Below are 55968 nucleotides of genomic sequence, written 5' to 3'. Positions count from 1 at the left end.
GAGCGCGTCATAGCCTATGTCGACACAGCAGGAAAAGAGATCGGCAGACCCTTGGGTCATCCTGCGGATCTGCGCTGGCGTGGTGGAAGGATGCGCGCCGGAGATCAGCAACCGCTTGCCTGCACCTTTCTGCAGGAGCTCGACGGCTTGATCGATACGCTGGTAGCCCCCGGTCAGCACGATGATCGCGTCCGCCCGCGGCTCGGCAGGAGGCTTCAGGGTCGTCACCGAATCGGCAAAACGCAAAAAACCGCCGAAGATCAGCGCAGCAATCAACACGCAGGAAAAGCCCGTCCAACGCAAGACGCGACGGATCGGGCTACGCCGGGCCGAGACGCTCTCGGGGCGTTCAATCTCCGGGTCCGGGCGAATCGGATTGCGTGTCGTATGGCCCATCGTCATGAGTCGTGATTATACGCTGATTGCGGCGCAGAACAGACGCTTTCATGGCAAATCGGCATGCTGCGACTAATTCACGATGCCGTCCGCGCGCGTCGGATCGGAACGCAATGTATCGATTTCATAGATCGTGCGCATGACAGTGAGCCGCGCCGTCAACGTCGTGAGCAACGCAATCACGATCATCGTTGCCAAGATGCCGAGATAGCCGAGGGCACCGACCGAAAAAGTGCCGAAGAGGGCCGTTGCCTGATCGGTCTCTGGCGTGGCGATCGTCCTGCTCTGCAAGAAGCCGGCGCCGGCAAAAAAGAGGGCGGCCAGCGCACTGCCGATTGCCGAACCCTTGAGGCTGATTTTCAGGAAATGCTTCTGGAATTCCGTCGCGACGAACGAGCTCTCGGCACCGACAAAATGCAGGACTTCGACGATGTGGCGATTGCCGGAGAGTACGCCGCGCGTGGCAAAGACCACCGTCAGTACCATGGCTGCGAAAACGAGTAGCAGAATGCCGGTGCCGATCATGACTGTCGTGCGGGCCATGGCAACCAGCCGGTCGACCCAGGTACGGTGGTCATCAAGGAAGGCCTGCGGGATACTTTCCTTCAGAAGGTCGCGCATCGCCGCAAAGTCGGGTGGATGGCTCTCGTCGATGGTGATGATCACCAGTCGCGGCACGGGAAGTTCCTTGATGTCCAGACCGCTGCCGAGCCACGGCTCCAGAAGGCGAGCAGTGGCGGCTTCATCGACGATTTGACCGCTCTTCGTGCCAACGAAGGTGAGCGCGATATCGCGGGCCTGAACGAGGGCCTTTTCCATGTCCAAGTTATCGTCGGGCTTGATCTGAATGGTGACTTCGCGGGAGATCTGGCTTTCCCAGCTTGCTGCAGTCGAACGGACCATGCTGACGCCACCGAGTGTCAGGCAGGCAAGGAATGCCATGATGGCGATGACAACCATCAGTGCATTGCCCTGGATGTTCGATGGCGGCAGGATCGGTGCCGTGGGGCGCACGCGCATCTCCGGCCGCTTGGGTTGCTGGGCGGGGGCAGCGGCGGGCGCCTTTGCGCGGGTCTTGGTGGGCGGTTTAGTCATAAATATCGAGATGCCCTTCCGAGAGGATCATGCGGCGGGCTTCCACCTGGTCCATCAGCGAGAGATCGTGAGTGGCAATCACCACCGCGGTGCCTAGGCGATTGAGCTCCATGAAGAGGTTCAGCAGGCGCTTGGCCATCGGCGGATCGACATTGCCGGTTGGTTCGTCGGCAAGCAGCACTTCCGGCCGGTCCATCAGTGCGCGGGCGATTGCTGCGCGCTGCTTCTCACCGCCCGAGAGCACTGGTGGCAACACGTTGATGCGTTCGCCGAGGCCGACCCATTTCAAAAGTTCCAGCACATCGGTCTTGTAGGTGCTCTCATCCTTGCCGCGCACGCGTAGCGGCAGGGCCACATTCTCATAGGTCGTCAGATGGTCGAGAAGGCGGAAATCCTGAAAGACGATGCCGACCCGGCGGCGCAGCAGCGGCAGCTCGGGCCGCGGAATCTCGGATATGTCGCGCCCGAACATGCGGATTAGGCCGCGGGTCGGCTGCAGCGACATGAAGAGCAGGCGCAGGAGCGTGGTCTTGCCGGCGCCGGACGGGCCAGTCAGAAACTGGAAGGACTTTTTCGGGATGTCGAAAGTCAGGTCCCGGAGGATTTCCGGGCCCATACCATATCGCAAACCGACATTCTCGAAGTGGATCAACGGGGCAGCTCAGTCTTTCGTGGTTTCACCGCATGACTTGTTAACCAACACCGTTAACAGCGGGTAAATTTTGCCGGAAAGACGCCCGTTTGATGGCGATCTTTGCGAAGCATTAACCATTGAAATTTACGACTGGGCTGGATTCGTTTCAATGCCAAGATTGTCTTGGGCAGCGAAACCATGTGGACATCCGAGAGGTCGCCACCATGGAAGCATCCTACTTCAGAAGACAGGCCGCCGGCCAGACCTATGATTTTCTGCCGCCGGATCCGGTTATTCGCCAGCCTCGGCGCATGCCACGCAGAGATGACGTTGCCGATGCCGAGTTCGTTGTTGTCGGCAAAGCACGGCAGCAAGGTGGGTCCGGCAATGCCCGCGATACGACCCACAATCCCCGTCGCAGCGTCCCGCCCAGGGACCAACCTCCAATGCCGCTTTCTACCGTCACCGCGGTCGTGCGCAACATTGAGGTCTGGCTACGACAGGCGTCGCTGCAGGGCTTTGCTGCATTGGTCGCCTCGCTCTTCGTGCTGGTGTTCGGACTTGCCGGTGGATTTTCGTTTCTTTCGGAAAGTGGAGGGCCGCCGGCTGCTACGCTCCACTTCTCGCATGTGACGATTACCCCACGTGACGCCAATGGCATGCGCATCCTGCTGATCAATGGCATCATCGAGAACGACAGCGGCGTGACGCAGCAGGTCAAGCCGATCCGCGCTGATCTCGTCACCGACGACAGATTGACCGCCAGTATTGTCATCGAGCCACCGGCCGATGCCATTTATGCAGGTCAGAGTCGTGGCTTTTCAGCCCGTGTGCAGCATGTCGGCGGAAAGGTGCCGGATCTGCGGCTTTCCTTCATGCCCTGAGCGCCAAGGGCGTTTTTGGGTTGATCGACGGGAAAACCTGCTTCTGCGGGGTGTTTCGCCGGGATTAATGTGCTAACGGCTTACCCTTCATTTTACGGAGCAAGCCTTTATGCCTGTCGTGCGCGGAAAAAACATCGAACCGCTCTTCACTGCCGAGCAGATCGCCGAGCGCAATCATTCCCTGGCGCAGGATATCGCAGCCGGTCCGACCAAGGACCTGCTGGTCATCGCCGTGCTCAAGGGTTCCTTCATTTTTGCGGCCGACCTGCTGCGCGCCCTGCATGATACCGGCCTTGCTCCCGAGGTCGAATTCATCACGCTTTCGAGCTATGGCGCGGGCACGGTTTCGCAGGGCGTGCGTATCGTCAAGGATATCGACAGCGACGTGAAGGACCGCGATGTCCTGCTGATCGACGACATTCTTGAATCCGGCCGTACGCTGCGGTTTGCCAAAGAGCTGCTCTATGAGCGCGGTGCGCGCAACGTGACGATCGCCGTGCTGCTCGACAAGCGCGTGAAGCGCAAGGAAGAACTGGAAGCGGACTATGTCGGCTTCGAATGCCCCGACTATTTCGTGGTCGGCTACGGTATGGATGTCGCCTATGCATTCCGCGAGCTGCCCTTCGTCGGCGTGGTTACCGGTGACGCATAAGCCGTCCTGCTTCAAGACGGCTTGTTAACCATTCCGTCGATCGGCCTGACATGTTTACCGATCGAAAAGGAACCGCATGCGATCTCCGTCGCGGGGCATGACGACGGAGCAATGCACAGATGGCAAAAATTCTGATCACGGAAGACGAGGATTCCCTTCGTACTTTCGTAGCCCGGGCACTACGCCTTGACGGTCATGAGACCGATGAAGCCGCGGATGGGGCGGAAGGGCTGGAAAAGCTGAGGGGCGGCAGCTACGACCTGCTGCTTTCCGATATCCGGATGCCGGTCATGGACGGCATCGAACTGGCTCATCAGGCGAAGGATGCCTTTCCGGCGCTGAAAATCCTGCTGATGACGGGTTATGCCGAACAGCGCGAACGCGCTGACGATCTGGCTGAAAAAATTATCGATGTCGTGCCGAAACCGTTCGCCTTGCCTGACATCCGCAAGGCCGTGGCGCGCGCCCTGGTCGCATAACATATTGCGGCGCGGCGTGCCCAAAAGGCACGCCAACTACCCTCACTCCTCTCAGCATCACTGAATATCCAGCAGCCGCTCGAGATATTGACGCTCGATCGCCTGGGTCGGATTGTTGCCGAGCTTTTCGCGGATGGCGTCGAGAATCTCCCGGGCGCGCTGGACGTCGATCTCGTCGGGTATCTTCACATCGTTGTTCATATCGGGGCCGAGATCGGTCTGGCGCGGGCGGCCGAGCGGATCGCGGCCGTTCTGGTTGCCCTGGCCGAGCTGGCCGTTAGGACCCTGTTGTCCTTGCTGACCCTGTTGTGCCTGCATCATCTGGCTCATCATGTCGCGCGCGCCCTGCCGCAGGGCTTCTAGAGCCCGTCCCTGGCCTTCCACAGCGCTGCTGCCGTTGCCCTGGCCGAGGTCGCGGCCGGCGCCTTCCATTTCCCGCTGTGCCTGACCGAAGCCTTCGCCAGGCTTCATACCCATATCGCTGAGGCTCTTCTGCAGTTCCTGCAACTGCTTGCCGAGCGCATCTTGCTGGGAGCGCAACTGCTTCAATGCTTCACGCAGTTGCTCGGCCGTCATCTGGTCACCGGGCTGCTGACCTTGCTGCTGCTCCTGCTGGCCCTGCTGCTGTTGCTGCTGGCCTTCCTCGCCCGGCATCATGTCGTCCATGTTGGGGTCACCGCGCTGCATGCGGTCGCGAAGCTGCTGGTCGAGGCGGAAGGTCTCGTCCATCAGCTTCTGCTGGTCGCGCAGGATCTTGCCGAGCTTGTCCATCTGCTGTGTCAGCTGGCTGTTTTCCTGCTGCTGGCCGCGTTGTGGGCGGGCTGTCTGCAGATTGTTCATCAGCCGCTGCAGTTCTGACAGCATCTGCTGGGCGGCATCACGATTGCCGGAGCGCGCCAGGTTTTCGATCTGGTCCATCATGCGCTGCAGATCCTGCTGGCGCAGGAAATTCTGGGCATTCTGGTTGGGCTGCATCGGCATGTTCTGCAGGCGCTGGGCGAGCTCGTTCATATAGTCCTGCATCGCCTTGCGCAGTTCATCCATCAGCTTCTTGATTTCGGCATCAGGAGCATTGCGGTTCAGCGCATCGGCAAGGTTTTGCTGGGCGTCGCGCAACCGCCGTTCGGCCAGCGAAAGATCCCCTTCCTCGATACCGAGGGCGATGTCCCAGAGATATTGGGCGGTATCCTTAAGCTGCTCATCACCTTTGGCGATTTTCATGCGGGTCAGCGCGGACTCGATCAGCAGGAAATGGGTGGTGTTCGGGATCGTCTCCTCGGGCCGGATCGTCAGGGCTTCGTTGAGCGCGATTGCTTCCTTCATCTTGCGAGTATCGAGAGCAAACGTCTGGCGCTCTTCGGCGACGGCTCCAGCCAGCGGCTCGCTGAAGGGTCGCGACGGCATGATCATCTCGTAGGGCGGGCTGCGACCCGTCTGTCCCGCGGCATCCTTGGCGACGAGCGTGATGCGTACACGTTTGCCGGCCAGCGGATGCTCGGTCAGGTTCTTGCTCGTCAGGCCCTTGCCGTCACGCGCATTGCGGCGAGGAATGTCCAGCCGGAATTCCGGCAGCGGATAGAGCGGCGTTGCGGCCGGGTCGGATTCGACCGGCACGATCTCGGCATGAGCCTCTTGCACGCCGTAATCGTCCTTCACCGTAAAGCCGATTTCCAGAGCACCATTGACGGCGCGGCGCGGCATGCCGTCGAAGGCGATTTCCGGGGCCTTGTCGGGCAGCACGTCGAAATTCCAGGTGCGGCCGTTCGCCTGCAGTGCGCCGTTTTCCTCGAGCTTCATGATGTGCGTCTGCGCCATCAGTTGAGGTGCGACCGGCGCGCCGCCCGAGGGCTGTTCGGTATTGGCATTTGCGGCCGGTTGCGGCCGGGTGTCTTCCTGAACAGCAATCTCGTGGCTTTCGCCATTGGCCTTCCTGAACAGCACCTTCTCGTCCGATTGACCGCCGCTGACACGCACCGTCAGGCTGGAAAACTGCGGAACGCCGATCGGTGTCTGTTCACTGCCATCGGCCGTCAGATAGATCGGCGCGCGGCCGGTATACGAAGGTGGGGTCACCCAGGCGTCGATACGCACGGCCGGATTGCTCGTAACCTGTGCGGGCGCAGGCTCAAATGCATCGACGACGGAACCGCCGTTGATGGACAGCGAATAACCGAAAGCGGTAACGACAAGCAGTGCCGGAATGGCGCGCAGTGCGAAGCGGTCGTGCCGCGCGATATCGGGTCGCGGCAGACCGGCGTCCAATGTCGCGATCTTCCGCGCCATGCGCGTCTGGTGTTCACGCCACAGGGCGCGGGAGAAGGGTGTGTCAAAGGCGGGCTCATCCTCCTGCACCATGACCGGCTGATGCGGCAGGCCATTGCGCTCTTCCAGCATGCGGTCGGCGTCGACAACGCGGGGCCAGCGAAGATTGCGGAACGGCAGGAGGGAAACGAGGAAGCCTGCAGCAAAGACGGTCAGGAGGAGGATGCGCAGCCAATCCGGTACGATGCGGAAGAAGCCGAACCAGGAGACCGAGAGATAAATCGCTACAACCGAAAGGGCGGGTACCAGCAGCGGAAGAACCTGCTCGGCAAGAAGCACGATCCTGGCGAGGAGACGTTTTGCTGCCACAAGCCGCGCAAGAGAGGGTTGAAGCGCGAATGCGCCTTTCTTCTGCCTTGCGGGGCTTGTCATCAATCCGGTCTCCGCGATCTGGCGTTCAGGGAACAGAGGGCGCTTCCGGCGATTGCTGGGCAATACGCTCACGAAAGAAAAGGATAACACTCTTTGTGGCGAAGGCGAGGGCGAGGGCCCTTCAATACCGGTTTTTCACGTGTGGTCGCCAAAAAGTGATTGCGACCTTTAGTCCAGCCAGGCCGGGATGGAATCGAGACTGATCAGCTCCGAATAGGTGCGGCGGGGGCGAATCACATGGAATTCGTCGCCCTTGACCAAGACTTCAGGCACGAGAAGGCGGCTATTATAGGTGCCCGCCTGGACTGCGCCGTAAGCGCCGGCCGTGCCGATGGCCAGGAGGTCGCCCGGCTTCGGGGTCGCCATTTCGCGGTCGAGCGCGAGGTAATCGCCGGTCTCGCAGACGGGGCCGACAACATCGGCCCGGATGCGCGGCGCGTTGGCAGCCGAAATCACCACGGGGCGGACCTCATGATAGGCCTCGTAGAGTGTCGGACGGATGAGGTCGTTCATCGCGCCGTCAACGACCACGAAAGTCTTTTCGCCGCCGTCCTTCAAATAGATGACCTCGGTGACGAGGATACCGGCATTGCCGACGAGCAGGCGGCCCGGCTCAGTGACTATCTTGCAGTTCAGAGAGCGAAGCTGGTTCTTGACGACGGCGGCATAGGCTTCCGGCGAGGGCGGCGGGTTGTTGTCGTCCTTATAGGGGATGCCGAGACCGCCGCCGATATCGACGTGATGGATATCGTGACCATCGGCGCGCAACGTGTCGACCAGATCGTGCAACAGCTTGAAGGCATCGTCGAAGGGCTGCAGCTCAGTGATCTGGCTGCCGATATGCATGTCGATGCCGGTAACCTCGATCCCGGGCAGGCTGGCGGCGCGAGCATAGATCGTGCGGGCGCGCTCCCAGGAGATGCCGAACTTGTTTTCCTTCTTGCCGGTCGAAATCTTCGCATGGGTACGGGCGTCGACATCCGGATTGATGCGGAAGGAAACAGGCGCCTTCTTGCCGGCGCGCACGGCACGCTGGTTGAGAACTTCGAGTTCCGGTTCGGATTCGACGTTGAAGCAGTAGATACCAGCTTCGAGTGCGTAGTCCATCTCATTCGGTGTCTTGCCGACGCCGGAGAACATGATGCGGTTGGCGGGAATTCCCGCGGCAAGCGCGCGGCGCAGTTCGCCTTCGGAAACCACGTCGATGCCGGCACCGAGCCGGCCGAGCGTTTTCAGCACGGCCTGGTTCGAATTGGCCTTCATTGCGTAGCAGACCATGGAATCGACATCGCCGAAGGCGTCGGCGAAGACGCGGTAATGGCGCTCGAGCGTTGCAGTCGAATAGACGTAGAAGGGCGTACCGACCGCTTGGGCGATCTCGGGAACGGGAACGTTCTCGGCGTAGAGAATGCCGTCACGATACTGGAAATGGTTCACTGGAGTCCGGCCTTAGAGAAGGGGATCGAGAATAAAGGGCTTGTCGACGGAGCCTGGCCGTTGCGTCGGTTTGGAAACATCGCCGCCCTTTGTCGCGTTTGCGCTCGGCGGATCGAGGTCACCTTTGCGACCGCACCCGGCAACGGCGAGGCCGATGACGGCAAAAACCACCGTAAGGCGGATGAAATGCGGCAACCTGGTCTGCATGGATATCCTCGTATCGGACACTGGGCGGGCACTGACTGGCATCTTCATAGCGAAGTTTGACAGCCTTGTGCACCCCGATTGTTGACGCTTTGTCCAGTGCGTGTTTCCGGGTGGGAGACCGTTCTCCATTTCGCCCGGAAATGCCTTAATTGCGCGCGCGCCAATAGGCGATCTGCTTCCTGACTTCCGAAGGTGCGGTGCCGCCAAAACTCTTGCGACTGGCGACCGAAGCTTCGACCGTCAGCACGTCATAGACCTTGTCGGTAATGGCAGAATTGATCCCCTGCAGATCGGCGAGCGGAAGCTCCGACAGATCGCAGCCCTTGCTTTCGGCAAGGGCCACGGCGCGGCCGGTGACATGGTGGGCGTCGCGGAAGGGAAGACCTGCCTCGCGCACCAGCCAGTCGGCGAGATCTGTCGCAGTCGAATAGCCCGAGCCAGCGGCCGCTTTCATTCTGATAGTGTTGATCGTCATGTCGCGTACCATGCCAGTCATGGCGGCAATCGCAAGTTCCAGGCTCTCGGCTGCGTCGAAGACCTGTTCCTTGTCTTCCTGCATGTCCTTGGAATAGGCGAGCGGCAGGCCCTTCATGATCGTCAGCAGGGCGATCAGCGAGCCATTGATGCGGCCGGTCTTGGCACGCACCAGCTCGGCTGCGTCCGGGTTCTTCTTCTGCGGCATGATCGAGGAGCCGGTGGAGAAGGCGTCGGAGAGACGCACGAAGCCGAATTGCGGCGTCGACCAGATGACGATCTCTTCTGCAAGACGCGACAGATGAACGGCGCAGATTGCGGCAATCGCCAGGAACTCGATGGCAAAATCACGGTCGGAAACGGTGTCAATCGAGTTGCGGGTCGGCTCACGGAAACCGAGAGCCTTTGCCGTCATGTGGCGGTCGATCGCATAGCCGGTGCCGGCGAGCGCTGCCGCACCGATCGGGCTTTCATCGAGATGTTCGATGGCGTGGCGAACACGCGAGCGGTCGCGGCCGAACATTTCCACATAGGCCATGCAATGGTGGCCGAAGGTCACCGGCTGGGCTGTCTGCAAATGCGTGAAGCCAGGCATGACGCTGTCTGCATGTTCCTCGGCGCGATCGAGGAAGGCTGCGATCAAATCGGTCAGCATGGCCTCGGTTTTTTGCAATTCTTCCTTCACCCAGAGGCGAAAGTCGAGCGCCACCTGGTCATTGCGCGAACGGGCCGTGTGAAGGCGGCCGGCGGCCGGGCCGATCAGGGTCGCAAGCCGTGCCTCGACGTTCATGTGAATGTCTTCAAGCTGGCGGGAAAATTCGAAATTACCGCTTTCGATCTCTGACAGGATCGTGTTTAGCCCGTGAACGATCTTGTCCTTATCGTCGCCGGAAATAATGCCCTGATGGGCGAGCATCGTGGCGTGGGCGATCGATCCGCGGATATCCTGGGCAAACAGCTTCTTGTCGAAACCGATCGAGGCATTTATCTCCTCCATGATCGCATCGGGGCCGGAGGCGAAACGTCCGCCCCACATCTGGTTGGAGGATTTGGTGTCCGTGTTGTCCTCGGCCATGGAAGATGCCCGTCCTGGAGAATGAAATGACGACGAAAAAACCCTTCGGCCTGCCGTCCGTGAAACTGATCGCAATCGCTGCCGTTGCTGGCATCGTTGCCGGTGCGGCAGCGGTATACGTGAAGGAGACGGGCATTGGCAATGGTATCGGCGATACGGCTTCGGCCGAATGCCCGCTGACGAAGGAGCGTACTGCCAACCTGAGCTCCCTCATGAAAGGCCAGGTTGCCGCCATGGTCGCCGCCAACCAGCCGAAGAAACTTCAGACAGTCGCGTTCAACGGCCCTGACGGCAAGCCGATGACGCTTGATCATTTCGCCGGCAAGACCGTGCTTCTCAATCTCTGGGCCACATGGTGCGTGCCCTGCCGCGAGGAAATGCCGGCACTGAACGCGCTGGAGAAGGATATGGGCAGCGACAAGTTCCAGGTCGTGCCTGTCAATATCGATAGTGGTGACGATGAGAAGCCGAAGGCGTTCCTGAGCGAAATCGGTGTCGATGCGCTGCAGCTTTACCGGGACAATACGATCGGCGTCTTCAATAGCCTGAAAAAGGAAGGACTTGCCTTCGGTCTTCCGGTCACGCTGCTGCTCGACGAAAAGGGTTGCCTGATCTCGGCCATGAACGGTCCGGCCGCATGGGATAGCGACGATGCCAAGGCGCTGATCAAGGGGGCGATCGGGTCGTAAGGACGCGGCTCAGGGGTCACCGGCGCCGCGGATAAGGAACACACCTGCCAGTCCGATCAGGACGCAGCACTGCAGCAGAAACATCGGCAATTCGCTCGACATCATTTTTCCTCCCATTCACGGCAGGAAAGCATGTCGCGAGCCTTTGTTCCATTCGCCTATTTTAGTGATCAGGGACTTATCGGGTCGGAACCGGGGTTTCGCCGCGATAGTCATAGAAGCCGCGGCCGGATTTGCGGCCGAGCCAGCCGGCCTCGACATATTTCACCAGAAGCGGGCACGGGCGGTATTTGCTGTCGGCGAGCCCGTCGTGCAGTACCTGCATGATTGAAAGGCAGGTATCGAGGCCGATGAAATCGGCAAGCTGCAACGGTCCCATCGGATGGTTGGCGCCGAGCTTCATGGCGGTATCGATGGCATCGACCGTGCCGACGCCTTCGTAGAGCGTATAGATCGCTTCGTTGATCATCGGCAGCAGAATGCGGTTGACGATGAAGGCCGGGAAATCCTCGGCGACCGTAACGGTCTTTTCCAGCGATGCGACGAATTCCCTGGCGGCGGAAAAGGTTGTTTCCTCAGTCGCGATGCCGCGCACCAGTTCCACGAGCTTCATGACCGGAACCGGGTTCATGAAGTGGATGCCCATGAAACGCTCGGGACGGTCGGTCGCGGCTGCAAGACGCGTGATCGACAGCGAGGAGGTGTTGGTGGCAAGGATCGCTTCCGGCTTCAGTACCGGACAGACCTGAGTATAAATCTTGCGCTTGACGCTTTCATCTTCGGTTGCCGCCTCGATCACGAGATCAGAGGGGGCGAGATCGTTGACATTGGCCGAGCCGGTAATGCGAGAAAGCGCTGTGCTGCGCTCTTCATCGGTCATCTTGCCGTTCGTCACCTGACGCGCAAAATTGCCGTTGATGGTGGCAAGGCCGGACTCGATACGGTCCTGCGACAGATCGTAGATATGAACCTTGTATCCTGCGGCGGCCGAAACATGCGCGATGCCGCAGCCCATCTGGCCCGCACCAATTATACCAATATTCTTCAACACCGCGCTCATCTCCAACCCCCGCCCGGCATACACCCCCGCGCCGCCGGTATTTTTATATGAAATTGCCGGACGAAAGATCGCCCGGCAAAAGTAGTAGACCGATAGAAGACAATTTTCCAGTCATTCGCAAGTGCGAAAAGAAGGCAATCTGACCGATCAGAGGGCTTTTTCGAGCTCCGGCAGGACGTCGAAGAGATCGGCGACAAGTCCATAGTCGGCGATCTGGAAGATCGGGGCCTCTTCGTCCTTGTTGATCGCGACAATGACCTTCGAATCCTTCATGCCGGCGAGATGCTGGATGGCGCCCGATATGCCGCAAGCAATGTAGAGCTGCGGGGCGACGACCTTGCCGGTCTGGCCGACCTGCCAGTCGTTCGGGGCGTAACCGGCGTCGACGGCGGCACGCGAGGCGCCGACGGCTGCACCGAGCTTGTCGGCGACCGGCAGGATGACTTCCTTGAACTTCTCGGCGGAGCCGAGCGCGCGGCCACCGGAGATGATGATCTTGGCGGAGGTCAGTTCCGGACGTTCGGAGGCCGAGAGCGCGTCGGACACGAAGTTCGAAAGGCCCGGATCGGAGACGGCGGGGATTGCTTCGACGGCGGCCGCGCCGCCCTCGGAGGCGGAGGTGAAGGAAGCGGTGCGCACGGTGATGACCTTCTTGGCATCGGTTGCCTGCACCGTCTGGATCGCGTTGCCGGCATAGATCGGGCGCTTGAAGGTATCCGGCGAAACCACTTCGATGATTTCGGAGACCTGGGCGACATCGAGGAGAGCGGCGACGCGCGGCATGACATTCTTGCCGGTGGAGGTAGCCGCGGCGACGATCGTGTCATAGCTCCCGGCCAGAGAGACGATCAGGTCGCCAAGCGGCTCAGCAAGATTGTTGGCGAGTTCATCGCTTTCGGCGAGCAGCACCTTAGAGACGCCAGATAGCGTGGCAGCCGCGTCGGCGGCGGCCTTTGCGCCCTTGCCGGCGACGAGAACGTGGATGTCTCCGCCAATCTGTGCGGCAGCCGTCAGGGCCTTGGCGGTCTGGTCGGAAAGGGTTGCGTTGTCGTGGTCAGCCAGAAGAAGAATGGCCATGGTCGTAATTCCTTTCTCGAACCTTAGAGGACGCCGGCTTCGTTCTTGAGCTTGTCGACAAGCTCGGCGACCGACTTCACCTTGACGCCCGCCTTGCGGCCGGACGGCTCTTCCGTCTTCAGCACCTTGAGGCGTGGAGCGGTGGAAATACCGAAATCGGCCGGGCTCTTCTTGTCGAGGGGCTTCTTCTTCGCCTTCATGATGTTCGGCAGGGTGGCGTAACGCGGCTCGTTCAAGCGCAGGTCGGTCGTGACGACTGCCGGAAGCTTGACCTTGATCGTCTGCAGGCCGCCGTCGATCTCACGGGTAACGGTGGCATTGTCGCCCTCGATCGCGATCTTGGAGGCGAAGGTCGCCTGGGCGGAGCCGAGGAGGGCTGCCAGCATCTGGCCGGTCTGGTTGGAATCGTCGTCGATCGCCTGCTTGCCGACGATGATCAAGCCCGGCTTTTCGGCGTCGGCAACACCCTTGAGGATCTTCGCAACGGTGAGCGGCTCGACGGCGTCATCAGTCTCGACGAGGATGGCGCGGTCGGCGCCCATTGCGAGCGCCGTGCGGAGCGTTTCCTCGGCCTTGGCCGGGCCGATCGAGACGACGACCACTTCCTCGGCCTTGCCGGCTTCCTTCAGGCGAAGGGCCTCCTCGACCGAAATCTCGTCGAACGGGTTCATCGACATCTTGACGTTGGCAAGGTCGACGCCCGATCCATCCGGCTTGACGCGGATCTTCACGTTGTAATCGACAACGCGCTTGACTGGGACGAGAATTTTCATGGGGTCCTTCCTTCGAACAGAGATGGGCCTTCAACAGAGACTTCTGGGAAAATGCGCGCTTGGGCGCCGCTCCGATTGTCGAATGGCGACATGGATACGCGTTTTTCCTCCAAATACAACGCTTCCGTGACGCAGCCGGTCGATTTGGATCGCAATATATTAACGTTTACGTTCACGTCAATATTAAAGCTTGTCCCGGCCCCAGGGCAGGCGCGGTGGCACGGGCATGCCCGAGGCAGTGACGCGAATGGGGATCGGCCGATCCTTGACGGCGCGCGGCGTCACGATCTGCCGGTCGAACAGCGGCACGCCCGGGCGGCGCATGACGAAAATGAGCAGGGCACCCGCGATGATGCCGCCGACATGGGCGCCCCACGAGACATTGCCGTCGGAATCGATCAACAGCATGAAGAACTGCTGGCCGACCCAGAGCAGGAGCGGGATGAAGGCGGGTAGCGGCAATGGCACGCGGAAAAAAACCAGCACCCAGACCCGCACGCGCGGATGCAGCATCAGATAGGCCGCCACCACACCGGAGATCGCCCCGGATGCGCCGACGAGCGGGGCTTCCGATGTCGTCGACAGCAGGCCGTGGCAGAGGGCACCGGCGGCGGCGCAGCCGAGGTAGAAGATGAGGAAGCGCAGATGCCCCATTGCATCCTCGACATTATCGCCGAAGACCCAGAGGAAGATCATATTGCCGGCAAGATGCCAGAAACTCGTATGGATCAGGGAATAGGTAACGTAGGTGGCTGTCTCCGGCACGATTTCCAGTCCCGGCGCCAGCACCGCATGGCCGAAGACGATGGCCGGGATATAGCCGAGGCCGATAGTCGCGGCCTGGGCGACCTGCTCGGTTTCGACCGTCGTGAAGATCCAGGCGGCGATATTGACCGCCATCAGACCGAGTGTGACCCACTGAACCTTAATGTGTTTCAGCGTATTGGCATCGTGCAGAGGTATGAACATGAAAGCCTGCCCCCGGCGATCGTGATGGCTGCGAACCTACCTGTTTTTTCCGGGAACCCAAAGCACATCCGCCTTGCCGCCATCATTTGCATGGCGGGCCGCAACGAACAGGAAGTCGGAGAGACGGTTGACATATTTGAGGGCCGCAACGCCCACGATCTCTCCCTCGCCGCGGGCAAGCGCAACCATCAGCCGTTCGGCACGGCGCGCCATCGTCCGGGCAAGGTGCAGATGAGCGGCGGCAGGGCTGCCGCCGGGCAGCACGAAGGATTTCAGCGGGTCGAGATCGGCATTCAGCCTGTCGATATCGCGTTCCAGCCGGGTGACCTGGCTTTCCACGATGCGTAGAGGCTCATAAGCCGGCGGCTCGTCGGTTTCAGGCGTAGCCAGATCGGCACCGAGGTCGAAGAGGTCGTTCTGGATCAGCATCAGCATGGCATCGAGTTCGGGCAGGTCCGCCGTATGCAGCCTTGCGACGCCGATTACCGAATTGGTTTCGTCGATGGTGCCGTAGGCTTCGACACGCAGGTCATGCTTGGCACGTCGCGGGCCGGAGACGAGCGCGGTCGTGCCGTCATCGCCGGTTCTGGTGTAGATCTTGTTGAGCTTTACCATTGACGGCTTTCGGATCAGCTCGGGCGTCCGCCACCGGTCAACCAGAGCGTCAGCATGATCAGGATGACGGCGATTGCCTGCAGCAGCACGCGCAGCTGCATCAGCTTGTTGGAAAGGTTCGGATCGCCACCCTTCATCATGTTGAACAGGCCGCGGATCAGCACGAGGGCGACGAGACCCATGACGATGATCGCAATGACGTAGGTGACTGTGGACATGGCAGTCTCTTTTCTTTTCAGTCCGTCCAGCGCATCAGGCGGTAGAAGAGGTCGGACGGAAGCAGCCTCTTCAACAATATGCCCTGTTTAGCCGGAGTCGTTACAGGATAATGTGGCTTCGGATTTTTCGAGTTCAATGCACGTTTCAATGCTGCGTAGACCGCCTCGGGGCCAAGCTTGTGGCGGTTGACCGGGCCTGAGCCTTCAAGGCGGGCGAGCTGCCGGCGGTATTCGACCGCATGGGGCGAGTTTTCCAGGTCGATATGTTCTTTAATCTTCGCCAGCGCGTTTGTGGTGAAGCGGCTGGTGATGGGGCCCGGCTCAATCAGGCTCACATGAATGCCGCTTCCCTGCAGCTCCATGCGCAGGGTGATGCTCAGGCCTTCGATCGCGAATTTCGAGGCCGTGTAAGCACCGCGATAGCGGTAAGGCACGAGGCCGAGGATCGAGGAGCATTGGACGATGCGACCCTGGCCGCGCCGGCGCATGAAGGGAATGACCAGCCTGGTCAGTTCGTGCCAGCCGAAGACATTGGTCTCGAACTGGTCGCGCAGGGCCTGCGTGGAGAGATCCTCGACTGCGCCGGGCTGCCCATAGGCGCCATTGTTGAACAAGGCATCGATCCTGCCGCCAGTGCGCTCGGCCACTGCGTCCACCAGCGCCGAGATCGTTTCAGGCTGCGTGTAGTCCATCAGCACGGCTTCGATGCCGTCTGCTTCGAGCGACGACAAATCCTCCGCCTTGCGTACTGTGGCGAAGACACGCCAGCCGTCGGCTTTCAGGGCGCGCGCGCAATAAGCGCCGATGCCGGAAGAGCATCCGGTCACGACGATGATGCGCGGGTCAGCCATTTAATGATTCCTGTACAAAATGGGACTCGTTTCCCATATTCGCGGAAAGGATACAATTGGGAAGCAGAATGCCGAAATTCCTGCGCACGTTCTACGATGTGGTGTACGACGCCATCTGCCACCTCATCGAGGACGATGGCTTTGCAATGGCAAGCCATGTGGCGCTTTCCACCCTGCTTGCAGTCTTTCCCTTCCTGATCTTCGGCACGGCGCTTGCCAATTTTCTTGGTGCCGACCAGTTTTCCACCACGGCCATCCATCTGATCTTCGATACGTGGCCTGAAGCGATCGCCAAGCCGCTGGCTGACCAGGTGGTGGAGGTCTTGACGATCCCGCGCGGCGGGCTGCTGACCATCTCCGTGCTTGCGGCTGCCTATTTCGCCTCGAACGGTGTCGAGGCACTCAGGATCTCGCTCAATCGTGCCTATCGCGTGCAGGAGACGCGCCCTTGGTACTTCACCCGCCTTGCGAGCCTCGGTTATGTCCTCATCGCCGTGATCATCTTTGCGGTCATCAGCATTCTGCTCGTGGCAGTCCCTGTCGGTCTTGATTATGCCCGCGACTGGCTGCTGCACAACGACTCGCTCGAATGGCTTCCCGTCACCATCCACCAATGGCTGCCCGCCATCGTCGACACACTCGAAATTGTCTTCAGCTGGCGCATCTACGGCACGCTCGTCATGCTGACGATTGCCCTGCTCGTAGTCCATCTCTGGCTGCCCTCCGGCAAGCGTCGCGTATTCGACGTCGTCCCGGGCGTGTTCCTGACCTTGATATTCTGGCTCATCGGTGCGCTGATCTTTGCCTATTATCTTGCGACCTTCGCCAACTACACAGCCACCTATGCCGGTCTGGCGTCCGTCATGATCGTGCTGATCTTTCTCTATATGGTGGGTGTCATCTTCATCGTCGGCGCAGAGATCAATGCGGCGCTCATGAAGTTCCGGGTGTTGCGCAATTTCTCGCGAACTTTCTCGGTGGTCGGACGTGACCACGCCGCCGATTCAAAGCCCGACAAGACGGCGAATATCGGCGGCTGACAGCCCACTGGCACGCAGTTCCGCAAGGCCGGTGTCGCCCTCACTCTTGGAAAGTTTGCGGCCCTCTGCATCCATGATGAGACGGTGATGGTGATAGATGGGCTGCGGCAGGTCGAGCAGCTCCTGCAGCAGCCGGTGCACCGAGGTGGAGTGGAAGAGGTCGAGGCCGCGCACGACATCGGTCACGCCCTGCAGCGCATCGTCAATGACGACGGAGAGATGATAGCTCGAGGGCGCGTCCGAGCGTGAGAGAACGACGTCGCCCCAGGCGACGGGCTCGGCCGGGATTTCGCCCTTACGCTCATCGCCTGTCTCCGTCCAGAACAGCGGTTCGCCGATCAGGTCCAACGCCCTGCTCATGTTCAGCCGCCATGCATGTCTGAGACCTGAGCCCAGCATCGCGTCGCGTTCTTCCTCGCTGCGGTCACGATCGTCGGCTGGATAATGCGGCGTGCCATCCGGATCGCGCGGCCAGGGCTCACCCATCCGCTCATAGGCGGCAACGCGTGCCTTGACCTCACCGCGCGTCAGAAAAGAGGGATAGACCAGCCCGCGTTCGATCAGCGAATGAAGGGCTGCCTGGTAATCGGAAAAATGTTCCTGCTGGCGACGGACCGGCTGTTCCCATTCAATGCCCAGCCACCTGAGGTCGGCGAATATGCCGGCCTCGAATTCCGGTGTGCAGCGGGTCAGGTCTATGTCTTCGATACGCAGCAGCAGCCGACCATCTGCGGCCCTGGCCATGTCGTTGTTCAGGAAAGCCGACAGCGCGTGACCGAGATGCAGCTGCCCGTTGGGGCTCGGAGCGAAACGGAAGACGGGTTTTTGACGCGGAGTCGTGATCATGCTTTCTTCTGGCATGGATTTGAAACGATCGCGAGGCAAGGTGCGGGTCATCAGCAATGAAAAGGATATTGAGGAGGGGCTTGCCTCTCTCCTTGTTCTCGATCCGCGGCTCGTGGCAATTGCCAGGGAGGCAGGCCCCGTTCCGCTCCGGCTGCGCGAGCCAGGATTTGCCGGCCTTGCCCATATCATCGTTTCGCAGATGGTATCGCGGGCGAGCGCCGAGGCGATCTGGCGGCGGATGCAGCCAGAGAGCGGAATGCTGAGCGCGCAATCTTACATATTGCTTCATCCCGATGCCTGGCGCGAGTTCGGTCTCTCTCGCGCCAAGGCCGATACACTGACGCGGATTGCGCAAGCGGTTGCTTCAGGACGAATCAATCTGGAGGCCATGATCCAAAAACCGCCCGGCGAAGCGCTCGCAGAACTGACGGCTCAGAAGGGAATCGGGCCATGGACGGCGGAGGTCTATCTGATGTTCTGCGGCGGCCATGTGGATGTATTTCCATCCGGCGACGTGGCGCTTCAGGCGGCGGTCGCTGCGGCATTCGGTCTCGCTGAACGCCCGCAAGCCAAAGTCCTTGCAGGGCTTGCGGAAATCTGGTCGCCATGGCGTTCGGTCGCAGCCCGGCTTTTCTGGGCTTATTACGCTGCAAAAATGCGTCGGGACGTGCTGCCGGTCGCCTGACGGACCCCCTCCCTCAATTTGCCTTTATCCCCTGAATTTATTGGACTTCACAATCCTGTAACAACCGGCCTAATATACAAGTGCAGATGCCGAATCGATCCAGGAGGGCTCCTTGACGATTGCAGTCTCACCACAGGCCCTGCCAGCGCTCGTCCTGAACGCTGACTACCGGCCGCTGAGTTATTACCCCTTGTCGCTCTGGTCTTGGCAGGACGCGATCAAGGCGGTATTTCTCGACCGTGTGAACATTATCGCAGAATATGAGCATGAGGTTTCCTCACCGAGCTTCTCGATGCGGTTGCCGAGTGTCGTGTGCCTGAAGACTTACGTTCAGCCGTCCCGCAATCCCGCCTTCACCCGCTTCAACGTCTTCCTGCGCGACAGGTTCGAGTGCCAGTATTGCGGCGCTCACGACGATCTGACTTTCGACCATGTCATCCCGCGCGCTCACGGCGGCGAGACAACCTGGGAGAATGTCGTGGCGGCCTGTTCTCCCTGCAATTTGCGCAAGGGCAGCAAGCTTCCGAAGCAGGCTGGCATGCTCCCGGCGCAAAAGCCTTATCAGCCGACCGTGCAGGACCTGCACAATAACGGTCGGCTCTTCCCGCCGAACTACCTGCATGACAGCTGGCTCGACTACCTCTACTGGGATACCGAGCTGCAGCCCTGATCGAACCGACTACGCAGTCTTCTTCACGCTCCAGAAGGCGAAGGCTGCGAGGACCAGGCTTGCGATCACATTCCAGCCGGCGAAGGACAAGCCCAGGACCCGCAGCGCTGCATCCGTGCAGGACGGGCCCTTGATCGTATTCAGTTCGCCCAGGAGATCGCCGGCATTGGTGGTCATGCTGCTGGCCGTGGTCGAGCAGGTGGCTGGACCGGGCCAGAAATGCCACTCGACGCCGGCGTGATAGACGCCCATGCCGGCGCCCACCAGCATGAGGATGCCGACGGCGAGGATGATGGCGCGCGTCATCCAGTTCGGCAGGCCGACGAGAGCCGCAACAGCGCCGACTACAGCGATTGGAATGCCATAATAATAGGGTTGGCGCTGCAGCAGGCAGAGCGCACACGGAATATAACCGCCGATATACTGGAAGCCAAGCGCCGTGCCGACGACCACTGCCATGGCAATGGCGAGCAGCAGCGAGAGGGTGAAGCCCGGGCGGGCAAGCGGCGAGGTGGGGGCATTCATGGCGGAACTCCGCGAAGTTGGCTCAGTGGGCAAAATATCGATAGGCTAGATATAGCACGATCACGACCGCCGCGCCGACGCCGACGATCTGGCCGAGACGCTTCTCGATGAAGTGGCGGATCGGCTCGCCATAACGGCGCAGCAGCCAGGCAAGGAAGAGGAAGCGGGCGCCGCGGGCGATGATTGCCGAAACGATGAAGAGCGGCAGGCTGACGTGGATGACGCCGGATAGAATCGTGACGATCTTGATTGGCGGCAGGTGCGCCAGACCCGATGTGACGAGAAGCAGGAGGATCGTCTCGTAGGTGACGTAGGACTTCATCTGCTCGAATTGATCGAGCTTTCCATAGAATTCCAACACCGGGCGCGCGACAGCCTCGTAGGCATAATAGCCGAGCGCCCAGCCGGCGATTCCGCCCAGCACCGATGCGATGGTAGCGACGATCGCGTAGCGATAGGAGCGTTCGGGCTTGGCAAGTGCCATCGGCAGGAAGAGCACGTCCGCGGGAACCAGAAAGACGGAGCTTTCGACGAAGGCGATGACGGCGAGCCAGACTTCGGCCGATTTCTTCGAGGCCAGAGACATGGTCCAGTCGTAAAGTCTGCGGAGCATCCGTTTCCTTTCCTTGTTGCGACGCACAAAGCATTAGGGGGCGATCGTGACGCTGTAAATGCTTGGTCTTCGGCTTGACGACGTTCGCGCTGAAAATTTTCGTGATCGACCTGGTCCCCCTCCCAAGATTTAGCAGGATGGCAAGGGGGCGAATCTGCGGCAAGCTACCGGCAGATCGAAATACTGACGGCATCTCATGAAATTGAAGGTCATAGACGGCGGGCTCAGCGCCGCCAAAGAATGGAACAAGGAAGCGGAGCACCGCCGGCCGGAACATGAGGATGTTCGCCGCGAGGCCGAGCGGCGTCTCGGTGCCAGCGGATATCACCGGTCACGGGTCATGGAATTTGCCATTGGTGTGCCGATGCCGTCATCACTCAGATACCTCGCCATGCAGATCGAATATGCTGCCGAGGCAATGTGCCGTCTCGATCATATTCCGGCTGATTTCGATTCAGACCTGTACTGGCCGGCGCTGGACAGCACTACGACAGCGTGACAGGGGTTTGGTAACGACTAGCCGCCGGAGCGCTTACGACAGGTCCATGGATTTTTCCCACTGCTGGCGCATGACGTTCATTTCGGTGCGCTTCTGGGCCATTTCGCTGACGATGGCCCGGAGGTTTGGATGACGCGACATGAACATGTTGAAATCGCGGCGCTCCAGCACTTCGAATTGGCAGAAATCGACGGCGATGACGTCAGCCGTACGGCGACCGCCGCTGAGTAGCGCCATTTCACCGAAGAAGGCGCCGGGCTCCAGGCGAACCGAGCCGCTTGCCAGCCTCACTTCGACCGCGCCGGAAGAAATGAAATACATGCTGTCGCCGCGGTCGCCGCGTCGGATGACACGTTCACCGGGTGGAGCAAGTCTAGCCTGGAAGAGCAGCAGCAGTTCCTCCAGTGCATCCTCGTTGACCTCTGAAAAGAGCGGGAAAGTATCGATCAGTTGCTGGATGCGCAGATGGTGTTGGCGTTCACGCTCCTCGCCGATTGCACGGATCTTCTCGAGTTCGCGGCTGAGAGTGTCCTGATTCTTGCGGCCGTACGTGTCGTAGACACGCGGCCATTTCGTCTTGATATGGCGGTTCAGGTTTTCCGCTACGAAGATGACCAGCGGATTAAGGGTGATGGAGAGGATCGCTGCAGCGAGGATCAGATCCTGCCCCTCATGCGGCAACAGACCGAGGGAGACACCGAGTCCAGCGAGGATGAATGAGAATTCGCCGATCTGAGCAAGGCCACCGGCGGCCGTCAGGCCCATGCCGATTGGATAGCGCAAGAAAGTTACGATGCCGAAGGCGATAATCGCCTTGCCGATGATAATCAGCGCCAAGGCACTGACGACGGCAAGCGGCTGCTTCACGATGATCGATGGATCGAAGAGCATGCCGACCGAGACGAAGAACAACACCGAGAAAGCGTTCTGCAACGGCAGGGAATCGGCTGCTGCTCGATGGCTGAGATGGGATTCGCTCATGACCACGCCGGCAAAGAAGGCGCCGAGCGCGAAGGAAACGCCAAAGATCGCCGCCGAGCCAAAGGCGATGCCAAGTGCGATGGCAAGCACCGCAAGAGTAAAAAGCTCACGCGAGCCGGTGCGGGCAATCAGCGTCAGAAGCCAGGGCACGATACGCGGGCCGAGGAAGATCGCCATGGCGGCAAAAGCTGCGACCTTCAGCAATGTCAGCGCGATCGTGGCCCAGAGAGGCAGGTCGAGGCCGTGCCAGGCTTCACCCGCATGGCCACCCAAAAGCTCGGCCAGTGCCGGCAGAAGCACCAGCGCCAGCACCATTGCAAGATCCTCGACGATCAGCCAGCCGACGGCAACACGCCCACCGGCGGTGTTGACGAGGTTGCGTTCTTCCAGCGCTTTCAGAAGTACGACGGTACTGGCAACCGAAAGGCTGAGGCCGAAGACGATGCCGGCGCCGAGGCTCCAGCCCCAGAGTTCTCCGAGGCCGATGCCGAGCAGGGTGGCAAGGAGAATCTGGCCAATGGCGCCGGGTATTGCGATGCCGCGCACGGCAAGAAGATCGGATGCCGAGAAATGAAGGCCGACGCCGAACATCAGCAGGATCACGCCCATTTCGGCAAGCTGGCTCGCAAGCTCGGTATCGGCAACGAAGCCCGGCGTAAACGGCCCCATGACGACCCCGGCGGCAAGATAGCCGACAAGTGGCGGCAGCCTCAACCTGTCCGCGCCGTAGCCAAGAATTACTGCAAAGACGAAGCTTATGGCTACCGTCGCAATGAGTCCCGTTTCCTGGTGCATCAGCCCTCTCAAAATGCCGCAAGGCCGGCACTTTAGGACGAAGCGTCGGCAAAGTTAAAGAGTTGATTTGAATAGAATTGGCTTAAAGCGCTGCCTTTTTGGGCGGAACCACGAAGCTCCTGGGTCGTTGCCTATGCATGAAGACGAGGAGAAGAGATATGCGAAAGATCATCATCAACTGTGCAATCGCTGCCCTTGCCCTGGGCTCGGCTGCGGCGCCTGCAATGGCAGACAGCGTTACAGTTACACGCGAGCGCGCCTATGACGGTTATGATCGCGACCGTGACCGAGACCGAGACCGGGTCCGCCCCGGCGTTACCATCAGTGATCGCGGTATTACGTTCGGGGCGGTGCGCGAACGTGATCGTTATCGCGATCGGGACCGTGACCGCTGCTATACGCGTAGCGTTACCCGCGAGACCGACGAAGGCACCGTCACAAAAACCGTAAGGCGGTGTGACTAAGCAGTCGGCCCGCTGAGGTCCTGCACTTTGTGGAACTTCAGCATCGTCGGCCACGGATGGTGCCTCGCCCTTCAGGGCGGGGCAAACATACTAGATCTGATATTTAGAGATATTTGGTGCCCCATGCCGGGGTCGAACCAGCACTTCTTTCGAAACTCGATTTTGAGTCGAGCGCGTCTACCAATTCCGCCAATGGGGCAGCGAAATACGAGGCGGCTGTCTAACATGCGTTCGCCCGCGCGTGCAAGACGGCGGGCGAAGTTTAGCCGCTTCGAATTTTGTGTTTAGTGGGCCACAGTTGCGCTTGCGCCGGTTAGGCCTGATTTCTTCAGCGTGATCGCCAGAACCGAGGCGAGCAGACAGAAGGCACCGGCAATGAAGAATGCCGGCAGGTAGCTTTCCAGCGCCGTACGCGACAGGCCGGCGCCGTAAGCAGCGGTTGCAGCGCCAAGCTGGTGGCCGGCGAAGACCCAGCCGAAGACGAGACCGGCTTTTTCACGGCCGAAGCGGTCAGCGGCAATCTTGACGGTCGGCGGCACCGTGGCGATCCAGTCCAGGCCATAGAAGACGGCGAAGATCGACAGGCCGTAGAACGAGAAATCGCTGAAGGGCAGGAAGAGCAGCGAGAGGCCGCGCAAGCCGTAATACCAGAAAAGCAGCCAGCGATTGTCGAAGCGGTCGGAAAGCCAGCCGGAGCCGATCGTGCCGAAGAAATCGAAGATGCCCATGACGGCAAGCACGCTGGCGGCTGCGACCGGCATGATGCCGTAGTCCCCGCAAAGGGTCACGAAATGCGTCTGGATCAGGCCGTTGGTGCTGAGACCGCAGATGAAGAAGGTGGCAAACAGGATCCAGAAGGTCGAAGTCTTGGAAATTTCCCTGATAACGGTGATCGGCGTTGCAAGCGCGGCGGCGAGTGTGCCGCGGGCCGGGGGCAGCGTCACCTGAGTTTCGCCGACCGAGGGCAGGTTGACATCCGAGGGGCGGTCTCGCATGAAAAGCAGCACGAGAAGAGCAGCAACCATGATCATGGCGCAGACGAAGAAGACCGTGGCGCGCCAGCCGTAGCGTTCGGTCAATTCCGCCATCAGCGGCAGGAAGACAAGCTGGCCGGTCGCCGAGCTTGCCGAGAGCATGCCGACGACAAGGCCGCGATGCTTGACGAACCATCGGGTGGAAACCGTGGCTGCCAGCACCATGGCAGTCAGCCCGGTTCCGAAGCCGACGACGATGCCCCAGAGCGCCAGCAGATGCCAGAGCTTAGTCATGAACAGCGAGCCGACGAAGCCCGCGCCGATCAAGGCAAGGGCGAAGACAATGACTTTGCGGACACCGAAATAATTCATGAAGGCGGCCGCAAACGGTCCCATCAGGCCGAAAAGGATCAGGCGGATGGCAAGTGCGGAGGAAATCTGCGAAGTTTCCCAGCCGAACTCGTTCTGCAGCGGCTTGATGAGCACGCCCGGCGCGCCCATTGCGCCGGCGGTTACCAGCATGGTCAGGAAGGTGGCTGCGACGACAACCCATCCATAGTGGATGTTTCGCCGAGCAAGGGTTGAAGCAAGTACAGCAGAGACCATGGGCAAATTCCGTTTGTGACGTCGGGACCATACAAGGCCGTTTTACATGACGACCATCATATTTGTTGCATATTGATGATGGACATCATATAAATTGTCAAGCGACCATTTCCGGAGACGAAAAATGCGGGTTACCCGCGAGAAATTTGCAGAAAACCGCGAGAAGATCCTGACGGCAGCCAGCGTGCTCTTCCGCGAGAACGGGTTCGACGGCGTCGGCGTTGCGGACATCATGAAAGCCGCTGGTCTGACGCATGGCGGGTTCTACGGTCATTTCGAATCGAAGGACGATCTTGCCTTGGAGGTCAGCCGCAAGCTGATCGAGCGGGTGGAGGAACGCTGGCGTGAGTTGATTGTCGGCCATCCAGACCGTCCGCTTCAGGCGCTGCTCGATCATTACATCCATTGGCGCACGGTCGACGATCCCGGTGGAAGCTGCGTCTTTGCGTCGCTGATCCAGGAGGTCAGCCGCAGCGAAGGGGCGGTTCGTGCGACCTTCAGCGAGGGCTTGTCCACGCTGGTCGATGTGCTGAAGGAAGTGGTGCCCGGCGCGACTGAGGAAGAGCGCCGTGCCAACGCGACGACAACGCTTTCATCGATGATGGGGGCCGTCATTCTTGCCCGCGCGGTCGAGGACCGGGCGCTCGCCGAGCAATTTCTGGTCACGATGCGCCGCAGGCTCGATCCGGCGCAATCATCCTAGGGCATTCGCGCATTCCCGTTGCAAAACGGCTCCGCGCTTTTGCTGGAGTTGCTTCAGTCTCGGAAGGCGATCATCGCAAGGCCTTCGACGATTTCAGTAAAGGTGCCGTTCGGCGAGAGCGCTGCGAGTTCGCTGCGGAAGGCCGTCTCGAATTCTTCTGTCTTGTCGCCCAGCGCCTGTGGAGAGGTGACGGACATGGAGAAGGCGCGGCCGATTATGTCCTCCGTCCCGATTATCCGTTCGTTGACGATGCCAATGCGTTCGAGGTTGCGGAAGGGGGAGTGCAGCAGGACCGTCTCGTGCGGTCCGAATTCCGGCGCGCGGCGCAATTTGCGCTCGGCGTTTTTTTCCGGCGAATAGGTCTCTGACAGCTGATGCAGGATATCACGCCAATCCGGTGCGGCCGCGATATGCCTGTCGGAGAAGAGAACGACAGCGCCATCGCGAGCGATCAGCTTATCGAGTGCTGCAAGCGTTGCCGGGCGGTCCATCCAATGGAAGGCGCGGCCCATGACTGCAAGCTTCAACGGTGCCAGGTCCTGGCCGAGATCGTAGGACGAGCCCTGTATAAGCCTTATAGTCACCGCGGCTTCGGACGCATTCTCGCGTGCTGCGTCCAGCATTTCCGGCTCGGGATCAATCCCGATTACATCGGCGCCGGCGAGGCGTGCGAAGGCGATGCCGAGCGGTGCCGGACCGCAGCCGAGATCAAGCAGACGATCACCGGGTTTCAGGCCGGTTCGTTCGGTAACGCGTTCGATCAACCTGTCCGGATAGGGGACGCGGAAGCGACTATAGTAAGTAGCAGTGGTGCGGAAGCGGCGAGCTTCGTAGGGAACGATGGTCATGCGGCGGGCCCTCTGTTTGCCCGAAACGGCTAAGGCCTAAGTGTGACCGGCTCGTGATGATCTGCCTCAATGGTCGTGACCCAGCTGAGCACTGATATTCCGTGCGCGGCGCTCGCCTGAAAGTCCCGACTTTGGAAATTGAAAGGGTCTCCCTCCGCACCAGCAGAGGGAGATTGCCGGGTGTGTTATTTAAAGCCCGCAACATTGTGCGGGATATAGGGGGCTTCGAGTGCGGCAATGTCTTCCGCGCTGAGTTTCACGGTCAGCGAGCCGACGGCATCCGTGAGGTGTTGCGCCTTGGATGCGCCAATGATCGGCGCGGTGACGGCACTTTTCTGCAGGATCCAGGCGGTGGCGACCTGCGCGCGGGAAATGCCATGGCCCTTGGCAATTTCGGCAACCCTCTCGACGATCTTGCGATCGGCATCTTCAGCCTGCTTGTAGAGCGTCTTGCCGAATTCATCGGTCTCGCTGCGGTTGGTCTTATCGTCCCAGTCACGGGTCAACCGGCCGCGGGCAAGCGGGCTCCAGGGAATGACACCGATCTTCTGGTCTTCGCAGAAGGGCAGCATCTCCCGTTCTTCCTCGCGGTAGAGCAGGTTCAGATGGTCCTGCATGCTGACGAATTCCGTCCATCCGTTGAGGCGGGAGGTATAAAGCGCCTTGGCGAACTGCCAGGAATACATGGAGGAGGCGCCGATATAACGCGCCTTGCCGGCTTTCACGACATCATGGAGAGCTTCGAGCGTTTCCTCGATCGGTGTTGTGTAGTCCCACCGGTGAATCTGGTAGAGGTCGACATAATCGGTGCCGAGGCGGCGCAGGCTGTTGTCGATCTCGTCGAAGATCGCCTTACGCGACAGGCCGGCGCCGTTCGGGCCGGGGCGCATGCGATTGAAGACCTTGGTGGCGAGAACAATATCCTCACGCTTGGCGAAATCCTTGATGGCGCGGCCGACGATCTCCTCGGAGGACCCGTTGGAATAGGTATTGGCCGTGTCGAGGAAATTGATCCCGAGTTCAATCGCTTGCCGGAGCAATGCGCGGCTTCCTTCTTCAGGCAGGCTCCAGGCGTGGTTTCCACGGTCCGGATCGCCATAGGTCATGCAGCCGAGGCAGATCTTCGAGACTTCGAGACCGGTTTTCCCGAGTTTTACATATTCCATAAAAGTGCTCCGTGATGAATTTCAGCGGCTCCCCAGGCGCATGCGCATGATGTAGTGCAGAAATCACCGAAGTCTCAGTGAGCACGCGGAGAATATGTTCTGCAGTTAGCGCAATAATACGTGATGGGCGGGCGGGATGTCGTCTTATCCCTGCGGATTACAATGCTTGCACATTCGACCGGTGAGGTGTTAGCTGGTGCAGCATTTTACTGGATCATGCCTATGAAACTGCCGCCCGGCGATCGATATGACACGCTCTACCGCGATTTTTCCTGGCAGATATCAAAGGATTTCAATATCGGCCGTGCCGTCAGCGACGATTGGGCCGCGCGTGATCCCGATCGCGTCTGTCTCGAACATTTCAGTCCCGACGGCCACCATCTGTCTTTGACATATGGCGAGCTTGCCGCCCGCTCCTCATCCTTCGCCAATGCGCTGTCAGCGCTTGGCATCGGCAGGGGGGATCGGGTTGCGCTGCTCCTGCCGCAATGTTTCGAGACGGTCGTTTCGCATGTCGCGATCTACAAGATGGGCGCAATCGCGCTGCCGCTGGCGCTGCTCTTCGGGGTCGAGGCCCTGGAATACCGGCTGAAGGCTGCGGGCGCGACAGCCGTCGTCACCAACGGCTTCGGGCTCGCACGCATCAACCAGATCCGTGACCGGCTGCCTGACGTCAGACACGTCGTCTCGATCGAGGGGGAATCGGCGGGTACGCTCGGTTTTGCCGAGCTGGTCTCTGCCTATTCTTCCGCTTTCGAAATTGTGTCGTCAGGCCCGGACGAGCCAGCACTGATGATCTTCACGTCGGGCACGACGGGGCCGCCGAAGGGCGCATTGCATGGTCACCGGGTTCTCGCCGGCCATATTCCCGGCATGCAGTTTGCCCATGAAGGCTTTCCGCAGGCCGGAGACAAGGTCTGGACGCCGTCAGACTGGGCCTGGGCGGGCGGGCTGCTCAATGCGCTGCTGCCGAGCCTGTTGCTCGGCGTGCCTGTCGTCTCCTCGCCGGCCCAGAAATTCGATGCCGACATGGCCTATCGCATCATGGCCGAGATGAGGGTGCGTAATGCTTTCATTCCGCCGACGGCGCTCCGGCTCCTGAAATCCGTCGAGGAGCCGCGCTCGAAATACGATCTCGTGCTGCGCACCATCGGTTCGGCGGGTGAATCGCTGGGGCGCGAAACCTACGAGTGGGCGCGCCGTACGCTTGGCATCACCGTCAATGAATTTTACGGACAGACGGAGTGCAATTTTGTGCTGTCTTCGAGCTCTGCCTTCGGGGTGACCAAAGCTGGCGCGATCGGGCGCGCCTCACCTGGTCACAGGGTTGCTGTTGTCAGCGACGAAGGTGACGAACTGCCGGTCGGAGAGCAGGGGCAGATCGCAATCGCCAGCCCTGATCCAGTAATGTTTCTCGGTTACTGGAACGATCCCGATGCGACAGACAGGAAATATGCCAAGGGTTGGCTGCTGACCGGCGATATCGGCCGGCAGGACGCAGAGGGCTATGTCACCTTTGCGGGCCGCGACGACGACGTCATCACCTCATCTGGCTACCGTATCGGGCCTGCAGAGATCGAGGACTGTCTCATCGGCCATCCGGCCGTACAGCTTGCTGCGGCCGTTGGAAAGCCCGATGCGCTGCGCACGGAGATCGTCAAGGCCTATATCGTGCTTTCGCCGGGCTACAGCTCGAGCGCGGAACTGGCAGTGGAGATCCGGGACTGGGTGAAAACCCGGCTTTCGATGCACGAATATCCGCGCGAGGTCGAATTCGTCGATGCTCTGCCGCTGACGACGACGGGCAAGGTCATCCGGCGCCTGCTGCGGGAAAAGGCTGCGGCGGAAGCTAAAAGCTAACCGCGGCCGGCGAGCGACATGATCTTCTCGCGTAGCATCTTCGCCATGTTGCGGGTGCTGCGGTACATGTGAAGCTGAGCCGCGACCTGTCGCATGTCGCGGTCACCGTTCTGGGTGAGGCCGATCACCAGTGTGCCCATCTCCTCGCGTTCCTGCCAGAAGCGGCTCATGATCGGATGATCCGAGACCGCGCAGGAATCCGAGCGTACGACATTGGCGTCGTCGAGATGCCATTCGGTCAGTTCGCTCATTAGCAGCTTGCCTGGCGAATAGCGGGAGTAGCTCTCGTCGTAGGCAGTCTTCCAGGTATAGGCCTCGCCACCCATCATCAGTACGACCACGGCAGCAATCGCCTTGCCGTTAATGTCGATCGTGTGGATGCGGACGGCATCGACTTCCGCCAGATTGGAGACGGCCTCGCGGGCGAACGCGGTGTGATAGCGGTCGGTCACCAGCGCACTGCGGCGCTTGCCCTTCCAGCCGCCGGCCTCCAACGCGAGGAATTCCTCGAAGCGAAGGTGGATTTCGCGTGGCTGGCGGGCAACGGTGTGGACGACATTACCGAGTTCTTCGAGAAGCCGCCACTGGCGGCGCATCTCGCGCTGGTGAGAGGAGGATATGGTGCGGCCGAGATAGACCATGGCGTCGTCATCGCTTTGCAGCATCGGCCGCTCATAGGGATTGGCAACTGTCAGCGGCAGGTTGCGGCTGAGGGCCACCGCCTTTGCCATGCGCACGAAGATGCCGTTCAGCCGTACATCCGGCAGCACCAGTGTGCCCGGCAGGCCGAGGTCCGGCGTGACAAGGCCTTCGAAGAGGTTGTCGAGCGTCTCCGCGGCTTCCTCCGCATCGACCAAGGGCGTGCCGAGCGGACCGAAACTGTTTGCCCAGCCGCGGATGATCGACGGGCCAACGGCAAAGCCGGGCTTGTCGACCGAGAAGGGCATGAGCAGGCGCATGCGGCTGCGATGTTCGTTCTCGTCGCGGATGATGGCGAAATTCACCTGCCGGTCTTCAAGACGTGGCATGGCAGGCGCCAGAAAGCGGCCGCTGAAGAAGACGTTCGGTTCCATCGCGCGGTTGGAGAGGAAATCCAATTCTTCCTGCAGATCGTAACCCAGCCTGCCCGGGTAAAGGCAGAGCTCACGCCCCAGCCGGCCGATTTCGATCCGTGCTTCAGCCTGCGGCGCCTCGAACTTGAGCGCGGCGAGATCGTGAACCATGCGGTTCGCGTTGCTGTCGGTGCTCTCGGTGATGGGTGGTACACGTACCATCTATCGGGCTCTCATTTCTGGCGTTGCGATGGAAGGGGTTGCGAAGGCAAAAAGTGCGAAGCCGAGCGCACTACGGACAAAGACATGCAGCAGGACCGCTTCCACGGCCATGGCGGAGGCCGTGGCGATTGCCGTGCCGACAATGCCGTAATGCGGGATCAGCAGGAGATTGAGGCCGACATTGGCGGCGAGTGCTCCGGCGTAAAGGGCGACACAGAGGTTCTGCTTGCCCGCCATCATCAGCAGCGTCTCGGCGGGGCCGACCAGCGCCTTGGCAAGGATACCGGCCAGCAGGATCGCCATCAGCACATAACCGGCTGTAAAGGCGCCGCCGAAGAGTGACAAGAGCATATGGCCGGCGGCCAGCACCACGAGACCGGCGCCAAGCGCCGGCCAGAAAGTCCAGCGCGCGGCATCGATAGCCGCTACCGCAAGATCGGCGTGGTTGCCCTCGGCGATGATCGAGGAGAAGCGCGGGCCGGCGGCAGCCTTTACCGAGAAATTGATGAAATGTACCAGCGCCATGGTCTTGGCCGCTGCGAAATAGATCGCAACGTCGTGCGGCTCCAGAAAGATGCCGACGACGACGACATCCGAATTGGTCAGCAGGAAGCTCACGCCTTCGATGAGGAAGATCGGAAATGCGACACCGAGCCATTCCACGAAATCGACCTTGCGCGGGCCGGCATCGTAGTGCTTGCGCATCCGATAGAGCGTTGCGGCATATTGGCCGAGTGCCGTGACGAAGGTCGCCGCGAGCGCTGCCTGCATGGCCGTGACTGCCGTATGCGGCGCGTCGAAGAAAATCGCAGCCAGCATGAAGAGGATGATGAGGATCGGCCTGACAATATAGACCGGGCTCAGCGCCATGACGGGCCAATGATTGGCCCGCGACGTGCCCTCGAGGATATCGCCGAGCGCGATCATCGGCATGGCCATGAGGCCGAGGAAGATCGGAACCAGATAGTAGCTCTCGATCCTGTCGCCGAAGAAATGCAGGCCAAGCATGCCGGCGATGAGAACCGTCGTGCCCGAGACCATTGCAAAGATGCGCGCAATACCCGTCAGGCCGCGGATTTCGGCGAAGGCGCCGGCAGCGCGATATTGCGGCAGGAAGCGGACAATCGCGGTGTGGAAACCGAGGCAGGAAAGATCGCCGCAAAGAACGACCAGCACCCAGACGAAAACGAAGATGCCGTATTCATATTCGCCCATCAGCCGGGCAAGTATGATCTGCGACAGGAAGGCGAGGGCCGCACTCAGGATGCGGATCGAAAAGGCGATCAGCGCCATACGCTGGGCGGTGGCCTTGTCGCCCCGTTCGGTCAGAACCGCGGCAAGCATGCGCCGCGCCCGGCCGGCGATCGGCCGCAGCCCCGCGGGCAGCATCTTTTCCGCTGTTTCTATGACCGCCATTCTGAACACGCAAAACTCTAAGGGCAGGGAATTCGCACGGCCAAGTCTTGCCAGACCAGGGTTAAGAAACGGTATGCCCGGCGAGGAGGTCTTGCCTGTCGCGGTGATCCATAATTGGGCGGAATTATCCAAGAAAAATGGCGCCCGAGGGCGCCATTCTCAAACCTGTTCGAAAGCACCGTGGCAGTGCTTGTATTTCTTGCCCGAGCCGCAGGGGCAGGCTTCGTTACGGCCCACCTTACCCCAGGTCTGGGGATCGTCAGGATTGCGATTTTCCGGCGCCACGATGACTTCCTCTGCCTGGTAAGTCGTGCTGGCGAACTCGTCCTCGCCCGTCGTCGGGTCGAGGTGATGCGCCTGCATGAGCGGCGGTTCCGGCTGCGGCGGAGCCTGCTGCACCAGCTCGACGCGCATCAACTGCGCGGTCACAGCCTGGCGCAGATTGTTGAGCAGCGACTGGAAGAGCTCGAAGGCTTCAGACTTGTATTCCTGCAGCGGGTCGCGCTGGGCGTAGCCACGGAAGCCGATGACCGAACGCAGGTGATCGAGATTGACGATGTGCTCGCGCCACAGATGATCAAGCGTCTGCATGACGACCTGACGCTCGACATAATGCATGATGTCGGGGCCAAAACGCTCGACCTTCTCGTTGAAGGCGGCGTTGGTGGCTTCCGTCAGGCGTTCGCGGATATCGTCCTCGCCGATCCCTTCCTCCTTCACCCAGTCCTCGACCGGCAGATCGAGATTGAGGATGTTGGTGACCTGTGTCTTCAGGCCTGCGGCATCCCACTGTTCGGCATAGGCGCGCTCGGGGATATGGGTAGTCACGAGATCGTCGACGACTTCGCGGCGCATATCGGACACAGTCTCGGAAATGTTCGGCGCTTCCATCATCTCGACGCGCTGTTCGAAGATGACCTTGCGCTGGTCGTTCAGAACGTCATCGTACTTCAGAAGGTTCTTGCGGATGTCGAAGTTACGGGCTTCGACCTTCTTTTGGGCGCGTTCCAGCGCCTTGTTGATCCAGGGATGGACGATCGCCTCGCCATCCTTGAGGCCCAGCTTCTGCAGCATGCTGTCCATGCGGTCGGAGCCGAAGATGCGCATCAGGTCGTCCTGAAGCGAAAGATAGAACTTGGAACGGCCGGGGTCGCCCTGACGGCCGGAACGGCCTCGCAGCTGATTGTCGATGCGGCGGCTTTCATGGCGCTCGGTGGCGATAACGTAGAGACCGCCGGCGGCAAGCGCCTTTTCCTTGAGCGCCTTGATTTCTTCGCGGATCGCCTCGACTTTCGCGTCGCGTTCGGCGCCCTGTTCGATTTCGGCGAGCTCATGCTCGAGACGCATGTCGAGGTTGCCGCCGAGCTGGATGTCGGTACCGCGGCCGGCCATGTTGGTGGCGATCGTCACCGCACCCGGCACGCCGGCCTGGGCGACGATATAGGCTTCCTGTTCATGATAGCGGGCGTTCAGGACCTGGAAGTTCGTGAAGCCCTGCTTGCGCATCAGCTCGGCCAGGAATTCCGACTTTTCGATCGAGGTCGTACCGACAAGCACCGGCTGGCCGCGCTTGTGGGCGTCCAGGATCTCGGTGATGATCGCCTTGTACTTCTCCTCGACGGTCCGGTAGACCTCGTCGTCTTCGTCGATACGCTTGATCGGCAGGTTGGTCGGCACCTCGAGAACGTCGAGATTGTAGATGTTGCCGAATTCTTCCGCTTCCGTCTGGGCCGTGCCGGTCATGCCGGCAAGCTTGGCATACATGCGGAAGTAGTTTTGGAAGGTGATCGAAGCCAGTGTCTGGTTTTCCGGCTGGATCTGCACCTTTTCCTTGGCTTCCAGCGCCTGATGCTGGCCTTCCGAATAGCGGCGGCCCGGCATCATGCGGCCGGTGAATTCGTCGATGATGACGATCTCGCCGTTGCGGACGATGTAGTCCTTGTCGCGCTGGAAGAGCTTGTGAGCCTTCAGCGCATTGTTGATGTGGTGAACGATCGCGACGTTTTCGATGTCGTAGAGCGAGGCGCCCTTCAGGAGGCCGGCCTGCTTCAGCAGGTTTTCCAGCTTCTCGGTGCCGACTTCGGAGAAGTTTGCCGAACGTTGCTTTTCATCGATCTCATAGTCTTCCGGCGTCAGTAGCGGAATGTAAGTGTCGATGGTGTTGTAAAGGTCGGAGCGGTCGTCGAGCGGGCCGGAAATGATGAGCGGCGTGCGCGCTTCATCGACCAGGATCGAGTCCACTTCGTCGACGATCGCGAAGTTATGGCCGCGCTGGACCATCTGGTTCGTCTCGTACTTCATGTTATCGCGCAGATAATCGAAGCCGAGTTCATTGTTGGTCGCGTAGGTGATGTCGCAATTGTAGGCGTCACGGCGCTCCTCGTCGGAAAGGCCGTGGACGATGACCCCCGTTGTCAGGCCGAGGAAGCCGTAGAGACGGCCCATGGTCGCGGCGTCGCGCTGAGCGAGGTAGTCGTTGACGGTGACGACATGCACGCCCTTGCCGGCGAGTGCGTTCAGATAGACCGGCAAGGTCGCGACCAGCGTTTTACCTTCGCCGGTCTTCATTTCGGCGATGGCATTGGAATGCAGGATCATGCCGCCGACGAGCTGTACGTCAAAAGGTCGCATGCCGAGAACGCGGCGCGAGGCCTCGCGAACGACCGCGAAGGCCGGGATCAGGATATCGTCCAGTGTCTTGCCTTCTGCGAGGAGCGCGCGGAACTCCACCGTCTTTGCGGCAAGCTGCTCGTCCGTCAGCGCCTTGGTCTTCTCTTCAATAGAGTTGATTGCGGCGACGTTCGGCTGGAAGGACCGCACGCGGCGATCGTTGGCTGAGCCAAATAACTTGCGGGCAATACCGCCAAAGCTGACCATATGACTGGTCCTTTCTGAATATTCTTCCCCGACGTTTCTTATTCGCCACCCAGCCGAAAAACAGGCGCACGCTTGAAAACGCCCGGAAACTGTTCTGGACGCGAGGTTGCGTGACAGATAAGAGGGGGGGCAAATGATGTCAACGGATTTGGCTGATATAGAAAGGCCACATTCCGGTGTTGAAGGCTGTTTTCGGGCTGGATTCACGAAAGCTGAAGCCGGCGGCTATAATTGTGAAGGGTTATTTGATGTTGAGCAGTAAAAAACTTGCCGCGCTGGCGTTTACCGCCCTCGTGGCGTTTCAGGCTCCCGCCTTTGCCGATGACGCTGTCGTCGCCAAGGTCGGCAATCTGGAAATCCATCAGTCGGAACTCGATCTGGCTGTCGCCAATCTCGACCCACAGCTCGCGCAGCTTCCCGATGACCAGAAGAAGGTCGCCGCACTTTCGGCCGCCATCGACGTGAAGCTTCTGGCTTCCGACGCGACCGCCGAGAAGCTCGACCAGACCGACGACTTCAAGAAGCGCATGCAGTACCTGACCGACCGCGAGCTTCACAACGCCTACTTCAAGAAACATGTCGTCGATACCGTGACCGATGCCGACGTCAAGGCGCGCTACGACAAGGAAGTTGCCGCCCTGCCGAAGCAGGAAGAGGTTCACGCCCGCCACATCCTCGTCAAGACCGAGGACGAGGCCAAGGACGTCATCAAGCAGCTCGACGCCGGCAAGGATTTTGCCGAGCTCGCCAAGGAAAAGTCCACCGATCCGAACAAGGATGACGGCGGCGACCTCGGCTACTTCACCCGCGGCCGCATGGTCAAGCAATTCGAGGATGCTGCTTTCTCTCTCGAAAAGGGCACCTATTCCAAGACACCTGTGAAGACCGACTTCGGTTATCATGTGATCAAGGTCGAGGATAAGCGCGACTCTCCGCCGCCGCCGTTCGAACAGGTACAGGACCAGGTTCGTCAACTCGTCATGCGCGACAAGTATCTTGCGCTTCTGAACGATGCGAAAGCCAAGGCCAAGGTTGAGATCATGGACGAAACGCTTCGCAAGGGTTACGAAAACGCGAACAAGCAGCCAGAGCCGGGCGCCGAGCCCGTGCCGGCACCGGCGCCGCAGCAGTAATCATCAGCATTTGGGCCCGGTTCTTCCGGGCCCTTCACTATCATCGTCGCATTTCCGGATGGCGGACCGGTTTCCACTTCGCCTGGAAATGCATATTGGCAGGTCTCATTCTATGTCCGCTACCGTTTCTCCACTTGCCCCGAAAACCTTTGCCTCGCTGCCCGCGCTTCGCGGCGTGCGCATGGCGACCGCTTCCGCCGGCATCAAGTACAAGAACCGGACGGATGTGCTGATGATGGTCTTTGATGCGCCGGCTGCCGTTGCCGGCGTTTTCACCAAGTCGAAGTGCCCTTCCGCTCCGGTTGATTTCTGCCGGACCAACCTGCCGCACGGGACGGCACGCGCCGTCGTCGTCAATTCCGGCAATGCCAACGCCTTTACCGGCCTGAAGGGCCGCGCCGCGACCGAGCTGACGGCAAAGTCCGCCGCTGCCGCCGTCGGCTGCCGCGAAAATGAAATCTTTCTCGCGTCGACCGGCGTCATCGGCGAACCGCTCGACGCCAGCAAATTTGCCGGTGTGCTCGACAAGATGCACGCCGATGCGACCGGCGATTTCTGGTTCGATGCCGCCAAGGCGATCATGACCACCGACACCTATCCGAAGGTCGCGACCCGCACGGCTGAAATTGGCGGTGTGAAGGTGACGATCAACGGTATCGCCAAGGGAGCCGGCATGATCGCGCCCGACATGGCGACCATGCTCTCCTTCGTTGTCACAGATGCTGCGATCGATTCCCCCATCCTGCAGTCGCTCTTGTCTGCCGGCGTCGAACCGAGCTTCAATTCCATGACGGTTGATAGCGACACCTCGACCTCGGACACGCTGATGCTGTTTGCGACAGGTGCAGCAGCGGCTGACGGACAGGCTCGGATCACAAGCGCGGACGATCCGCAGCTCGGCGCATTCCGTTCGGCGCTCAACGACCTTCTCAAGGACCTGGCAATCCAGGTTGCCCGCGACGGCGAGGGGGCGACGAAGATGCTCGAGATCACCGTCACCGGCGCCGAGAGCGATGCCGCCGCCAAGACGATCGCCCTTTCCATCGCCAATTCGCCGCTGGTCAAGACTGCTGCTGCCGGCGAAGATGCCAATTGGGGCCGGATCGTCATGGCTGTCGGCAAGGCCGGCGAAATGGCCGATCGTGACCGGCTCGCCATCTGGTTCGGTGATGTGCGTGTTGCCGTCAATGGTGAACGTGACCCCAGCTATTCCGAGGATGCTGCCTCGGCTGTCATGAAGAAGCAGGATATTCCTGTGAAGGTCGACATTGGCCTCGGCTCCGGCAAGGCCACGGTCTGGACCTGCGACCTCACCAAGGAATATGTTGCGATCAATGGCGACTACCGGAGCTGATCGTTCGTTGATGCAGGCATCCCTTCAGAAGCAGAACCTGCCGCTGGTCCGGCGGCTGGAGGCCGTGGGCTTTCGCGCCTGGCCGGCCGCTTCCGTGCAATATGACGGAAGCTGGCAGGTTCGCCTAACCGCCGGCCATCCCTCCAACCGCCTGAACTCCATCGTGCCGCTCGATCCGTCCGACCATCGGGACGTCGAGATCAGGCTGGAGAAGGCTAGCCGTAAATTCGAGGCCTATGGCCGCTCCGCCGTGCTGCGCGAGACACCGCTTGCATCGCCTGTTCTGATCGACATGATCAAGGAACAGGGTTGGAAACGTTTCGATGAGACGGCTGTCATGGTCTGCGATCTCTCGCAGGCTGATCTGCCCGATACGCTCGATCACCTTCCAACACATGATGTTGGCCGGTTCGTCGATGCCAATCTCGCCGTCGACCAAGCATCACCTTCGATGAAGCCGGCGCTTGCCGAGATCATTTCTGCAATCAAGCCGCCGTCCGGTCTCTTCATGATCGAGGATACAATCCAAGGCTCGCTGGCAACGGTCCTCTGCGTGCAGGACAATGATCTTGCCGGCATTATGTCGCTGTCGGTCGCCGATAGCCATCGCCGCAAGGGGCTTGGTATCGAGATCCTGACGTCGGCTTTGCGCTGGGCGCGGATGCGCAGCGCTCGTACAGCCTGGCTGCAGGTGAAACTCTCCAATGCGCCGGCAATCGCGCTCTATGAGCGTCTCGGCTTCCATGATGCCTATCACTATTGCTATTGGCGGGAGCGTTGCGAATGAGCGAAGCCGGAAGGAAATTGCTCCTGGTCGCAGCCTGTGCGCTGATCGATGCAGATGGGCGGATCCTTCTGGCGCAGCGGCCGGAGGGCAAGTCGCTTGCCGGCCTGTGGGAATTTCCAGGCGGCAAGGTCGAACCCGGCGAGACACCCGAGGAAACGCTGGTGCGCGAACTGAACGAAGAGCTCGGTATCTCGACGAAGGTACCATGTCTTGCGCCGCTGACCTTCGCAAGCCACAGCTACGATACGTTCCATCTGCTCATGCCGCTCTACGTCTGCCGCCGCTACGAGGGCATTCCGCATGGCCGTGAGGGCCAGGCAATCAAATGGGTGCGCCCGCAGGCACTGCGCGATTATCCGATGCCGCCGGCCGATGAACCGCTCATTCCGGTGTTGCAGGATTTACTTTAGCTTTTGTTGATTATTGGGACGAAACGTCGATTTCGCCTGTGGATATTAATCGATCATTTAGCACCTTCTGGCAATGATCGGCCTCACTCAAGCAACTGGCGTGTGTGTATTTAAGGGCTTGACGTCATGGACGACGATTTCTGGAAAGCTGTGCGCGAAAAGGAACGCGCTTCTTCGTCTGCTTCACGCAGGACGGGGGCGCTCAATATTGCCCTTCTGTTCGGTACGGCCGTCGTGGCGCTGACCCTTATCCTGACGCCTATGCTGGCGGATTCTTCCAAGAAGAGCGTGCTTGCCAGCGCGCCGGCTGACTTCGACGCGATCACCACCGGTTCCATTCCGAAGGTGGACAATGGCGCCAAGAGCGAGAACGGCAAGCGCTATACAATCCGCCGCAGCGTGCTCCAGGATACGCCTGGCTCTGTCTGTGTCGTCCAGGGCTACGGCGTGGGCGCCGGCTGCTGAGGAAATCAGGCTTCCGTCGCCGGGGCTTGCGAATGTCGTTGCTGTCTTGCGCGCAAAAGGGTTGGGTTGATGGATTTGCTGAAGAAATTTCTGACGGACAGAAGCGGTGCGACGGCGATCGAATATGGATTGATCGCAGCGCTGATGGCGGTTGCCCTTATTGGAGGCCTGGGTGTTTTCACCGATGGCCTGCGCGGCGTGTTCAATACCGTCGAGAATAACTTGACGATCAACTGAGCTATCCGTCAGGCCTCACTGCTTCAGTTTCTGCTCTTCCACCTTCAATGCGTCAGCCAGCCTTGCCTTGGCCGATCCCGGTTTCAGGGGCTGCTGCTGGCTTTCATGCGGTGCCCATCCAGACACATAGATTACTGAAAATGTTGCGCGGATACGGCCGTCCGAGTCTGAATAGCGCTCGGTATAGATTTCCGCTGCGCGAAGGAAGAAGGCACGCGTCAACGGCTTGCGGCTGCGAGCAGACAGCGGATTCGTCATGCCCATCGCTTTCAGGTCACGCATCAGCGGAAACAGTGAATCATAGCGGACAGTGTAATTCTCCGCATCGATGACGGGCAGCGCAAAGCCTGCTCGCTGCAGCAAACCGCCGACATCGCGCACATCGGCGAAGGGGATGACGCGCGGGCTTGCCCCACCGGTCATCTCGATTTCGGTTGCGAGCAGCACCTCGCGCAGTTCCTGCAGCGTGCCGGCGCCAGGAATGGCGGCCAGGAACAAGCCGTCCGGTTTCAACGCGCGGCGAATCTGGATGAAGACACCGGGTGTATCGTTGGTCAGGTGCAGGTTGAGTGGTGCAATCACCAGATTGGCTGATTGGGGCGCGAGCGGCACGTCTTCGAGCGGTGCTTCGAGAAAAGATTCACCGGGCGCGACATAGCGAATGTCGCTTTCCACGCGGGTGAGGCTGCCGACCTTGCCGGTCGCGATCGCCGCATGGGCGGCCGCACCCGTCGTGCCGTGCAGTTCTACTGCATGTTCGAAGCTGCGCTCCACGACGGCGAGGCGGTCTGCCAGTTCCTCGGCGGCGATATCGAGCAGGAAGCCTGCTTTCGGGTCGTTGTTTGCGAGCGCGCGCCGACGGTTTGCGGCGATCTGCGCCTTGTCGAAGATGATATCCATGGCGATGTCCATATTCCCCCGTCCGGCAGGCGGCAAGGCGATTTTCCTTTGGCGCGACGCGCCAGTGCGTCTCGCGGCCCTTGAGCTCAGCCTGCCACGCTTTGGGTCTTCGTTTTATGCATGTCACTCTCGCAAAACCGCTACACACTTTTGTGCGACATGCTCTAGTCTGCCTCATATGGGGACGATCGAGATGAAAAGTGAGGCGGTGCGGATATGGGCGCAGTTTCTGCGGCCGTTTTCGACGCTTGCCGATCTTGTCTATCCGCCGGCCTGCGCGGCTTGTGGTGTTTCGACAGGCGGTCACCGCGGGCTCTGTGCCAAATGCTGGTCCGAGGTCCGCTTCATCGAGCGCCCTTATTGCGAGGTTCTCGGCCTTCCCTTTTCTCATGATCTCGGCGCCGGCATCCTGAGTGCCGAAGCGATCGCCAATCCACCTCCCTTCGATCGACTGCGTTCAGCAGCCACCCTCGATCACGCCGTTCGAACCTTGGTCCATGGTCTGAAATACCGCGATCGTACGGATCTCGCACCGATGATGGCCGCCTGGATGCTGCGCGCCTCGGACGGCATGGTCGAACGCTGCGACGCCGTCATTCCGGTTCCCCTTCATCGCAGCCGCATGGTCTCGCGCAAATTCAACCAGGCCGCAGAGCTTGCCCGACATTTGGCGGGGCTTGCCGGAAAGCCGCTATTGCCGGCAACCCTCCTGCGTGTGAAGCGGACCAGCCAGCAGGTCGGTCTTGGCTTGCGGGCGCGCGAAGACAATGTCCGTGGCGCTTTTGCAGTTGCCGCGGGCAGGGAAAGCGATGTCTTCGGAAAACGCATCGTGCTTGTCGACGACGTCTTTACGACAGGAGCGACAGTTGGTGCGGCAACGCGCGCGCTGCGCAAGGCGGGGGCCTCCGATATAACGGTTTTGACCTTTGCAAGGGCTATCGCAGAAACTATATGACAGAAAGAAAACAGCACTGTCTGGAGAGCTTCATGGTACCCGTTACCATCTATACGCGCCAATTCTGTGGCTATTGTGCACGCGCCAAATCTCTTCTTGAAGAGAAGGGCGTCGACTATGTCGAACATGACGCGACCTTCTCGCCCGAGCTTCGCCAGGAAATGCTTGGCAAGTCGAACGGCCGCACGACCTTTCCGCAGATTTTCGTCGGCAGCATGCATGTCGGCGGTTGCGATGATCTCTACGCGCTCGATCGGGCAGGCAAGCTCGATCCGCTGCTGGCAGCCTGAGGAAGAGCGATGAGTTTCACGGCTGCCGCCATTCAGATGTGTTCCGGTGTCGATCCGGAACGGAATGCCGTTTCGATGGCGCGCCTCGTCCGAGCAGCTGCCGGGCAGGGCGCGACCTATGTGCAGACGCCGGAAATGACCGGCATGCTGCAGCGTAACCGGGCTGCGGCAAAAGAAGTGCTGCGCGACGAGAGCAACGACATCATCGTCAAGACCGGCTCGGCGCTTGCGGCTGAGCTCGGCATCTATATGCATGTCGGCTCGACGGCGATTGCGCTCGATGACGGCAAGATGGCCAATCGCGGTTTCCTCTTCGGACCTGACGGCAAGATCCTTAACCGGTACGACAAGATCCATATGTTCGACGTCGATCTCGACAACGGCGAGAGCTGGCGCGAAAGCGCAGCCTACCGGCCGGGGTCCGAAGCGCGCGTTGTGTCTTTGCCTTTCGCCGAGATGGGTTTCACTATCTGCTACGACGTGCGTTTCCCGCAGCTTTTCCGTGCGCAGGCGGTTGCCGGTGCCGAAGTGATGACCGTTCCGGCCGCTTTTACGAAGCAGACCGGAGAGGCGCATTGGGAGATCCTGCTGCGGGCGCGTGCCATCGAAAACGGCGTCTTCGTCATCGCGGCAGCGCAGGCTGGCCTGCACGAGGACGGTCGGGAGACATTCGGTCATTCCATGATCATCGACCCCTGGGGCAAGGTGCTCGCGACGGCAGGCCCGACTGGCGAGGCCGTCATTTTGGCAGAGATCGATCCGGCGGCTGTGAAGGCCGCGCATGACAAGATTCCAAACCTTAAGAACGGACGGGAGTTTTCCATCGAGAGGATTGCGGGGGGAATTTCGGGAGGCGTCGCAGCTTGATCCGCTATTCCCTCATTTGTGAGAATGCCCATGAGTTCGAAGGCTGGTTTTCAGAAAGCGCCGATTTCGACCGGCAGGTCGCAAGCGGGTTTCTGACCTGTCCCGTCTGCAATTCCGCCTCCATCTCGAAATCGCTGATGGCTCCGTCGGTCTCGACTGCACGCAAGAAGGACGAGATACAGTCCGTTGCCATGGACGTGGCTCGCCGCGAAGCCTTTCTGAAGCTCAAGGAAGCGGTTGCAGCGGTCAAGGCGAATTCGGAGGATGTCGGGACGCGTTTTCCCGAAGAGGCCCGCAAGATCCATTACGGCGAGGCGGATGCTCGCGGCATTATCGGCCAGGCGACACCCGATGAAGCGCAGTCGCTGGTGGAAGAGGGTATCGAGATTGCTGCCCTGCCGATCCTGCCTGAAGACGTGAACTGATATGGAGACTGCGCGGCTGGCCTTCTATAATTTCGGCCTGCATGTCGCACCTTCTGACAGCAGGGCCGTCGAAGGCTTCGTTCTTCGTGAACCTCCGAATTTCGAAGCTGCCGCCCGGGCGTGCGGCTTCATTGGCCGCTCAGGCTATCCCGGATATCCCGGCCCCAGAAGCTGGGGGCCGCAGGTTTTTCCGCGTTACATCGAGGGAAGTGGCTTCACTTCCGCGCCATCTTCCCTGTCATTATGGTCTGATATCGAGTCTCTGATGGCTTTCACCTATAATGGTGTTCATGCGGACGCCCTGAAACATGCCCGCAACTGGAATGTGAAGCAGACTTGGCCGCCGCTCGTCCTCTGGTGGGTTTCATCCTATCATCGGCCGGACTGGCAGGAAGGTGTGGAGCGTCTCGAATATCTTGCCGACCACGGCGCAAGCCCGAAGGCCTTCAACTTCAAACAGCCCTATGGGCCTGACGGGGCGGAAATTGTGATCGATCGCGACCACGTCAAAGAGATTGCCGCGCGCAATGCCGAGACGCAGAAGGATCTGCTCGCTTTCGTCCAAAATTTGAAGGTCTAGACCGTCGCGATCAAGCCGGCCGCTTTGCCAGCAGCATGTAGTTCACATCCATGTCCTTCGACAGTTTCCACTGGTTTGCCAGCGGATTGAAGAAGACGCCTGTGCGGTCGATGATTTCGAGGCCGTTTGCGACGAGCGGTTTTTCCAGCTCTTCGGGGCGCACCAGCTTTTCATATTGATGCGTGCCGCGCGGCAGCCAGCGCAGGACATTTTCGGCGGCAAAAATGGCAAGCGCGGCCGCCTTCATGGTGCGGTTGATGGTGGCGACGAACATCAGGCCGCCCGGCCGGACCATGCCGGCGCAGGTATTCATGAAAAGCTCGACATCAGCCACATGCTCCACCACTTCCATGTTGAGCACGATATCGAAGGCCTCACCGGCCTCGGCGAGCTGCTCGGCGGTGACGGCGCGATAATCGACCGTAACACCCGATGCCTTGGCATGGGTTGAAGCGATGCCGATGTTTTTTTCGGAGGGGTCCGCGCCGACTACTTCGGCCCCCATGCGGGCAACCGGCTCCGACAGAAGGCCGCCACCACAGCCGATATCGAGCACGCGCAGGCCTTCAAGCGGTTTGGCGCTCTTCGGATTGCGAGAGAAATTCTCCGCTGCCCTGTCGCGGATATAGGCCAGGCGAACAGGATTGAACTTGTGCAGCGGCTTGAACTTGCCGGTCGGGCTCCACCACTCGGCTGCCATGGCGGAAAAGCGATCGACTTCGCTCTGGTCGATTGTTGTTTTGGCCGCTTCGTTCATCTGCCGCTCCTTCATGTCCTGTCAGTGAAGTCGGATGATCGGTACGATAAGTCAAGGGCGCTCAAGCCGCACCGGAAGCTTGGTATACACCTTAACAAAACGAGCGAGCTTCAAGACATTAAAAAACCCCGCGTCTTCGCGGGGTTCGTATCAAAGGTCATGCAGATTCAGCGGCACTGACGGCGCGGGCCGTATGTGGGCTGGTACGTATTGTCATACGCGCGGTATGAGCGATAGCGGCTGTAGCAGTAATCGGCATGCGAATTGCCCGTCTGCACGCGCGGCTGCGAGGCTATAATGCCACCGATGATTGCGCCGGCGGCCAAGCCCCCGATTATGGCGCCGGTGTTGTCATGGTGCCGATAATACCGGTCGCGGTAGTAGCGGTCGCCATAATAGCGGCGGTCCCTGTCCCATCCGCGATCATAGCGATAACGGTCCGAATAGCGGTAATTGCGGCCCCAACCTTGATTATAACGAGGGCATTTCGTGAAGTTGTTGCAGCCCACCTGAAGAAGCTCGGCCTGGTCGCCGGCGGCTTGGGGTTGCACTGCCGACTGGACAGGGTTTGCCGTATAGGCCGGCCCCGCCCAAGCGGGCATTCCGGAGAATGCGGTTGCTATCGACAGTGCAATTATCGCTAATCTTCTCATTCTGCTCACCAGCTTTCTTGACGTATCTATTGCTGTTTAAACGCATTTCCGACCACTAAGTTCAATCGCCTTCGTGTTCCGGTTCGACGGGTATGGTGAGAGGGATGTTTTTCAGGGGCGGCGCGGACCGTTTCCGGCGAACTCCTGCCGTCTCCACTTCACCCTTTCCCCGCCCTTGCCACCCCTTGCCAAACTCGCTAAGAGACGCGCCAACTTTCGTCCTTGGTTGGCGAGGCTAGAAGCGTTCCAGAAACCAGTATTTCCGGGCTCTTCGGCCATTTGGCAGCCGGGGGTTTCTGATGCCCGGGAGGGCAATGCGTCTCCCGGCGGTTTGTGAACGCGTGGCGTACCGGAGAAGCAAATCCCGTTTCCGGCACTCGCGCGCGGGTCGTGGTAGAGGCTTATGGCACGCATCGTTATGAAATTCGGCGGAACCTCCGTCGCTGATCTGGACCGCATCAAGAACGTTGCCCGCCATGTGAAACGTGAAGTCGACGCCGGCCATGAAGTGGCAGTCGTCGTTTCCGCCATGTCCGGCAAGACCAATGAGTTGGTTGGCTGGGTGCAAGGCACGCCGAAGGTGATCGGCGCCAACTCGCCTTTCTACGACGCACGCGAATATGACGCCGTGGTCGCCTCAGGCGAACAGGTCACGTCAGGCCTTCTGGCGATCGCTCTGCAGAGCATGGGCATCAATGCCCGTTCCTGGCAGGGCTGGCAGATTCCGATCCGCACAGACAACGCGCACGGCGCCGCGCGCATCATGGAGATCGACGGCACCGATATCATCAAGCGCATGGGCGAGGGTCAGGTCGCGGTCGTTGCCGGCTTCCAGGGGCTTGGCCCCGATAACCGCATTTCGACGCTCGGGCGCGGCGGATCGGACACGTCGGCAGTGGCGATCGCGGCCGCAGTGAAGGCCGACCGCTGCGACATCTATACCGACGTCGACGGCGTCTACACGACCGATCCGCGCATCGAGCCCAAGGCCCGGCGCCTGAAGAAGATCGCCTTCGAAGAAATGCTGGAAATGGCGTCTCTCGGTGCCAAGGTTCTCCAGGTGCGCTCGGTGGAGCTTGCCATGGTGCACAAGGTACGCACCTTTGTGCGTTCGTCTTTCGAGGATCCCGATGCTCCGGGCATGGGTGACCTCTTGAACCCGCCCGGAACGCTGATTTGTGACGAGGATGAAATCGTGGAACAGGAAGTAGTCACCGGCATCGCCTATGCCAAGGATGAGGCTCAGATCTCGCTTCGCCGTCTTGCCGACCGGCCAGGCGTTTCCGCCGCGATCTTCGGTCCGCTTGCCGAAAGCCACATCAACGTCGATATGATCGTTCAGAACATCTCTGAAGATGGTTCGAAGACGGACATGACCTTCACCGTTCCCTCGGGAGATGTCGAGAAGGCCATCAAGGTCCTCTCCGACAACAAGGCGAAGATCGGCTACGACGTTGCACAGAGCGAATCGGGGCTGGTGAAGGTCTCGGTCATCGGCATCGGCATGCGCAGCCATGCGGGTGTTGCGGCGACCGCCTTCCGGGCACTTGCCGAAAAAGGCATCAACATCAAGGCAATTACAACTTCGGAGATCAAGATTTCGATCCTGATCGACGGTCCTTACGCAGAACTCGCTGTCAGAACTTTGCATTCCTGCTACGGTCTGGATAAGAATTGATTCCCAGCGGGCGGCCTGCCCCTTCAGGTTGAAGATGCGGCCGGTTCTTCTGTCCGCACCAAGCGTTTGTTTCGGGGAGCTTGAGACGCAATGAGAGACCTTTCCGGCGGTCCGCGCGTATTGCTCAAGCGGCTGCGCGAATTGATGGCGGAGCCGCTGGAGCCGCAGGAGCGACTCGACCGGATCGTGCGCCAGATCGCCAGCAACATGGTGGCAGAGGTGTGCTCCGTCTACGTGCTGCGGGCCGACGGCGTTCTCGAGCTCTATGCGACCGAGGGTCTCAAAAAAGAAGCCGTCCACCTTTCGCAACTGAAGATGGGGCAGGGTCTCGTCGGCACGATCGCCGCATCGGCCCAGCCGCTCAATCTTTCCGACGCACAGTCGCATCCGGCCTTCCGCTACCTGCCGGAAACGGGTGAAGAGATCTACCATTCCTTCCTCGGTGTGCCGATCCTGCGGACCGGCCGCTCGCTCGGCGTTCTCGTCGTGCAGAACAAGGCGAGCCGCAATTATCGCGACGAGGAACTGGAGGCCCTCGAAACAACGGCGATGGTTCTCGCCGAGATGATCGCGACCGGCGAACTCAAGAAGATCACCAAGCCGGGTCTCGAACTCGATCTCACCCGTTCGGTCACAGTCGACGGCGATACCTATAATGACGGCATCGGTCTCGGTTACGTCGTGCTGCACGAGCCGCGCATCGTTGTTACCAATCTCCTCAATGAAGATGCGGAGAAGGAAATCCGGCGGCTGGCGGAAGCCATGGGCTCGCTCAGGATCTCGATCGACGACATGCTGTCGCGCCGCGATGTCTCCATGGAAGGTGAGCACCGCGAGGTGCTCGAAACCTATCGCATGTTCGCCCATGACCAGGGCTGGGTGCGCAAGCTGGAAGAAGCGATCCGCAACGGCCTGACGGCGGAAGCGGCGGTCGAGAAGGTCCAGAGCGACACCAAGGCGCGCATGATGCGCCTGACCGATCCGTATCTTCGCGAGCGGATGCACGATTTCGAAGATCTGGCGAACCGGCTGCTGCGCGTATTGACCGGTTATACAGGTCGCACGACGGCGGAAGGCTTTCCGACCGACGCGATCATCCTGGCGCGTGCCATGGGGGCGGCGGAGCTTCTCGACTACCCGCGGGCCAATGTGCGCGGTCTGGTGCTGGAAGAAGGCGCGGTGACCAGCCATGTGGTGATCGTTGCACGCGCCATGGGCATTCCGGTCATCGGCCAGGCGGCGGGTGTCGTCGCTCTCGCCGAAAATGGTGATGCCGTCATTATCGATGGTGACGAAGGGCATGTGCATATCCGACCGATGCCGGAGCATCAGCGCTCTTATGAAGAAAAGGTTCGCTTCCGCGCCCGCCGGCAGGAACAGTTCCGAGCATTGCGTTCCGTCGAGCCGGTCACCCGGGATGGTCAGCGCATTCAGCTTCTGATGAATGCCGGCCTGCTGGTCGACCTGCCGCAGTTGGCGGAATCGGGTGCGGAAGGCATCGGTCTCTTCCGGACAGAACTGCAATTCATGATCGCGTCAACCATGCCGAAAGCGGAAGAGCAGGAGATGTTCTACCGCAATGTGCTGAAGCAGGCGGCGGGCCGTGTCGTGACTTTCCGTACGCTCGATATCGGTGGCGATAAGGTCGTTCCTTACTTCCGCGGCCACGAGGAAGAGAATCCAGCGCTCGGCTGGCGGGCAATCCGCCTGTCGCTTGACCGTCCGGGGCTGTTGCGCACCCAGCTGCGCGCCATGCTGAAGGCTGCGGCAGGCGCCGAGCTGAAGCTGATGGTGCCGATGGTGACCGAGGTTTCTGAGCTTAGGCAGGTGCGCGAACTTCTGCAGAAGGAAGTGCAGCATCTTTCGCGTTTCGGCCATGGCCTGCCGCGCAAGCTGCAGTTCGGCGCGATGCTGGAAGTGCCGGCGCTGCTCTGGCAGCTCGACGAGCTGATGGATGCGGTCGATTTCGTCTCGGTCGGTTCCAACGATCTCTTCCAGTTCGCCATGGCGGTCGATCGCGGCAACGCGCGGGTGTCGGAGCGCTTCGATCCACTGGAACGGCCGTTCCTGCGGATTCTGCGCGATATCGTGCGCGGTGCCGATCGCAACAAGACACCGGTGACCCTCTGCGGTGAGCTGGCAGGAAAGCCGCTTTCGGCTATGGCGTTGCTGGGCGTCGGTTTCCGCTCCATCTCCATGTCGCCGGCTTCGATCGGGCCGGTCAAGGCGATGCTGCTGGGCCTCGATGCCGAGGCTCTTACTAAGGCCGTTAATGAGGCGCTCGACGACCGAAATGCGACCGTGCCGATGCGCGAAGTGCTTGCCCGCTTCGCCGAGAGCCACAATATTCCCCTTTAGACATATATAAGAAGAATTGGAGCAAGGGGTGGCGAAGCTTCCCATTGAAAAGATGCGCGAGCTTGAGCGCCGGTTCGGCGAGATCGAAGCGCGCATGTCGGCCGGCCCTTCGGCCGATGTTTATGTAAAGCTCGCGTCCGAATATTCAGAGCTGCAGCCGGTCGTCACAAAGATCCGTGCCTATCAGAAAGCAGCCAGCGAACTTGCCGATCTGGAGCTGCTGCTCGAGGACAAGTCCGTCGATCGCGACATGCGCGAGCTCGCCGAACTCGAGCTGCCTGACGTGAAAGAGCGGATCGAGACGCTGGAGAACGAAATCCAGATCCTGCTGCTGCCGAAGGATGCGGCCGATGAAAAGAGCGCGATCCTGGAAATCCGCGCCGGCACCGGCGGCAACGAGGCTGCGCTTTTTGCCGGTGACCTTTTCCGCATGTACGAGCGCTACGCGTCGACACATGGCTGGAAGGTGGAAGTGCTGTCGTCAAGCGAGGGCGAAGCCGGCGGCTTTAAGGAAATCATCGCTACAATCACCGGCAAAGGTGTCTTTGCCAAGCTGAAGTTCGAATCCGGCGTGCACCGTGTGCAGCGTGTGCCGGAGACGGAAGCCGGTGGGCGCATCCACACATCGGCGGCGACGGTTGCGGTCCTGCCCGAGGCCGAGGAGATCGATATCGAAATCCGGCCGGAGGATATCCGCATCGATACGATGCGCTCGTCGGGTGCGGGCGGCCAGCACGTCAACACGACGGACTCGGCGGTGCGTATCACGCACTTGCCGACAGGTATCGTTGTGACCAGCTCGGAAAAATCGCAGCACCAGAACCGCGCCAAGGCCATGCAGGTGCTTCGGTCGCGTCTTTACGATGCCGAGCGGCAGAGGGCCGATAGCGAACGGTCTGCCGACCGCAAAAGCCAGGTCGGGTCCGGGGACCGTTCCGAGCGCATCCGCACCTACAATTTCCCGCAGGGCCGTGTGACTGACCATCGAATCAACCTGACGCTTTATAAACTCGACCGGATGATGATCGGCGAGATCGACGAAGTGGTGGATGCGCTGCTTGCTGATTATCAGGCGAGCCAGCTCGCGCAGCTTGGCGAACAGCAATGACCGCATCCGGGCCGACGGTTTCCGAAATGCTTGCGGAGGCCCGGCGCCGTTTCACGGAAGCCGGCATCGCTGATCCGCAGACCGATGCGCGGCTGCTGATTTCGGGATTGTTGAAGCTCTCGCCGACCGAGATGCTGACCGCAGGCCGTGACGTGGTTTCGGAAGAGCAGGCGGGAACCATCGGTCGGGCGATCGAAAGGCGGTTGAAACACGAGCCGGTGCATCGCATTCTCGGAGAGCGGGAGTTCTACGGCCTGCCGCTTTCGCTGTCCGCCGGCACGCTGGAACCGCGACCGGATACGGAAATCCTCGTCGATACGATCATTCCTTATCTGCGCGACCTTGCAAAGACGGAGGGCAATCTCCACATCCTTGATCTAGGAACCGGGACCGGAGCGATTTGTCTTGCGCTCCTGAGTGAATGCCCGGAAGCATCAGGCATCGGCAGCGACATTTCGACCGATGCACTTGAGACGGCAAGATCAAACGCAGAAAGAAACGGTTTGCAGGATCGATTCACGACCATTCGGTCGAACTGGTTCGAGAACATCCACGGGACGTTTCATGCGCTTGTCTCAAATCCGCCCTATATTGCTTCCAATGTTATTCACGATCTCGCTCCCGAAGTGACGAAATTTGATCCAGCTGCAGCTCTGGACGGCGGCTCGGATGGGCTTGACGCCTACAAAGCCATAGCAAAAGATGCCGGAAGGTTCGTACGGCCAAATGGGATCGTCGGACTTGAAATAGGCTATGATCAGCGAAACGATGTGACGGCGATCTTTGAAGCGGAAGGCTTCAAGTGCCTCAAATCCGTGAAAGACTATGGTCAGAATGACAGAGTGCTCGTGTTCTCGCCGGCATGACTGGCGACAAATTGCAGCATCGAACTGGACATTGTTGCTATTGCGAAGAAAAAGGCTTGGATTTCCCGAGGAAGCAATATAGGTTGCCCTCACGCGTTGGGCGCATAGGAATGAACGAGATTCGTTCGGTACTTGCTCAGCTTCGGGGGTCTGCTCTTTTAAACGAGAGTTTCAAAGGTTGAACACGACCCAATGCGTGAATCAGTCAAACTGACTTGAAGACAAGCGGCAGGTCGGCGCGAAGGCGCACTATGCTTGCGGCACGAAGGCCCTGATCCGGATAGACCGGTCTTGGCGGTTGGTGCCATGTATCCAATCACAAACAGAGAATTCAGGTGAACGATCGATGAGGCCAGGACAGCAGAACAAGCGCGGTCGAGGGCGTGGCAATAACAATAATAACAATGGCGGCGGCGGAAATAACAATAACAACAATTTCAACCGCAAGGGCGGCAATCCGCTGACCAGGACTTATGACAGTTCCGGTCCCGATGTGAAGATCCGCGGCACTGCCCAGCACATCGCTGAGAAATATGCGCAGCTCGCCCGTGACGCCCAGAGCTCCGGCGACCGCGTCATTGCCGAAAATTACCTGCAGCACGCCGAACATTACAACCGCATCATTGCCGCCGCGCAGGCGCAGATGCAGGAGCGCTTCCAGCGCGACGACCGCAACGACTATAATGATCGTGACAATGCGGACCGCGATGGTGACGATCTTGATACGGGTGACAATGACGATGTCGTCATCGTTCAGCCGCCGCACCAGCAGCAGCGAGAAGAGCGACAGCCGCAACGCGAAGAGCGTCAGCAACAGCGTGAAGAGCGTCAGCCGCGTGAACAGCGCCAGCCACGTGAACAGCAGCCGGCCGCACCGGTGCAGCAGGCGGAGGCCATCGACGGAACCGGACCGCAGCCGGAGATCGAGGGTATTCCGGCGGAAGTTGCCATGGAAGAAGAGGGTGGCGCAGCGCAGCCTGTTGAACGCCAGCCCCGTCGCCGTGCCGCAGGCGCCCGCCCCCGCCGTCCGCGCCGCGCCGCTGAAGGCGAAGCAGCAGGCGAAGAGGGCGCTTCCAGCGAGGCACCTGCTCTGGCCGAGGCAGCTTCGGAGTAAGCTCGTTTCAAATATCCATGGACCCGAGAAGCCGCCCCCCTAGGCGGCTTCTTCTTTAGGGGCACGGGCCGCGTGTCACGCCGGATCATTCTCGCGCCTGTCTTTGCCCATCGCGGTTGGAATCCGACTTTTAGATCAAGCGAATCTGACCAGGCGGCAAAATTGGAGAGGTTTGCGAAGCGGCCTATGACGCGTGGTTTTTCCCGTGTCCCGCCCCTTTAAACTCTCCGGATTCCCCACCATATCCACCTCAGTTTAGTTTGCCGCAAATCTCAATGGCGACAAACAAGGGCTTGCCTTTTGAGGGAGCTCAATCTCAATCATCGGTCTGTGCCTTATGAAGGGCAGGGCGATTCATGGAGGTAACATATGAATATCGAGAAATACTCCGAGCGGGTGCGCGGTTTCGTTCAGTCCGCCCAGACCTATGCGCTTGCGCAGGGGCACCAGCAATTCACTGCGGAACATGTGCTCAAAGTCCTGCTCGATGACGATCAGGGCATGGCCGCTTCGCTGATCGAGCGCGCCGGCGGTGATGTAAAAGCCGCGCGGCTCGCCAATGATGCCGCGCTTGCCAAGCTGCCGAAGATTTCCGGCGGCAATGGTAACATCTATCTTGCCCAGCCGCTTGCCAAGGTCTTCTCCACTGCCGAAGAAGCTGCAAAAAAGGCCGGCGATAGCTTCGTGACGGTCGAACGTCTGCTGCAGGCACTGGCGATCGAAACCTCTGCCTCGACCTATCAGTCGCTGAAGAACGCCGGTGTGACCGCGCAGGCGCTCAATCAGGTCATCAATGAAATCCGCAAGGGCCGCACCGCCGATACAGCGAGCGCCGAGCAGGGTTTCGACAGCCTGAAGAAATATGCACGCGACCTGACAAGTGATGCCCGCGAAGGCAAGCTCGACCCGGTTATCGGCCGCGACGATGAAATTCGCCGCACGATCCAGGTTCTCTCGCGCCGTACCAAGAACAATCCCGTTCTGATCGGCGAGCCGGGCGTCGGCAAGACCGCGATCGTCGAAGGGCTTGCGCTGCGTATCGTCAATGGCGACGTGCCTGAGAGCCTGAAGGACAAGAAGCTGATGGCGCTCGACATGGGCGCCCTGATTGCCGGCGCGAAGTTCCGCGGCGAGTTCGAGGAACGCCTTAAGGCGGTGCTGAACGAGGTCCAGTCTGAAAATGGCGAGATCATCCTCTTCATCGATGAAATGCACACGCTTGTTGGCGCCGGCAAGGCTGACGGCGCGATGGATGCCTCGAACCTGCTGAAGCCGGCTCTTGCCCGCGGCGAACTGCATTGCGTCGGTGCGACGACGCTCGACGAATATCGCAAGCATGTCGAGAAGGACCCGGCTCTCGCCCGCCGCTTCCAGCCGGTCATGGTCGAAGAGCCGACGGTCGAGGATACGATTTCGATCCTGCGCGGCCTGAAGGAAAAGTACGAGCAGCATCACAAGGTGCGCATCGCCGATGCGGCGCTGGTTGCTGCGGCGACCCTTTCCAACCGCTATATCACCGACCGTTTCCTGCCGGACAAGGCGATCGACCTGATGGATGAGGCGGCTGCGCGTCTGCGCATGCAGGTGGATTCCAAGCCGGAAGAGCTCGATGAGCTCGACCGCCGCATCATCCAGCTGAAGATCGAACGCGAGGCGCTGAAGAAGGAAACCGATGTGGCTTCCGCCGACCGGCTGAAGCGGCTGGAAGGTGAACTGACCTCGCTCGAGGAAGAAGCGGATGCGCTGACAGCCCGCTGGCAGGCGGAAAAGCAGAAGCTCGGTCTTGCCGCTGACCTGAAGAAGCAGCTCGACGATGCCCGCAACGAATTGGCGATCGCCCAGCGCAAGGGTGAATTCCAGCGCGCTGGCGAGCTTGCCTATGGTGTGATCCCGGGTCTCGAAAAGCAGCTTGCCGATGCCGAAAGCAAGGAAGACAACAGCCGCAACGCGATGGTCCAGGAGGTCGTGACCCCCGACAATATCGCCCACGTCGTCTCCCGGTGGACCGGCATTCCGGTCGACAAGATGCTGGAAGGCGAACGCGACAAGCTGCTCAGGATGGAAGACGATCTGGCGAAATCGGTGATCGGTCAAGGCGATGCGGTTCAGGCTGTATCCCGTGCCGTGCGCCGTGCCCGCGCAGGCCTTCAGGATCCGAACCGGCCGATCGGCTCGTTCATCTTCCTCGGCCCGACCGGTGTCGGCAAGACGGAACTCACCAAGGCGCTTGCCCGCTTCCTTTTCGACGACGAGACGGCAATGGTACGCATGGATATGTCCGAGTATATGGAGAAGCACTCCGTTGCCCGGCTGATCGGTGCGCCTCCCGGTTATGTCGGCTATGACGAAGGCGGTGCGCTGACGGAAGCCGTCCGCCGCCGGCCCTATCAGGTCGTGCTGTTCGACGAGATCGAGAAGGCGCATCCCGATGTCTTCAACATCCTGCTGCAGGTCCTGGATGATGGTCGCTTGACCGACGGTCAGGGCCGGACGGTCGACTTCCGCAACACGATGATCATCATGACCTCGAATCTCGGTGCCGAATACCTGACGCAGTTGCGTGAGGGTGAGGACAGCGAGACTGTTCGCGAGCAGGTGATGGACGTAGTTCGCGGTCACTTCCGGCCGGAATTCCTGAACCGTATCGACGAGATCATCCTCTTCCATCGCCTGAAGCGTGAGGAAATGGGCGCGATCGTCGATATTCAGCTGAAGCGGCTGATTTCGCTGTTGTCCGAGCGCAAGATCGTGCTCGACCTCGATGGGGACGCCCGCAACTGGCTGGCGAACAAGGGATACGATCCTGTCTACGGCGCGCGTCCGCTGAAGCGGGTGATCCAGAAATTCGTCCAGGATCCGCTTGCCGAGCAGATCCTCTCGGGCCAGGTGCCGGACGGATCGACGGTGAAGATCACCAGTGGATCGGATCGCTTGTTGTTCCGGTCGAAACAGTCGGTGGGCGAAGCGGCGTAAGGCCGCGTTGGCGAGAATTGAAAATGGCGGCCTTCGGGCCGCCGTTTTTGTTTCTGCAGACGGAGGATTACTTGCTGGCGACCTGGTCCGAGGCGGGCTGGTTGTTCAGCAGCGTGTCGATGCGTTTGCGCTCGTCCTCGAACTTGGCGAGTGCATCGCCCTGGAGCGACTTGCCGCCCGGCAGGCGGATGCGCAGTGGGTCGACCTTGGTGCCATTGACGATCAGTTCGTAATGCAGATGCGGGCCAGTGGACTCACCCGTCGTGCCCACCCAGCCGATGACCTGACCCTGTCGCACCTTTGCTCCCGGCACGATGCCCTTGGCGATGGCGCTCTGGTGGTTATAGGAGGATTCATAGCCATTGGCATGGCGGACGATCGTCTGGTTGCCATAGCCGCCGGAATCCCAGCCGGCCTTTTCGACCGTACCATTACCGGCTGCGATGATTGCCGTTCCGCGCGGCGCTGCCCAGTCTACACCCGTATGCATGCGCGCGAAGCCGAGGATCGGATGGCGGCGCATGCCGAAGCCGGATTTGAAAATGCCGTTCGGGACAGGGTTGCGCAGCAGGAACTGCCGGATGCTCTTACCCTCCTGATCGAAGTAGTCGATCGTGCCGTCTTCCGGGTCCTGAAAGCGGTAGAAGCGCGTCAACGTATCGCCAAAACGGGCGTTGACATAGAGAAGGTCGGAATCCTCGGTCGCCTGGCCGTTGCTGTCAGCCACCGAGAAGAAGGCTTCGAGGTAGTCCGTCGGCTTCAACTGCGCCTGGAAATCTACGTTGGCGGCAAGCAGCTTGATGATCAGCGCTGTCATATCCTTGGTCATGCCGTAGGAAAGGGCTGCGCGGTAAATGCCGTCGTAGACGCGCGGCAGATTCTGGCCGGCGGGCGGAGCGAAGGAATTGTCTTCGAAAGCGGTGGCGATCGCATCCAG

At 60.2% G+C, this 55968-nt stretch carries 56 protein-coding genes and 1 tRNA gene (2 of these 57 only partly in view); 28 read left to right on the top strand and 29 right to left on the bottom strand.

The genetic code is table 11. The annotated features are described in order from the left end of the window. From LVY75_30775 to ftsE, 3 genes are all read right to left on the bottom strand, one after another. Positions 1 to 402, bottom strand: partial view of a YdcF family protein gene (locus LVY75_30775; protein ID XAZ23141.1) — the 5' portion only. 312 nt of this gene lie to the left of the window's left edge; only the first 402 of its 714 coding nucleotides appear in the window; its start codon is at positions 400 to 402; its stop codon lies beyond the left edge, outside the window. Positions 403 to 468: 66 nt separating this feature from the next. Beyond that, a complete protein-coding gene (locus LVY75_30770; protein ID XAZ23140.1) occupies positions 469 to 1491 on the bottom strand; it encodes an ABC transporter permease in 1023 nt (340 codons plus the stop codon). Continuing rightward, positions 1484 to 2143, bottom strand: a complete 660-nt coding sequence (gene ftsE, locus LVY75_30765; protein ID XAZ23139.1) for a cell division ATP-binding protein FtsE — start codon at positions 2141 to 2143, stop codon at positions 1484 to 1486. Before ftsE ends, LVY75_30770 begins: the two co-directional genes overlap by 8 nt. 206 nt (positions 2144 to 2349) lie before the next feature. Between ftsE and LVY75_30760 the strand changes: the two genes are divergently transcribed. The 3 genes from LVY75_30760 to LVY75_30750 all read left to right on the top strand — a co-directional run bounded on the left by LVY75_30760 (position 2350) and on the right by LVY75_30750 (position 4140). Continuing rightward, the gene (locus LVY75_30760; GenBank protein ID XAZ23138.1) at positions 2350 to 3009 is read left to right on the top strand and encodes a hypothetical protein; all 660 of its coding nucleotides are present in this window, start codon (positions 2350 to 2352) and stop codon (positions 3007 to 3009) included. Positions 3010 to 3118: 109 nt separating this feature from the next. Beyond that, positions 3119 to 3661, top strand: a complete 543-nt coding sequence (hpt, locus tag LVY75_30755; GenBank protein ID XAZ23137.1) for a hypoxanthine phosphoribosyltransferase — start codon at positions 3119 to 3121, stop codon at positions 3659 to 3661. A 119-nt stretch (positions 3662 to 3780) separates the two neighbouring features. Beyond that, the gene (locus LVY75_30750; protein ID XAZ23136.1) at positions 3781 to 4140 is read left to right on the top strand and encodes a response regulator; all 360 of its coding nucleotides are present in this window, start codon (positions 3781 to 3783) and stop codon (positions 4138 to 4140) included. Between the two features lie 57 nt (positions 4141 to 4197). Here LVY75_30750 and LVY75_30745 read toward each other — a convergent pair whose 3' ends face one another. The 4 genes from LVY75_30745 to argH all read right to left on the bottom strand — a co-directional run bounded on the left by LVY75_30745 (position 4198) and on the right by argH (position 10027). After that, on the bottom strand, positions 4198 to 6834 hold the full coding sequence (locus LVY75_30745) for a TIGR02302 family protein (GenBank protein ID XAZ23135.1): 2637 nt from the start codon (positions 6832 to 6834) through the stop codon (positions 4198 to 4200). A 168-nt stretch (positions 6835 to 7002) separates the two neighbouring features. Then, the gene (gene lysA / locus LVY75_30740; protein XAZ23134.1) at positions 7003 to 8271 is read right to left on the bottom strand and encodes a diaminopimelate decarboxylase; all 1269 of its coding nucleotides are present in this window, start codon (positions 8269 to 8271) and stop codon (positions 7003 to 7005) included. 12 nt (positions 8272 to 8283) lie between these two features. After that, a complete protein-coding gene (locus tag LVY75_30735; GenBank protein XAZ23133.1) occupies positions 8284 to 8478 on the bottom strand; it encodes a lipoprotein in 195 nt (64 codons plus the stop codon). 145 nt (positions 8479 to 8623) lie between these two features. Beyond that, the gene (argH, locus tag LVY75_30730; GenBank protein ID XAZ23132.1) at positions 8624 to 10027 is read right to left on the bottom strand and encodes an argininosuccinate lyase; all 1404 of its coding nucleotides are present in this window, start codon (positions 10025 to 10027) and stop codon (positions 8624 to 8626) included. Between the two features lie 26 nt (positions 10028 to 10053). Between argH and LVY75_30725 the strand changes: the two genes are divergently transcribed. Then, positions 10054 to 10716, top strand: a complete 663-nt coding sequence (locus LVY75_30725; GenBank protein ID XAZ23131.1) for a TlpA family protein disulfide reductase — start codon at positions 10054 to 10056, stop codon at positions 10714 to 10716. A gap of 178 nt (positions 10717 to 10894) precedes the next feature. Here the strand turns inward: LVY75_30725 and LVY75_30720 are convergent, their stop codons facing one another. The 7 genes from LVY75_30720 to LVY75_30690 all read right to left on the bottom strand — a co-directional run bounded on the left by LVY75_30720 (position 10895) and on the right by LVY75_30690 (position 16279). Next, entirely contained in the window at positions 10895 to 11776 is an 882-nt protein-coding gene (locus LVY75_30720) for a 3-hydroxybutyryl-CoA dehydrogenase (protein ID XAZ23130.1), read from the bottom strand. 147 nt (positions 11777 to 11923) lie between these two features. Next, on the bottom strand, positions 11924 to 12853 hold the full coding sequence (locus tag LVY75_30715; GenBank protein ID XAZ23129.1) for an electron transfer flavoprotein subunit alpha/FixB family protein: 930 nt from the start codon (positions 12851 to 12853) through the stop codon (positions 11924 to 11926). 23 nt (positions 12854 to 12876) lie between these two features. Continuing rightward, positions 12877 to 13626 (bottom strand): electron transfer flavoprotein subunit beta/FixA family protein, encoded by a 750-nt coding sequence (locus LVY75_30710; GenBank protein ID XAZ23128.1) that lies wholly within the window; start codon positions 13624 to 13626, stop codon positions 12877 to 12879. A gap of 183 nt (positions 13627 to 13809) precedes the next feature. Beyond that, the gene (locus LVY75_30705) at positions 13810 to 14595 is read right to left on the bottom strand and encodes a rhomboid family intramembrane serine protease (GenBank protein ID XAZ23127.1); all 786 of its coding nucleotides are present in this window, start codon (positions 14593 to 14595) and stop codon (positions 13810 to 13812) included. 36 nt (positions 14596 to 14631) lie between these two features. Then, complete coding sequence (locus LVY75_30700) at positions 14632 to 15210, bottom strand: cob(I)yrinic acid a,c-diamide adenosyltransferase (protein XAZ23126.1); 579 nt, start codon at positions 15208 to 15210, stop codon at positions 14632 to 14634. Positions 15211 to 15224: 14 nt separating this feature from the next. Beyond that, a complete protein-coding gene (locus LVY75_30695; protein ID XAZ23125.1) occupies positions 15225 to 15428 on the bottom strand; it encodes a twin transmembrane helix small protein in 204 nt (67 codons plus the stop codon). Positions 15429 to 15445: 17 nt separating this feature from the next. Beyond that, on the bottom strand, positions 15446 to 16279 hold the full coding sequence (locus tag LVY75_30690) for an SDR family oxidoreductase (protein XAZ23124.1): 834 nt from the start codon (positions 16277 to 16279) through the stop codon (positions 15446 to 15448). A gap of 68 nt (positions 16280 to 16347) precedes the next feature. Between LVY75_30690 and LVY75_30685 the strand changes: the two genes are divergently transcribed. After that, positions 16348 to 17319, top strand: coding sequence for a YihY/virulence factor BrkB family protein (locus tag LVY75_30685; protein XAZ23123.1), 972 nt, complete (start codon positions 16348 to 16350; stop codon positions 17317 to 17319). Here the strand turns inward: LVY75_30685 and gluQRS are convergent. Continuing rightward, positions 17284 to 18165, bottom strand: a complete 882-nt coding sequence (gene gluQRS, locus LVY75_30680; protein XAZ23122.1) for a tRNA glutamyl-Q(34) synthetase GluQRS — start codon at positions 18163 to 18165, stop codon at positions 17284 to 17286. The genes LVY75_30685 and gluQRS overlap by 36 nt on opposite strands. Between gluQRS and LVY75_30675 the strand changes: the two genes are divergently transcribed. Continuing rightward, positions 18164 to 18850: a DNA-3-methyladenine glycosylase gene (locus LVY75_30675; GenBank protein ID XAZ23121.1), complete on the top strand. Its 687-nt coding sequence runs from the start codon at positions 18164 to 18166 to the stop codon at positions 18848 to 18850. The genes gluQRS and LVY75_30675 overlap by 2 nt on opposite strands. A gap of 112 nt (positions 18851 to 18962) precedes the next feature. Further along, a complete protein-coding gene (locus LVY75_30670; GenBank protein XAZ23120.1) occupies positions 18963 to 19520 on the top strand; it encodes an HNH endonuclease in 558 nt (185 codons plus the stop codon). A gap of 9 nt (positions 19521 to 19529) precedes the next feature. On the opposite strand, the gene LVY75_30665 is transcribed toward LVY75_30670, so the two are convergent. Together LVY75_30665 and LVY75_30660 are read right to left on the bottom strand one after the other, a co-directional pair. After that, complete coding sequence (locus tag LVY75_30665) at positions 19530 to 20045, bottom strand: disulfide bond formation protein B (protein ID XAZ23119.1); 516 nt, start codon at positions 20043 to 20045, stop codon at positions 19530 to 19532. A 22-nt stretch (positions 20046 to 20067) separates the two neighbouring features. Beyond that, complete coding sequence (locus LVY75_30660) at positions 20068 to 20658, bottom strand: DedA family protein (protein XAZ23118.1); 591 nt, start codon at positions 20656 to 20658, stop codon at positions 20068 to 20070. A 196-nt stretch (positions 20659 to 20854) separates the two neighbouring features. Between LVY75_30660 and LVY75_30655 the strand changes: the two genes are divergently transcribed. Next, on the top strand, positions 20855 to 21157 hold the full coding sequence (locus LVY75_30655; GenBank protein ID XAZ23117.1) for a hypothetical protein: 303 nt from the start codon (positions 20855 to 20857) through the stop codon (positions 21155 to 21157). Positions 21158 to 21190: 33 nt separating this feature from the next. Here LVY75_30655 and LVY75_30650 read toward each other — a convergent pair whose 3' ends face one another. Continuing rightward, positions 21191 to 22933, bottom strand: a complete 1743-nt coding sequence (locus tag LVY75_30650; GenBank protein ID XAZ23116.1) for a cation:proton antiporter — start codon at positions 22931 to 22933, stop codon at positions 21191 to 21193. A 158-nt stretch (positions 22934 to 23091) separates the two neighbouring features. On the opposite strand from LVY75_30650, the gene LVY75_30645 reads away from it, so the two are divergent. After that, positions 23092 to 23397 carry a hypothetical protein gene (locus tag LVY75_30645; protein ID XAZ23115.1) on the top strand — a complete coding sequence of 102 codons (306 nt, stop codon included), beginning with the start codon at positions 23092 to 23094 and terminating at the stop codon, positions 23395 to 23397. 114 nt (positions 23398 to 23511) lie between these two features. Here the strand turns inward: LVY75_30645 and LVY75_30640 are convergent. Both LVY75_30640 and LVY75_30635 read right to left on the bottom strand, forming a co-directional pair. Then, positions 23512 to 23596: transfer RNA gene (locus tag LVY75_30640), tRNA-Leu, on the bottom strand. An 85-nt stretch (positions 23597 to 23681) separates the two neighbouring features. Next, entirely contained in the window at positions 23682 to 24977 is a 1296-nt protein-coding gene (locus LVY75_30635; GenBank protein ID XAZ23114.1) for an MFS transporter, read from the bottom strand. A 124-nt stretch (positions 24978 to 25101) separates the two neighbouring features. On the opposite strand from LVY75_30635, the gene LVY75_30630 reads away from it, so the two are divergent. Further along, a complete protein-coding gene (locus LVY75_30630) occupies positions 25102 to 25680 on the top strand; it encodes a TetR/AcrR family transcriptional regulator (protein ID XAZ23113.1) in 579 nt (192 codons plus the stop codon). A gap of 53 nt (positions 25681 to 25733) precedes the next feature. Here LVY75_30630 and LVY75_30625 read toward each other — a convergent pair whose 3' ends face one another. Together LVY75_30625 and LVY75_30620 are read right to left on the bottom strand one after the other, a co-directional pair. After that, the gene (locus LVY75_30625; protein ID XAZ23112.1) at positions 25734 to 26528 is read right to left on the bottom strand and encodes a class I SAM-dependent methyltransferase; all 795 of its coding nucleotides are present in this window, start codon (positions 26526 to 26528) and stop codon (positions 25734 to 25736) included. 185 nt (positions 26529 to 26713) lie between these two features. Further along, positions 26714 to 27694 carry an aldo/keto reductase gene (locus tag LVY75_30620; protein XAZ23111.1) on the bottom strand — a complete coding sequence of 327 codons (981 nt, stop codon included), beginning with the start codon at positions 27692 to 27694 and terminating at the stop codon, positions 26714 to 26716. A 222-nt stretch (positions 27695 to 27916) separates the two neighbouring features. Between LVY75_30620 and LVY75_30615 the strand changes: the two genes are divergently transcribed. Further along, entirely contained in the window at positions 27917 to 29554 is a 1638-nt protein-coding gene (locus LVY75_30615) for an AMP-binding protein (GenBank protein ID XAZ23110.1), read from the top strand. Here LVY75_30615 and LVY75_30610 read toward each other — a convergent pair. From LVY75_30610 to secA, 3 genes are all read right to left on the bottom strand, one after another. Further along, positions 29551 to 30828, bottom strand: a complete 1278-nt coding sequence (locus LVY75_30610; GenBank protein XAZ23109.1) for a GNAT family N-acetyltransferase — start codon at positions 30826 to 30828, stop codon at positions 29551 to 29553. The two genes, LVY75_30615 and LVY75_30610, sit on opposite strands and share 4 nt — an antisense overlap. Beyond that, positions 30829 to 32244: a lipopolysaccharide biosynthesis protein gene (locus LVY75_30605; GenBank protein XAZ23108.1), complete on the bottom strand. Its 1416-nt coding sequence runs from the start codon at positions 32242 to 32244 to the stop codon at positions 30829 to 30831. 159 nt (positions 32245 to 32403) lie between these two features. Further along, positions 32404 to 35121: a preprotein translocase subunit SecA gene (gene secA, locus LVY75_30600; GenBank protein XAZ23107.1), complete on the bottom strand. Its 2718-nt coding sequence runs from the start codon at positions 35119 to 35121 to the stop codon at positions 32404 to 32406. A gap of 248 nt (positions 35122 to 35369) precedes the next feature. On the opposite strand from secA, the gene LVY75_30595 reads away from it, so the two are divergent. The 6 genes from LVY75_30595 to LVY75_30570 all read left to right on the top strand — a co-directional run bounded on the left by LVY75_30595 (position 35370) and on the right by LVY75_30570 (position 39507). Beyond that, a complete protein-coding gene (locus tag LVY75_30595) occupies positions 35370 to 36254 on the top strand; it encodes a peptidylprolyl isomerase (protein XAZ23106.1) in 885 nt (294 codons plus the stop codon). A 112-nt stretch (positions 36255 to 36366) separates the two neighbouring features. Beyond that, positions 36367 to 37608, top strand: a complete 1242-nt coding sequence (gene argJ / locus LVY75_30590) for a bifunctional glutamate N-acetyltransferase/amino-acid acetyltransferase ArgJ (GenBank protein ID XAZ23105.1) — start codon at positions 36367 to 36369, stop codon at positions 37606 to 37608. Then, positions 37589 to 38395: a GNAT family N-acetyltransferase gene (locus tag LVY75_30585; GenBank protein ID XAZ23104.1), complete on the top strand. Its 807-nt coding sequence runs from the start codon at positions 37589 to 37591 to the stop codon at positions 38393 to 38395. The genes argJ and LVY75_30585 overlap by 20 nt, the downstream gene beginning before the upstream one ends. Continuing rightward, on the top strand, positions 38392 to 38805 hold the full coding sequence (mutT, locus tag LVY75_30580) for an 8-oxo-dGTP diphosphatase MutT (protein XAZ23103.1): 414 nt from the start codon (positions 38392 to 38394) through the stop codon (positions 38803 to 38805). The genes LVY75_30585 and mutT overlap by 4 nt, the downstream gene beginning before the upstream one ends. Before the next feature lie 126 nt (positions 38806 to 38931). Beyond that, positions 38932 to 39270: a hypothetical protein gene (locus tag LVY75_30575; GenBank protein ID XAZ23102.1), complete on the top strand. Its 339-nt coding sequence runs from the start codon at positions 38932 to 38934 to the stop codon at positions 39268 to 39270. 69 nt (positions 39271 to 39339) lie between these two features. Beyond that, the gene (locus LVY75_30570; GenBank protein XAZ23101.1) at positions 39340 to 39507 is read left to right on the top strand and encodes a Flp family type IVb pilin; all 168 of its coding nucleotides are present in this window, start codon (positions 39340 to 39342) and stop codon (positions 39505 to 39507) included. 15 nt (positions 39508 to 39522) lie between these two features. On the opposite strand, the gene LVY75_30565 is transcribed toward LVY75_30570, so the two are convergent. Next, complete coding sequence (locus tag LVY75_30565; protein ID XAZ23100.1) at positions 39523 to 40407, bottom strand: class I SAM-dependent methyltransferase; 885 nt, start codon at positions 40405 to 40407, stop codon at positions 39523 to 39525. A 178-nt stretch (positions 40408 to 40585) separates the two neighbouring features. On the opposite strand from LVY75_30565, the gene LVY75_30560 reads away from it, so the two are divergent. The 5 genes from LVY75_30560 to LVY75_30540 are packed head-to-tail and all read left to right on the top strand — an operon-like array spanning position 40586 to position 43524. Further along, the gene (locus LVY75_30560; protein XAZ23099.1) at positions 40586 to 41362 is read left to right on the top strand and encodes a ComF family protein; all 777 of its coding nucleotides are present in this window, start codon (positions 40586 to 40588) and stop codon (positions 41360 to 41362) included. 32 nt (positions 41363 to 41394) lie between these two features. Next, the gene (gene grxC, locus LVY75_30555) at positions 41395 to 41652 is read left to right on the top strand and encodes a glutaredoxin 3 (GenBank protein XAZ23098.1); all 258 of its coding nucleotides are present in this window, start codon (positions 41395 to 41397) and stop codon (positions 41650 to 41652) included. 9 nt (positions 41653 to 41661) lie between these two features. Further along, positions 41662 to 42519 (top strand): carbon-nitrogen hydrolase family protein, encoded by an 858-nt coding sequence (locus tag LVY75_30550; GenBank protein XAZ23097.1) that lies wholly within the window; start codon positions 41662 to 41664, stop codon positions 42517 to 42519. After that, on the top strand, positions 42516 to 42944 hold the full coding sequence (locus tag LVY75_30545) for a DUF1178 family protein (protein ID XAZ23096.1): 429 nt from the start codon (positions 42516 to 42518) through the stop codon (positions 42942 to 42944). Before LVY75_30550 ends, LVY75_30545 begins: the two co-directional genes overlap by 4 nt. 1 nt (position 42945) lies before the next feature. Next, the gene (locus LVY75_30540; GenBank protein XAZ23095.1) at positions 42946 to 43524 is read left to right on the top strand and encodes a DUF3291 domain-containing protein; all 579 of its coding nucleotides are present in this window, start codon (positions 42946 to 42948) and stop codon (positions 43522 to 43524) included. 10 nt (positions 43525 to 43534) lie between these two features. Here LVY75_30540 and ubiG read toward each other — a convergent pair whose 3' ends face one another. Then, positions 43535 to 44281 carry a bifunctional 2-polyprenyl-6-hydroxyphenol methylase/3-demethylubiquinol 3-O-methyltransferase UbiG gene (gene ubiG, locus LVY75_30535; GenBank protein ID XAZ23094.1) on the bottom strand — a complete coding sequence of 249 codons (747 nt, stop codon included), beginning with the start codon at positions 44279 to 44281 and terminating at the stop codon, positions 43535 to 43537. A 167-nt stretch (positions 44282 to 44448) separates the two neighbouring features. Beyond that, complete coding sequence (locus tag LVY75_30530) at positions 44449 to 44934, bottom strand: BA14K family protein (GenBank protein XAZ23093.1); 486 nt, start codon at positions 44932 to 44934, stop codon at positions 44449 to 44451. A gap of 403 nt (positions 44935 to 45337) precedes the next feature. Between LVY75_30530 and LVY75_30525 the strand changes: the two genes are divergently transcribed. The 6 genes from LVY75_30525 (at position 45338) to clpB (ending at position 55031) form a co-directional block, all read left to right on the top strand. Next, the gene (locus LVY75_30525; GenBank protein XAZ23092.1) at positions 45338 to 46612 is read left to right on the top strand and encodes an aspartate kinase; all 1275 of its coding nucleotides are present in this window, start codon (positions 45338 to 45340) and stop codon (positions 46610 to 46612) included. A 90-nt stretch (positions 46613 to 46702) separates the two neighbouring features. Then, positions 46703 to 48970, top strand: coding sequence for a phosphoenolpyruvate--protein phosphotransferase (gene ptsP, locus LVY75_30520; protein XAZ23091.1), 2268 nt, complete (start codon positions 46703 to 46705; stop codon positions 48968 to 48970). 28 nt (positions 48971 to 48998) lie between these two features. Continuing rightward, positions 48999 to 50078, top strand: coding sequence for a peptide chain release factor 1 (prfA, locus tag LVY75_30515; GenBank protein XAZ23090.1), 1080 nt, complete (start codon positions 48999 to 49001; stop codon positions 50076 to 50078). Further along, entirely contained in the window at positions 50075 to 50944 is an 870-nt protein-coding gene (gene prmC, locus LVY75_30510) for a peptide chain release factor N(5)-glutamine methyltransferase (protein ID XAZ23089.1), read from the top strand. The genes prfA and prmC overlap by 4 nt, the downstream gene beginning before the upstream one ends. Before the next feature lie 346 nt (positions 50945 to 51290). Further along, a complete protein-coding gene (locus LVY75_30505; protein ID XAZ23088.1) occupies positions 51291 to 52058 on the top strand; it encodes a DUF4167 domain-containing protein in 768 nt (255 codons plus the stop codon). Positions 52059 to 52427: 369 nt separating this feature from the next. Beyond that, positions 52428 to 55031 (top strand): ATP-dependent chaperone ClpB, encoded by a 2604-nt coding sequence (gene clpB / locus LVY75_30500; protein ID XAZ23087.1) that lies wholly within the window; start codon positions 52428 to 52430, stop codon positions 55029 to 55031. A 67-nt stretch (positions 55032 to 55098) separates the two neighbouring features. On the opposite strand, the gene LVY75_30495 is transcribed toward clpB, so the two are convergent. Further along, a protein-coding gene (locus tag LVY75_30495; GenBank protein ID XAZ23086.1) for a M23 family metallopeptidase crosses the window boundary here: on the bottom strand, positions 55099 to 55968 show its end. The gene runs 1074 nt beyond the window's last position; only the last 870 of its 1944 coding nucleotides appear in the window; its start codon lies beyond the right edge, outside the window — the gene reads right to left on this strand; the stop codon is at positions 55099 to 55101.

This window comes from Sinorhizobium sp. B11 (assembly GCA_039725955.1).
GTDB lineage: Bacteria > Pseudomonadota > Alphaproteobacteria > Rhizobiales > Rhizobiaceae > Rhizobium.
The sequence above is the reverse complement of the archived record's forward strand: the minus strand, read 5'-3'. Positions and strand labels throughout refer to the sequence as shown.

Excerpts from the sequence above, each read along its gene's own strand:
- LVY75_30770 (XAZ23140.1), bottom strand. The coding sequence starts at position 1,491 with ATGACTAAACCGCCCACCAAGACCCGCGCAAAGGCGCCCGCCGCTGCC.
- LVY75_30760 (XAZ23138.1), top strand. The coding sequence starts at position 2,350 with ATGGAAGCATCCTACTTCAGAAGACAGGCCGCCGGCCAGACCTATGAT.
- hpt (XAZ23137.1), top strand. The coding sequence starts at position 3,119 with ATGCCTGTCGTGCGCGGAAAAAACATCGAACCGCTCTTCACTGCCGAG.
- LVY75_30750 (XAZ23136.1), top strand. The coding sequence starts at position 3,781 with ATGGCAAAAATTCTGATCACGGAAGACGAGGATTCCCTTCGTACTTTC.
- LVY75_30745 (XAZ23135.1), bottom strand. The coding sequence starts at position 6,834 with ATGACAAGCCCCGCAAGGCAGAAGAAAGGCGCATTCGCGCTTCAACCC.
- LVY75_30735 (XAZ23133.1), bottom strand. The coding sequence starts at position 8,478 with ATGCAGACCAGGTTGCCGCATTTCATCCGCCTTACGGTGGTTTTTGCC.
- argH (XAZ23132.1), bottom strand. The coding sequence starts at position 10,027 with ATGGCCGAGGACAACACGGACACCAAATCCTCCAACCAGATGTGGGGC.
- LVY75_30725 (XAZ23131.1), top strand. The coding sequence starts at position 10,054 with ATGACGACGAAAAAACCCTTCGGCCTGCCGTCCGTGAAACTGATCGCA.
- LVY75_30720 (XAZ23130.1), bottom strand. The coding sequence starts at position 11,776 with ATGAGCGCGGTGTTGAAGAATATTGGTATAATTGGTGCGGGCCAGATG.
- LVY75_30715 (XAZ23129.1), bottom strand. The coding sequence starts at position 12,853 with ATGGCCATTCTTCTTCTGGCTGACCACGACAACGCAACCCTTTCCGAC.
- LVY75_30710 (XAZ23128.1), bottom strand. The coding sequence starts at position 13,626 with ATGAAAATTCTCGTCCCAGTCAAGCGCGTTGTCGATTACAACGTGAAG.
- LVY75_30705 (XAZ23127.1), bottom strand. The coding sequence starts at position 14,595 with ATGTTCATACCTCTGCACGATGCCAATACGCTGAAACACATTAAGGTT.
- LVY75_30700 (XAZ23126.1), bottom strand. The coding sequence starts at position 15,210 with ATGGTAAAGCTCAACAAGATCTACACCAGAACCGGCGATGACGGCACG.
- LVY75_30695 (XAZ23125.1), bottom strand. The coding sequence starts at position 15,428 with ATGTCCACAGTCACCTACGTCATTGCGATCATCGTCATGGGTCTCGTC.
- LVY75_30690 (XAZ23124.1), bottom strand. The coding sequence starts at position 16,279 with ATGGCTGACCCGCGCATCATCGTCGTGACCGGATGCTCTTCCGGCATC.
- LVY75_30685 (XAZ23123.1), top strand. The coding sequence starts at position 16,348 with ATGCCGAAATTCCTGCGCACGTTCTACGATGTGGTGTACGACGCCATC.
- LVY75_30675 (XAZ23121.1), top strand. The coding sequence starts at position 18,164 with ATGCTTTCTTCTGGCATGGATTTGAAACGATCGCGAGGCAAGGTGCGG.
- gluQRS (XAZ23122.1), bottom strand. The coding sequence starts at position 18,165 with ATGATCACGACTCCGCGTCAAAAACCCGTCTTCCGTTTCGCTCCGAGC.
- LVY75_30665 (XAZ23119.1), bottom strand. The coding sequence starts at position 20,045 with ATGAATGCCCCCACCTCGCCGCTTGCCCGCCCGGGCTTCACCCTCTCG.
- LVY75_30660 (XAZ23118.1), bottom strand. The coding sequence starts at position 20,658 with ATGCTCCGCAGACTTTACGACTGGACCATGTCTCTGGCCTCGAAGAAA.
- LVY75_30655 (XAZ23117.1), top strand. The coding sequence starts at position 20,855 with ATGAAATTGAAGGTCATAGACGGCGGGCTCAGCGCCGCCAAAGAATGG.
- LVY75_30650 (XAZ23116.1), bottom strand. The coding sequence starts at position 22,933 with ATGCACCAGGAAACGGGACTCATTGCGACGGTAGCCATAAGCTTCGTC.
- LVY75_30645 (XAZ23115.1), top strand. The coding sequence starts at position 23,092 with ATGCGAAAGATCATCATCAACTGTGCAATCGCTGCCCTTGCCCTGGGC.
- LVY75_30635 (XAZ23114.1), bottom strand. The coding sequence starts at position 24,977 with ATGGTCTCTGCTGTACTTGCTTCAACCCTTGCTCGGCGAAACATCCAC.
- LVY75_30630 (XAZ23113.1), top strand. The coding sequence starts at position 25,102 with ATGCGGGTTACCCGCGAGAAATTTGCAGAAAACCGCGAGAAGATCCTG.
- LVY75_30625 (XAZ23112.1), bottom strand. The coding sequence starts at position 26,528 with ATGACCATCGTTCCCTACGAAGCTCGCCGCTTCCGCACCACTGCTACT.
- LVY75_30620 (XAZ23111.1), bottom strand. The coding sequence starts at position 27,694 with ATGGAATATGTAAAACTCGGGAAAACCGGTCTCGAAGTCTCGAAGATC.
- LVY75_30615 (XAZ23110.1), top strand. The coding sequence starts at position 27,917 with ATGAAACTGCCGCCCGGCGATCGATATGACACGCTCTACCGCGATTTT.
- LVY75_30610 (XAZ23109.1), bottom strand. The coding sequence starts at position 30,828 with ATGGTACGTGTACCACCCATCACCGAGAGCACCGACAGCAACGCGAAC.
- LVY75_30605 (XAZ23108.1), bottom strand. The coding sequence starts at position 32,244 with ATGGCGGTCATAGAAACAGCGGAAAAGATGCTGCCCGCGGGGCTGCGG.
- secA (XAZ23107.1), bottom strand. The coding sequence starts at position 35,121 with ATGGTCAGCTTTGGCGGTATTGCCCGCAAGTTATTTGGCTCAGCCAAC.
- LVY75_30595 (XAZ23106.1), top strand. The coding sequence starts at position 35,370 with ATGTTGAGCAGTAAAAAACTTGCCGCGCTGGCGTTTACCGCCCTCGTG.
- argJ (XAZ23105.1), top strand. The coding sequence starts at position 36,367 with ATGTCCGCTACCGTTTCTCCACTTGCCCCGAAAACCTTTGCCTCGCTG.
- LVY75_30585 (XAZ23104.1), top strand. The coding sequence starts at position 37,589 with ATGGCGACTACCGGAGCTGATCGTTCGTTGATGCAGGCATCCCTTCAG.
- mutT (XAZ23103.1), top strand. The coding sequence starts at position 38,392 with ATGAGCGAAGCCGGAAGGAAATTGCTCCTGGTCGCAGCCTGTGCGCTG.
- LVY75_30575 (XAZ23102.1), top strand. The coding sequence starts at position 38,932 with ATGGACGACGATTTCTGGAAAGCTGTGCGCGAAAAGGAACGCGCTTCT.
- LVY75_30570 (XAZ23101.1), top strand. The coding sequence starts at position 39,340 with ATGGATTTGCTGAAGAAATTTCTGACGGACAGAAGCGGTGCGACGGCG.
- LVY75_30565 (XAZ23100.1), bottom strand. The coding sequence starts at position 40,407 with ATGGATATCATCTTCGACAAGGCGCAGATCGCCGCAAACCGTCGGCGC.
- LVY75_30560 (XAZ23099.1), top strand. The coding sequence starts at position 40,586 with ATGGGGACGATCGAGATGAAAAGTGAGGCGGTGCGGATATGGGCGCAG.
- grxC (XAZ23098.1), top strand. The coding sequence starts at position 41,395 with ATGGTACCCGTTACCATCTATACGCGCCAATTCTGTGGCTATTGTGCA.
- LVY75_30550 (XAZ23097.1), top strand. The coding sequence starts at position 41,662 with ATGAGTTTCACGGCTGCCGCCATTCAGATGTGTTCCGGTGTCGATCCG.
- LVY75_30540 (XAZ23095.1), top strand. The coding sequence starts at position 42,946 with ATGGAGACTGCGCGGCTGGCCTTCTATAATTTCGGCCTGCATGTCGCA.
- ubiG (XAZ23094.1), bottom strand. The coding sequence starts at position 44,281 with ATGAACGAAGCGGCCAAAACAACAATCGACCAGAGCGAAGTCGATCGC.
- LVY75_30530 (XAZ23093.1), bottom strand. The coding sequence starts at position 44,934 with ATGAGAAGATTAGCGATAATTGCACTGTCGATAGCAACCGCATTCTCC.
- LVY75_30525 (XAZ23092.1), top strand. The coding sequence starts at position 45,338 with ATGGCACGCATCGTTATGAAATTCGGCGGAACCTCCGTCGCTGATCTG.
- ptsP (XAZ23091.1), top strand. The coding sequence starts at position 46,703 with ATGAGAGACCTTTCCGGCGGTCCGCGCGTATTGCTCAAGCGGCTGCGC.
- prmC (XAZ23089.1), top strand. The coding sequence starts at position 50,075 with ATGACCGCATCCGGGCCGACGGTTTCCGAAATGCTTGCGGAGGCCCGG.
- LVY75_30505 (XAZ23088.1), top strand. The coding sequence starts at position 51,291 with ATGAGGCCAGGACAGCAGAACAAGCGCGGTCGAGGGCGTGGCAATAAC.
- clpB (XAZ23087.1), top strand. The coding sequence starts at position 52,428 with ATGAATATCGAGAAATACTCCGAGCGGGTGCGCGGTTTCGTTCAGTCC.